At 67.4% G+C, this 49915-nt stretch carries 46 protein-coding genes, 1 tRNA gene and 1 pseudogene (1 of these 48 running past the window's edge); 25 read left to right on the top strand and 23 right to left on the bottom strand.

All coding sequences use genetic code 11. From position 1 onward, the window contains the following. From JX613_RS08730 to JX613_RS08715, 4 genes are all read left to right on the top strand, one after another. Positions 1-2088, top strand: a 2088-nt coding sequence (locus JX613_RS08730; RefSeq protein WP_473754225.1) for a coiled-coil domain-containing protein, incomplete at its 5' end; no start/stop codon positions are given. A gap of 48 nt (positions 2089-2136) precedes the next feature. Then, positions 2137-2592 (top strand): RidA family protein, encoded by a 456-nt coding sequence (locus JX613_RS08725; RefSeq protein WP_207101073.1) that lies wholly within the window; start codon positions 2137-2139, stop codon positions 2590-2592. Then, positions 2592-3344 carry a glycerophosphodiester phosphodiesterase family protein gene (locus JX613_RS08720; RefSeq protein WP_207101072.1) on the top strand — a complete coding sequence of 251 codons (753 nt, stop codon included), beginning with the start codon at positions 2592-2594 and terminating at the stop codon, positions 3342-3344. Before JX613_RS08725 ends, JX613_RS08720 begins: the two co-directional genes overlap by 1 nt. Positions 3345-3529: 185 nt before the next feature. Beyond that, positions 3530-4660, top strand: coding sequence for a GNAT family N-acetyltransferase (locus JX613_RS08715; protein ID WP_207101071.1), 1131 nt, complete (start codon positions 3530-3532; stop codon positions 4658-4660). A 27-nt stretch (positions 4661-4687) separates the two neighbouring features. On the opposite strand, the gene JX613_RS08710 is transcribed toward JX613_RS08715, so the two are convergent. After that, positions 4688-5173, bottom strand: a complete 486-nt coding sequence (locus JX613_RS08710; RefSeq protein WP_207101070.1) for a peroxiredoxin — start codon at positions 5171-5173, stop codon at positions 4688-4690. Between the two features lie 80 nt (positions 5174-5253). On the opposite strand from JX613_RS08710, the gene JX613_RS08705 reads away from it, so the two are divergent. From JX613_RS08705 to copM, 3 genes and pseudogenes are all read left to right on the top strand, one after another. Then, positions 5254-6456: an NAD(P)/FAD-dependent oxidoreductase gene (locus JX613_RS08705; protein WP_207101069.1), complete on the top strand. Its 1203-nt coding sequence runs from the start codon at positions 5254-5256 to the stop codon at positions 6454-6456. 70 nt (positions 6457-6526) lie between these two features. Then, positions 6527-7096: pseudogene (gene rsmD, locus JX613_RS08700) on the top strand (16S rRNA (guanine(966)-N(2))-methyltransferase RsmD); the annotation flags it as partial. An 89-nt stretch (positions 7097-7185) separates the two neighbouring features. Next, on the top strand, positions 7186-7548 hold the full coding sequence (gene copM, locus JX613_RS08695; RefSeq protein ID WP_207101067.1) for a CopM family metallochaperone: 363 nt from the start codon (positions 7186-7188) through the stop codon (positions 7546-7548). 27 nt (positions 7549-7575) lie between these two features. Here copM and JX613_RS08690 read toward each other — a convergent pair whose 3' ends face one another. Both JX613_RS08690 and JX613_RS08685 read right to left on the bottom strand, forming a co-directional pair. Continuing rightward, positions 7576-7950 (bottom strand): MarR family winged helix-turn-helix transcriptional regulator, encoded by a 375-nt coding sequence (locus JX613_RS08690; RefSeq protein ID WP_207101066.1) that lies wholly within the window; start codon positions 7948-7950, stop codon positions 7576-7578. 36 nt (positions 7951-7986) lie between these two features. Beyond that, a complete protein-coding gene (locus JX613_RS08685; RefSeq protein WP_207101065.1) occupies positions 7987-9159 on the bottom strand; it encodes a pyridoxal-phosphate-dependent aminotransferase family protein in 1173 nt (390 codons plus the stop codon). Between the two features lie 213 nt (positions 9160-9372). On the opposite strand from JX613_RS08685, the gene JX613_RS08680 reads away from it, so the two are divergent. Both JX613_RS08680 and ygfZ read left to right on the top strand, forming a co-directional pair. Then, positions 9373-11040: an ABC transporter ATP-binding protein gene (locus JX613_RS08680; protein WP_207101080.1), complete on the top strand. Its 1668-nt coding sequence runs from the start codon at positions 9373-9375 to the stop codon at positions 11038-11040. Next, positions 11037-11756: a CAF17-like 4Fe-4S cluster assembly/insertion protein YgfZ gene (gene ygfZ, locus JX613_RS08675; protein WP_207101064.1), complete on the top strand. Its 720-nt coding sequence runs from the start codon at positions 11037-11039 to the stop codon at positions 11754-11756. Before JX613_RS08680 ends, ygfZ begins: the two co-directional genes overlap by 4 nt. A gap of 3 nt (positions 11757-11759) precedes the next feature. Here ygfZ and JX613_RS08670 read toward each other — a convergent pair whose 3' ends face one another. Beyond that, positions 11760-12314, bottom strand: a complete 555-nt coding sequence (locus JX613_RS08670) for a hypothetical protein (protein ID WP_207101063.1) — start codon at positions 12312-12314, stop codon at positions 11760-11762. A gap of 61 nt (positions 12315-12375) precedes the next feature. Continuing rightward, positions 12376-12939, bottom strand: a complete 564-nt coding sequence (efp, locus tag JX613_RS08665; RefSeq protein WP_207101062.1) for an elongation factor P — start codon at positions 12937-12939, stop codon at positions 12376-12378. A 362-nt stretch (positions 12940-13301) separates the two neighbouring features. Between efp and JX613_RS08660 the strand changes: the two genes are divergently transcribed. Continuing rightward, positions 13302-13628 carry a DUF6280 family protein gene (locus JX613_RS08660; RefSeq protein ID WP_042251710.1) on the top strand — a complete coding sequence of 109 codons (327 nt, stop codon included), beginning with the start codon at positions 13302-13304 and terminating at the stop codon, positions 13626-13628. 51 nt (positions 13629-13679) lie between these two features. Here JX613_RS08660 and JX613_RS08655 read toward each other — a convergent pair whose 3' ends face one another. Next, a complete protein-coding gene (locus JX613_RS08655) occupies positions 13680-14639 on the bottom strand; it encodes a 1-phosphofructokinase family hexose kinase (RefSeq protein ID WP_237168452.1) in 960 nt (319 codons plus the stop codon). Further along, positions 14636-15043 carry a metallopeptidase family protein gene (locus tag JX613_RS08650; RefSeq protein ID WP_207101061.1) on the bottom strand — a complete coding sequence of 136 codons (408 nt, stop codon included), beginning with the start codon at positions 15041-15043 and terminating at the stop codon, positions 14636-14638. Before JX613_RS08650 ends, JX613_RS08655 begins: the two co-directional genes overlap by 4 nt. 78 nt (positions 15044-15121) lie before the next feature. Here JX613_RS08650 and gltX point away from each other — a divergent pair, with 78 nt between their 5' ends. The 3 genes from gltX (at position 15122) to JX613_RS08635 (ending at position 17471) form a co-directional block, all read left to right on the top strand. Continuing rightward, positions 15122-16447: a glutamate--tRNA ligase gene (gltX, locus tag JX613_RS08645; protein ID WP_207101060.1), complete on the top strand. Its 1326-nt coding sequence runs from the start codon at positions 15122-15124 to the stop codon at positions 16445-16447. Between the two features lie 113 nt (positions 16448-16560). Continuing rightward, a tRNA-Met gene (locus tag JX613_RS08640) sits at positions 16561-16637 on the top strand. Positions 16638-16868: 231 nt separating this feature from the next. Continuing rightward, positions 16869-17471 (top strand): outer membrane protein, encoded by a 603-nt coding sequence (locus tag JX613_RS08635; protein ID WP_207101059.1) that lies wholly within the window; start codon positions 16869-16871, stop codon positions 17469-17471. Positions 17472-17523: 52 nt separating this feature from the next. On the opposite strand, the gene iscR is transcribed toward JX613_RS08635, so the two are convergent. Next, positions 17524-17982, bottom strand: coding sequence for a Fe-S cluster assembly transcriptional regulator IscR (gene iscR, locus JX613_RS08630; RefSeq protein ID WP_207101058.1), 459 nt, complete (start codon positions 17980-17982; stop codon positions 17524-17526). A gap of 162 nt (positions 17983-18144) precedes the next feature. Here iscR and JX613_RS08625 point away from each other — a divergent pair, with 162 nt between their 5' ends. Together JX613_RS08625 and JX613_RS08620 are read left to right on the top strand one after the other, a co-directional pair. Then, the gene (locus JX613_RS08625) at positions 18145-18807 is read left to right on the top strand and encodes an alpha/beta hydrolase (RefSeq protein WP_207101057.1); all 663 of its coding nucleotides are present in this window, start codon (positions 18145-18147) and stop codon (positions 18805-18807) included. Positions 18808-18813: 6 nt separating this feature from the next. Next, entirely contained in the window at positions 18814-19941 is a 1128-nt protein-coding gene (locus tag JX613_RS08620; protein ID WP_207101056.1) for an HD domain-containing protein, read from the top strand. On the opposite strand, the gene JX613_RS08615 is transcribed toward JX613_RS08620, so the two are convergent. Then, positions 19942-20976 carry a Hint domain-containing protein gene (locus JX613_RS08615; RefSeq protein ID WP_237168451.1) on the bottom strand — a complete coding sequence of 345 codons (1035 nt, stop codon included), beginning with the start codon at positions 20974-20976 and terminating at the stop codon, positions 19942-19944. Between the two features lie 341 nt (positions 20977-21317). Here JX613_RS08615 and JX613_RS08610 point away from each other — a divergent pair, with 341 nt between their 5' ends. The 4 genes from JX613_RS08610 (at position 21318) to JX613_RS08595 (ending at position 26600) form a co-directional block, all read left to right on the top strand. Further along, complete coding sequence (locus JX613_RS08610) at positions 21318-22529, top strand: NADP-dependent isocitrate dehydrogenase (RefSeq protein WP_207101054.1); 1212 nt, start codon at positions 21318-21320, stop codon at positions 22527-22529. 199 nt (positions 22530-22728) lie between these two features. Continuing rightward, a complete protein-coding gene (gene purQ, locus JX613_RS08605; protein WP_207101053.1) occupies positions 22729-23397 on the top strand; it encodes a phosphoribosylformylglycinamidine synthase subunit PurQ in 669 nt (222 codons plus the stop codon). A 192-nt stretch (positions 23398-23589) separates the two neighbouring features. Next, positions 23590-25254, top strand: a complete 1665-nt coding sequence (locus tag JX613_RS08600) for a sensor histidine kinase (protein WP_237168456.1) — start codon at positions 23590-23592, stop codon at positions 25252-25254. Between the two features lie 20 nt (positions 25255-25274). Then, the gene (locus tag JX613_RS08595) at positions 25275-26600 is read left to right on the top strand and encodes a sigma-54-dependent transcriptional regulator (protein ID WP_207101052.1); all 1326 of its coding nucleotides are present in this window, start codon (positions 25275-25277) and stop codon (positions 26598-26600) included. Positions 26601-26706: 106 nt separating this feature from the next. Here the strand turns inward: JX613_RS08595 and JX613_RS08590 are convergent, their stop codons facing one another. Next, positions 26707-26922 carry a hypothetical protein gene (locus JX613_RS08590; protein ID WP_207101051.1) on the bottom strand — a complete coding sequence of 72 codons (216 nt, stop codon included), beginning with the start codon at positions 26920-26922 and terminating at the stop codon, positions 26707-26709. 298 nt (positions 26923-27220) lie between these two features. On the opposite strand from JX613_RS08590, the gene metZ reads away from it, so the two are divergent. Continuing rightward, positions 27221-28408 (top strand): O-succinylhomoserine sulfhydrylase, encoded by a 1188-nt coding sequence (metZ, locus tag JX613_RS08585; protein WP_207101050.1) that lies wholly within the window; start codon positions 27221-27223, stop codon positions 28406-28408. A gap of 92 nt (positions 28409-28500) precedes the next feature. After that, a complete protein-coding gene (gene folE2 / locus JX613_RS08580) occupies positions 28501-29463 on the top strand; it encodes a GTP cyclohydrolase FolE2 (RefSeq protein ID WP_207101049.1) in 963 nt (320 codons plus the stop codon). Positions 29464-29549: 86 nt separating this feature from the next. Here folE2 and JX613_RS08575 read toward each other — a convergent pair whose 3' ends face one another. From JX613_RS08575 to JX613_RS08540, 8 genes are all read right to left on the bottom strand, one after another. Then, complete coding sequence (locus JX613_RS08575) at positions 29550-31877, bottom strand: aldehyde dehydrogenase family protein (RefSeq protein WP_207101048.1); 2328 nt, start codon at positions 31875-31877, stop codon at positions 29550-29552. A gap of 7 nt (positions 31878-31884) precedes the next feature. Continuing rightward, a complete protein-coding gene (gene deoC / locus JX613_RS08570) occupies positions 31885-32826 on the bottom strand; it encodes a deoxyribose-phosphate aldolase (RefSeq protein ID WP_207101047.1) in 942 nt (313 codons plus the stop codon). Further along, the gene (locus tag JX613_RS08565) at positions 32823-33389 is read right to left on the bottom strand and encodes a DUF1523 family protein (RefSeq protein ID WP_207101046.1); all 567 of its coding nucleotides are present in this window, start codon (positions 33387-33389) and stop codon (positions 32823-32825) included. The genes deoC and JX613_RS08565 overlap by 4 nt, the downstream gene beginning before the upstream one ends. A gap of 12 nt (positions 33390-33401) precedes the next feature. Next, positions 33402-33683, bottom strand: coding sequence for a hypothetical protein (locus JX613_RS08560; protein WP_207101045.1), 282 nt, complete (start codon positions 33681-33683; stop codon positions 33402-33404). Between the two features lie 71 nt (positions 33684-33754). After that, positions 33755-36142 (bottom strand): ATP-dependent helicase, encoded by a 2388-nt coding sequence (locus JX613_RS08555; protein WP_207101044.1) that lies wholly within the window; start codon positions 36140-36142, stop codon positions 33755-33757. 61 nt (positions 36143-36203) lie between these two features. Then, complete coding sequence (locus JX613_RS08550) at positions 36204-37196, bottom strand: ABC transporter permease (RefSeq protein WP_207101043.1); 993 nt, start codon at positions 37194-37196, stop codon at positions 36204-36206. Then, on the bottom strand, positions 37189-38196 hold the full coding sequence (locus tag JX613_RS08545) for an ABC transporter permease (RefSeq protein WP_207101042.1): 1008 nt from the start codon (positions 38194-38196) through the stop codon (positions 37189-37191). The genes JX613_RS08550 and JX613_RS08545 overlap by 8 nt, the downstream gene beginning before the upstream one ends. 88 nt (positions 38197-38284) lie before the next feature. Next, entirely contained in the window at positions 38285-39985 is a 1701-nt protein-coding gene (locus JX613_RS08540; protein ID WP_207101041.1) for a peptide ABC transporter substrate-binding protein, read from the bottom strand. A 218-nt stretch (positions 39986-40203) separates the two neighbouring features. Between JX613_RS08540 and JX613_RS08535 the strand changes: the two genes are divergently transcribed. The 4 genes from JX613_RS08535 to purU all read left to right on the top strand — a co-directional run bounded on the left by JX613_RS08535 (position 40204) and on the right by purU (position 45605). Then, positions 40204-42036 carry an ABC transporter ATP-binding protein gene (locus tag JX613_RS08535; RefSeq protein ID WP_207101040.1) on the top strand — a complete coding sequence of 611 codons (1833 nt, stop codon included), beginning with the start codon at positions 40204-40206 and terminating at the stop codon, positions 42034-42036. Further along, on the top strand, positions 42036-43376 hold the full coding sequence (locus JX613_RS08530) for an NAD(P)/FAD-dependent oxidoreductase (protein ID WP_207101039.1): 1341 nt from the start codon (positions 42036-42038) through the stop codon (positions 43374-43376). Before JX613_RS08535 ends, JX613_RS08530 begins: the two co-directional genes overlap by 1 nt. Positions 43377-43436: 60 nt before the next feature. Next, positions 43437-44603, top strand: a complete 1167-nt coding sequence (locus JX613_RS08525) for a M20 aminoacylase family protein (RefSeq protein ID WP_207101038.1) — start codon at positions 43437-43439, stop codon at positions 44601-44603. A gap of 117 nt (positions 44604-44720) precedes the next feature. Beyond that, entirely contained in the window at positions 44721-45605 is an 885-nt protein-coding gene (gene purU / locus JX613_RS08520; protein ID WP_207101037.1) for a formyltetrahydrofolate deformylase, read from the top strand. A gap of 69 nt (positions 45606-45674) precedes the next feature. Here the strand turns inward: purU and JX613_RS08515 are convergent, their stop codons facing one another. The 5 genes from JX613_RS08515 to JX613_RS08495 form a co-directional block, all read right to left on the bottom strand. Then, positions 45675-45914, bottom strand: coding sequence for a hypothetical protein (locus tag JX613_RS08515; protein ID WP_207101036.1), 240 nt, complete (start codon positions 45912-45914; stop codon positions 45675-45677). A gap of 243 nt (positions 45915-46157) precedes the next feature. Continuing rightward, positions 46158-47237, bottom strand: a complete 1080-nt coding sequence (locus JX613_RS08510) for a BMP family ABC transporter substrate-binding protein (protein WP_207101035.1) — start codon at positions 47235-47237, stop codon at positions 46158-46160. A gap of 26 nt (positions 47238-47263) precedes the next feature. Further along, positions 47264-48151 (bottom strand): ABC transporter permease, encoded by an 888-nt coding sequence (locus tag JX613_RS08505; protein WP_207101034.1) that lies wholly within the window; start codon positions 48149-48151, stop codon positions 47264-47266. Further along, on the bottom strand, positions 48148-49224 hold the full coding sequence (locus JX613_RS08500; RefSeq protein WP_207101033.1) for an ABC transporter permease: 1077 nt from the start codon (positions 49222-49224) through the stop codon (positions 48148-48150). Before JX613_RS08500 ends, JX613_RS08505 begins: the two co-directional genes overlap by 4 nt. Then, positions 49221-49915 carry the end of an ABC transporter ATP-binding protein gene (locus JX613_RS08495; RefSeq protein ID WP_207101032.1) on the bottom strand. It continues 826 nt past the right edge of the window, so 695 of the gene's 1521 nt are visible here — the last part of the coding sequence; its start codon lies off the right edge, out of view; its stop codon occupies positions 49221-49223. Before JX613_RS08495 ends, JX613_RS08500 begins: the two co-directional genes overlap by 4 nt.

The raw sequence follows: 49915 nt of genomic DNA, 5'->3' as shown, positions 1-49915 counted from the left end.
GCCGCCGAGGAGGCGCTGGCCGCAGCCGAGGCCGCCCGGGCCGAGGCCGAGGCGGTCGAAACCGGCGCCCGCATCGCCCGCGCCGAGGCCGAGGGCGAAGCCAGCGCCCTGGCCGCCGAGATGGCCGCGCTGCGCCGTCTGGTGGAACGCGGGCAGTCCGGCGGCAAGGCGATCCTGGATCAGGTGACGGTGGCCAGGGGCTTTGAAACCGCTTTTGGCGCGGCCTTTGGCGACGACCTGCGGGCGGGGCTGGCGGCGGATGGCGAAAGCGGCTGGCATCTGCTGGCCGGATGGGACGATCCGCAGCCCCTGCCGGTTGGCGCGGCACCCCTGGCGCCGCATGTGGATGGTCCGGCCGCCCTGGCGCGCAGGCTGTCCCAGGTCGGGCTGGTCGCTGACGCCGCGACGGGGGCGGCGATGCAGGCGGCCCTGCGGCCCGGTCAGCGGCTGGTCACCCCTGCGGGCGATCTGTTCCGCTGGGACGGGATGCGGGTCATGGCGGGCGAGGCGTCGTCGGCCGCCGCGCTGCATCTGCAAAAGGTGAACCGGCTGGCCGAACTGGCGGAACAGGCGGCCGAGGCGGAAGCCAGGGCGGCAATTGCGGTTGAAACCCACGAGGATGCGCGCGCCGCCCTGGCAGAGGCCACGGCTGTCGAAAAATCCGCCCGCGATGCCCGGCGCGATGCGGAACGGCAGTTGTCCGAGGCCGCCCGCGCCCTGACGCGGGCCGAATCCGACCTGTCCATGACGCGCAGCCGGGCCGAAGCCGCAGCGGCGGAACTGGCGCGGCACCGGGCCGATGCCGGGGACGCGCGCGCACGGCTGGCGCAGGCGGAAGCCGCGCTGGCGGACCTGCCCGACCGCACGGACGCCGCCACGGCCCTGGATCATGCCCGCATGGGCGTCGAGGCCGCGCGCATCGCCACCATGACCCGCCGCGCCGCGCTGGACGAGCTGAAGCGCGAGGCCAATGCGCGGACCAAGCGCCTGCAAGAGATCGCCAAGGAGGAATCCGGCTGGACGCTGCGCCTGCAACAGGCGGGCACGCGCGCGTCCGAACTGGCCGCCCGTCGTGACGCCGCCCTGGCCGAACTGTCCGAGGCGCAGGCGCAGCCCGCCGTCCTGGCCGATCGCCGCGCCAGCCTGCGCGCGCGCGAAGCGGATGCCGGAGACCGCCTGTCCGCCGCCCGCGACGCCCTGTCGGTGGCCGAGGATGCCGCACGCAGCGCCGCCCATGCGGAACGAGAGGCCGCGCGCGCCGCATCCGAGGCCCGCGAAACCCGCGCCACCCGCGAAGCCCGGGCCGAGGCCGCGCGGGACGGGGAAGCCGCCGCCCGGGCGCGCATCCTTGAGGAAACCGAAACGACGCCGCAGGCCCTTCTGGCCTCGCTGGGGGGGACGCCGCCAGATGCGCCCGCCGCCGCGCTGGAGGAGCAGATCGCCCGGCTGCGCACGCAGCGCGACGGCCTGGGGGCCGTCAACCTGCGCGCCGACGAGGACAAGCGCGAGCTTGAGGCCGAGCGCGACCGCCTTGCCGCCGAGAAGGCCGATCTTGAGGAGGCCATCCGCAAGCTGCGCGCGGGTATCGCCAGCCTGAACCGCGAAGGGCGCGAACGGCTGCTGGCGGCCTTTGACGCGGTGAACGCCAATTTCACCACGCTGTTCACCACCCTGTTCGGCGGCGGCGAGGCGCGGCTGGTGCTGGTCGAATCCGACGATCCGCTGGACGCGGGGCTGGAGATCCTGTGCCAGCCGCCGGGCAAGAAGCTGTCCACCCTGTCGCTGCTGTCCGGCGGGGAACAGACCCTGACCGCCATGGCGCTGATCTTCGCGGTGTTCCTGGCCAATCCCGCGCCCATCTGCGTTCTGGACGAGGTGGACGCGCCGCTGGACGACGCCAATGTCAGCCGCTTCTGCGACCTGCTGGACGAGATGACGCGCCGCACCGACACGCGCTTCCTGATCATCACGCATCACGCCGTCACCATGTCGCGCATGGACCGGCTGTTCGGCGTGACCATGGTGGAACAGGGCGTCAGCCAGCTTGTCAGCGTGGACCTGAAGCGCGCCGAGGCTCTGGTCGCCTGACGCCCGCCTTGCTAGGCTGCCGCGACTCCAGCCACTCCGAGGGACATCATGAGCATCGAAGCGACCCTGGCCGACAAGGGCATCACCCTTCCCGCAGCCCCCATGCCCGCCGCGAACTATGTGCCCTTCGTGCAGACGGGCAACCTGGTCTTCGTGTCGGGCCAGATCAGCCAGGACGACAATGGCCTGATCAAGGGCCGGTTGGGCGACGGCATGTCGGTCGATGAGGGCGCGGCTGCGGCCCGCCGCTGCGGGTTGTCGCTGATCGCGCAACTGAAGGCCGCCGTGGGCGATCTGGACCGCGTGCGCCGCGTGGTGAAGCTGACGGGCTTCGTGAACTCGACCCCCGATTTCACCGACCAGCCCAAGGTCATCAACGGCTGTTCCGACCTGATGGTCGAGGTCTTTGGCGAGGCTGGCCGCCACGCCCGCGCCGCCGTCTCGGCCCCCGCGCTGCCCCTGGGCGTCGCGGTCGAGATCGAAGCCATCTTCGAGGTCGCGTGATGGCGCTGCCCCCCGCCTTCCTGTCCACCCCCATCGCCCATCGCGGCCTGCACGGCCCCGGCATCCCGGAAAACAGCCTGGCCGCCGCGCAGGCCGCCATTGATGCGGGCTATGGGATCGAACTGGACATCCAGCCTGCCAAGGGCGGCACGCCCATGGTGTTTCACGATTACGACCTGGCGCGGCTGACCGGCGGGCCGGGCCTTGTCGCGGATTTCGACCCCGACGCCCTGGCGGTCCAGCGGTTGCTGGGCAGCGACCAGCCGGTCCCGACCCTGCGGCAGTTCCTGGATCTGGTCGCGGGCCGCGTGCCCCTGCTGGTCGAGATCAAGGACCAGGACATGTCACTGGGCCCGAACATCGGCCTTCTGCACAAGGCGGTGGCCGATGCGCTGCAAGGCTATGGCGGGCCGGTCGCGGTCATGTCCTTCAACCCGCATGTGGTCGCGGCCTTTCACAGGCTTGCCCCCCATGTCCCGGTGGGCCTGACGACCTGCGGCTATGACGAGGCGGACTGGCCGGGCATCCCCGAGGCAACCCGCAGCCATCTGGCCGGGATCAACGATTTCAACGAATCCGGCGCCTGCTTCGTGTCCCACGACAAGAACGACCTGGCCAATCCGCGCCTGGACGCGCTGAAGGCGCAGGGCGTGCCGATCCTGTGCTGGACGATCCGCAGCGCGGCGGAGGAAGCCCTAGCCCGCCGCGTGGCCGACAACATCACCTTCGAGGGCTATCGCGCGGCGTTCTGAACCCGAGCAGGGGGACTTCGCGTCCCCCATCCGCCTTCGGCGTTCGCCGCTGGAAAAGGTCCACTGGACCTTTTCCCGGGCGCGGCTTACTCCCCCTGCGGGATATTTGAGCCAAAGTGAAAAGCCTGCGTGATTGTGAGGGTGGGGCGGCTGACAAACGCTGTCCGAGCCCCTAGCTTGGCACCATGAACGCGCTGACCCTGTCCACCCATCCCGGCATTGCCGCGATCCCCGCCGAGACCTGGGACGCGCTTGGCGACGGCAATCCCTTCACCACCCATCGCTTCCTCCTGGCGTTGGAGGAGTCCGGCTCGGTCGGGCGCGGGACCGGCTGGCAGCCCCTGCATGTCACGCTGGAGGAGGGCGGCCGCGTGGTCGCCGCAGCACCCCTTTACGCCAAGTCGCACAGCCAGGGGGAATACATCTTCGACCATGCCTGGGCCGAGGCTTATGCGCGCGCGGGCGGGCGCTATTATCCGAAATTGCAGGCCGCCGTGCCCTTCACCCCCGTGACCGGCGCGCGGCTGCTGACGCGCGATCCGGCCATGCGCCAGTCGCTGCTGGCGGGGCTGACGCGGGTCGCGGAAAGCGGTGGGGCCTCGGGCGTCCACGTCACCTTCTGCACAGAAGCCGAGGCGAAGGCCGGGGCGGAAATCGGCTTCCTGCCCCGCCTCACGCAGCAGTTCCACTGGCTGAACCGGGGCTATGGCAGTTACGACGATTTCCTGGGGGCGCTGTCCTCGCGCAAGCGCAAGGATCTGCGCAAGGAACGCGCCCGGGCGCAGGGTTTCGGCGGCACGATCCGGCACCTGACGGGCGACGACCTGAAGCCCCATCATTGGGATGCCTTCTGGACCTTCTACCAGGACACCGGCAGCCGCAAATGGGGACGGCCCTATCTGACGCGGGCCTTCTTCGACTGCCTTCAGCAGACCATGCGCGACGACATCCTGCTGGTGCTTGCGGAACGCGATGGGCGCGCGGTGGCCGGGGCGCTGAACTTCATCGGCCCGGACGCGATCTATGGCCGCTACTGGGGCTGCGTCGAGGACCACCCCTTCCTGCATTTCGAGCTGTGCTATCACCAGGCCATCGACGTGGCGATCGCGCGCGGCCTGTCGCGGGTCGAGGCGGGGGCGCAGGGCGAACACAAGCTGGCGCGGGGATACGAGCCCGTCGCCACCCATTCCCTGCACTGGGTCGCGGACGAGGGCTTCCGGCGCGCCCTGGCCGATTACCTGGACCGCGAGCGCGAGGCCATGGGCGAGGAGATCGAGGCCCTGGCCGACTTTACCCCCTTCCGTAAGGAAGGCTGACCGGCGGTCGCCCGCCGGTCGCCGGGATCAGGCCTTTTCCAGCAGCGCCTCGCCCGCGCTGACGCTGCACTGGCCGGGGTTGTCCTCGACTTCGAAGGCGGTGAACTGGCCGTCCTTCAGAAGTGCTGCGAACCGCTTGCAGCGGCCTTGCAGGCCTGCGGCGGGGGCGTCGAAGGTCAGGCCAAGCGCGCGGGTCAGGCTGCCGTCGGCATCGGCCAGAACCTCGATCCCCGCCGTGTCGGCGCCGGTGGCCTTGGCCCAGGCATCGGCCACGAAGGGGTCGTTCACGGTGATGCAGACGATCCGGTCCACGCCCTTGCCGCGGAAGGCGTCGGCGTTGCGCACGAAGCTGGGCATGTGGGCGTTGGTGCAGGTGCCGGTGAAGGCGCCGGGCACGCCGAACAGGGCGACGCGGCCCTGGGTCAGGTCGGCGGTATCGACGGCCTCGGGGCCGCTTGCCCCCACGCGCAGCAGCTTGGCCTGGGGCAGCTTGTCTCCGACGGTGATGGTCATCCTGTCCTCCTTGGAATTGCAACGGATTCGCGGCGACTATAGGGTGCGGCCCGGTGACAGGCCAGCGCGCGGGGACCGGCATGAAGATCGTGATCGTGGGGGCGGGACAGGCGGCGGCATCCCTGGCGGCGCGGCTGCGCGCCAAGGGCCATGGGGGCGAGATCGTGCTGATCGGCGCGGAACCCGCCGCCCCCTATCAGCGCCCGCCGCTGTCCAAGGCCTATCTGCTGGGACAAATGGGGCTGGACCGGCTGGTGCTGCGAGGGGCCGAATGGTGGGACGACCAGCGCATCGCCCTGCGGCTTGGTGAAACGGCAACGGCCATCGACCCGGTGCTGCGGGTGGTCGTGACGGACAAGGGCAAGGTCAGCTATGACGCCCTGGCCCTGACCACCGGCGCGTCGGCGCGTCGGCTGCCCGCCGCCATGGGGGGCGATCTGCCGGGCGTGCATGTGATCCGCAGCCTGGCCGATGTGGACGCGCTGGCCCCCGCGATGCAGCCGGGCCGCCGCCTGATCGTGATCGGCGGCGGCTATATCGGGCTTGAGGCGGCGGCGGTCGCCCGCAAGCTGGACCTGACGGTGACGCTGATCGAGGCCGCGCCGCGCATCCTGGGCCGCGTGGCCGCGCCGGAAACGGCGGATATGATCCGCGCCCTGCACCGGGCGCACGGGGTGGAGATCCTGGAAGGCACCGGCATTTCGCACATCACCGGCACGGACCGCGCAACCGGCGTGGCCCTGACCGACGGGCGGGAACTGCCCGCCGACCTGATCGTCACCGGCATCGGCGTGCTGCCGGAAACGGCGCTGGCGCAGACTGCCAGGCTGGCGCTGGACAACGGCATCGCCACGGATGCCCTGGGCCGGACCTCGGATCCGGCCATCTGGGCGGCGGGCGATTGCGCCAGCTTTCCTTGGGCGGGCGGGCGGCTGCGGCTGGAAAGCGTCGGCAACGCCATCGACATGGCCGAGGCCGTGGCCGACAACATCCTGGGCGCGGACAAGCCCTATCACCCGAAGCCCTGGTTCTGGTCCGACCAGTTCGACGCCAAGCTGCAGATCGCGGGTCTGGGCACCGGCCATGACCGGATCGTGACGCGGCCGGGCGACGGCCAGCATGGCGGATCGGTCTGGTATTTCCGCGAAGGCCGCCTGATCGCCGTGGATGCGCTGAACGACGCCCGCGCCTTTATGATCGGCAAGCGCCTGATCGAGTCGGGCCGCAGCCCCGACCCCGACGCCATCGCCACCACGACCGACCTCAAGGCGCTGCTCGCATGATGCTTCTTCTTCACCCAAATATCCTCGGGGGGTCTGGGGGGCGAAGCGCCCCCAGCCTTCGCGGGACGCAACCATGAGGATCGTCGGCGGCACCCTGCGCGGGTTGAAACTGGCCGAGGTCGGCGTGGGCGACACGGCCGCCCATCTGCGCCCCACCACCGACCGCGTGCGCGAGGCGATCTTCAACCTGCTGGTCAACGGCACCCATGGCAACCCGGTCCCCGGCGCGCGGGTGCTGGATCTCTTCGCAGGCACCGGGGCGCTTGGGCTTGAGGCCCTGTCGCGCGGCGCGTCCCATGTCACCCTTGTCGAGAACGGCGCCAAGGCGCAGGCGCTGATCCGCAGCAATGTCGCCAAGGCGCGGGCGGGGGACGCGACCGCCCTGCTGCGCCAGGATGCGACGCGTCTTGCCGCCAACCGCGATGCGCCCTTCGATCTGGTGTTCCTCGACCCGCCCTATGCGCAGGGCCTTGGGGAACGGGCCATCGCCGCGGCCCTGGCAGGCGGCTGGCTCGCCCCCGGCGCGGTCGTGGTGTGGGAGGAAAGCCGCCCGCCGCTGGTCCCCGCGCCCCTGGTTCCCATCGACCAGCGCCGCTATGGCGATACGCTGGTGACGCTCGCGCGCCTGCCCGGGGCATAGGGTCGCGGTATCGCGGATGTGATGGTTGACCGCTTCCATCGGACCGGGCTTTGCGCCAGCCTGCCCTGGCAACCGCCAAGGAGGTTTCCATGACCGCATCCATCCGCCGGGGCCTTGCCCTTTCCCCCATCCTGTTTGCCCTGGCCTTTGGCGCCTATGCCCAGGACGATCATTCTGCCCATGGCGCAGGGGGCGATGCGGCTTCGGCCTATCAGGCGGTGATGGAAAAGATGCACGCCGACATGCCGATGGAATCCAGCGGCGATGCGGATGTGGATTTCGTGCGCGGCATGATCCCGCACCACCAGGGCGCCATCGACATGGCCAAGGTGGCGCTGGAACACGGCGACGACCCCGAGATCCGCAAACTGGCCCAAGAGGTCATCACCGCGCAGGAAGCCGAGATCAAGATGATGCAGGAATGGCTGAAGGAACACGGGCACGCGGAGTAAATCTGACCAAAGCTGCGGCTATTGGCGTCAGATCCTATCTGGTCTGCTGTCTGTCAAAGCCGCAGCAACGGCTTCCGCAAGGTCTCTTCCAGCCATGGTTGGGACCAGTTGAAAGGCCCGGCTATCTAATGGGTCTGGTGTTTTTGTAATCAGGTTGAGGCCGTGTCTGCGGCCATCCCCTGCCTCGCCTTCTACATCTGACAGAACCTTGATCGTTCTATAGACGCTGTTGCTTTTGATGCCCTGCATCTCCTGCAAGATCTCTGCCCCGCGTATTCCCGGCTTGGTAGAGATAGACAAAAGCACCTCAAGCTGCCCTACCTCCATTCGGGGATAAACTTGCCTGATTTTGCGGATTGCGTCCTGAAAGCGCCGCAGCGCCGCCACTTCTTCGTCAGTCATATACTATTCCTTGCCATGGATCGCGGCAGTGCCCTCTCACGCCGGTTCCGCCAGCACCCGCGCCGCCGCGTCCAGGCCGCCCGGCCCGTGCGCAATGCCAAGCGCCGCCATGCCCGCCTGCATCGCCCCAAGCGCGGCCAGGATCATCCCGGCATTGGCGTGCCCCATATGCGCCACCCGCAGCGCGTTTTCAGGCTGCTCGGCCCCCAGGCCAACGCCCAGCGTCACGCCGCAATGCGCCACCGTCCAGGCCCGCAGCGCGTCCGCCCCCGGCAGCGCCATGGCCGTGACCGAGGCCGCGCGCGACATCGGATCCTCGACCGACAGGCGGATGCCCGTGCCGCCCTCGCCCCAGGCGTCCGCCGCAGCCCAGACGGCGCGTGCCAGGGCCGCATGGCGCGCCCAGACGGCGAACAACCCTTCCTCGTCCAGGATCATGCGCAGCGCCTCGTCCAGCGCGAAGATCTGCTGGACCGGCGGCGTGCCGCCCCAGAAGCGCCACAGAGCCTCGGCACCCGCGCGGGCGTGCCAGTCCCAATAGGGCGTGGTCAGCTGCGAGCGCCCGCGCGCGGCGGCGCGGTCGGAATACCAGACAAAGCAGGTGCCTGGCAGGCACATCATGCCCTTCTGGCTGGCCGAGATCAGCACATCGACGCCCCAGTCGTCCATCATCATCGGCGCGCAGCCCAGGGATGCGATGGCGTCCACCATCAGCAGCGCCGGGTGATCGCCCATGGCGTCGCGCAGCGCGGGAATGTCGCTCATCACGCCGGTGGCCGTGTCGATCTGGCAGACCATCACCGCCTTGATCGCGCCCGCCTTGTCCTCGGCCAGGCGGCGGGCCAGCATGTCGGGATCGGCGGGCAGGTTGCCGAAGTCCAGCCGCTCCACCGCGACGCCCATCTGTTCCATCTGCTGCGCCCAGGACCGCCCGAAATGGCCCGAGGTCAGCGCCAGCGCCCGGTCGCCGGAATTGAAGATGTTGGCGCCCGCGGCCTCCCACGCGGCATGGCCGTTGCCGATATAAGGCGCCAGATGCGCCCCCGTGCCCGCCAGCCGCTTCAACTGCGCCATCACGGACAGGTTCAGATCCGCCAGCTCCTCGCCATAGATGTCGGGCGAGGCGCGGTGGGCGGCAACAAGCACCCGGTCCGGCACGGGCGAGGGTCCGGGAATGGCGATCACGGGGCGACCTGCGGCAAGGCTCATGGCGTGTCTTATCCTTCACATCCTGCAAGGATCGCTAGTGCCCGCGCGGCCCAAGGTCAACGCCCCCCTGCCTTGCCGTGGCGGCCCCCCTCGGGCTAAGGGTTGCCAAGCGCGACCAGACGAAAGACGCCCGTGTCCGATACCACCCATCCCGCCGCCTCGACCCTGCTGCGCCGCTTCTGGACGGATTACCTGCACGTCCATCGCGGCCCCATGCTGGGCGCCTTCCTGCTGATGACGGCCGAGGGTTCGACGCTTGCCCTGATCTCGTGGATGCTGAAGCCGCTGTTCGACCGCGTCTTTGTCGGGAAAGAGGCGGGCGCGATCTGGTGGGTCGGCGGCGCGATCATGGGCATCTTCCTGCTGCGCGCGGTGACGCTGATCGCCAGCCGGTCGCTGCTGTCGCGGATCTCGCTGGGGATTTCCACCACCATGCAGCGCGACCTGCTGGCCCATATCATGACGCTGGACGGGCGGTTCTTCCAGGCAAACCCCCCCGGCGCGATGATCGAGCGGATCCAGGGCGACACCATCGCCGTCCAAGGGGTCTGGGCGAACCTGATCACCAGCGCCACGCGGGACGCGATTTCGCTGGTGATGCTGTTCGCGGTGGCGGTCAGCATCGACCCCGAGTGGACGCTGGCCGCGCTGATCGGCGCGCCGATCCTGATCCTGCCCGCCGCCTTCGTGCAGCGTTACATCCGCCGCAAGGTGCGCCAGAACCGCGCCAATGCCAGCGCCCGCGCTACCCGCCTGGACGAGGTGATGCACGGCATCGCCTCGATCAAGCTGAACCGGGCCGAGGAGGGCCAGACCCGCCGCTTCGCCGCCATCGTCGCCCGCATCCGCCAGTCCGAGGTCAAGGTCGCCGCCATGAGCAGCCTTGTCCCCGCCCTGACCGACATCGTCACCGGCATCGGCTTCGTCGCCGTCCTGGCCCTGGGCGGGCGCGAGGTGATGGAGGGCACGCGCAGCATCGGCGACTTCATGTCCTTCTTCACCGCGCTGGCGCTGGCCTTCCAGCCCATGCGGCGGCTTGGCGGGCTGGCGGGCACCTGGCAGACGGCGGCGGCCAGCCTGGAACGGGTCTATCAGGTCATCGACACGCAGCCGCGCATCCGGTCGGGCGCGCGGATGCAACCGCCCGACAGCACGGATATCCGGCTGGAGGATGTCTGGCTGTCCTATGACGGCAAGCCGGTGCTGCAAGGGCTGAGCTTTTCCGCCGAGGCGGGCAGGACCACGGCGCTTGTCGGGCCCTCGGGCGCGGGCAAGTCCACGGTCTTCAACCTGCTGACGCGCATGGTCGATCCCGACCGGGGACGCATCACCCTGGGCGGCGTGCCCGTGCAGGATTTCGACCTGGGGGTGCTGCGCGACCAGTTTTCCACTGTGGCGCAGGACTCGGCGCTGTTTGACGAAACCCTGCGCGACAACATCCTGATGGGGCGCCCCGACGCCGACGATGCCGCCCTGCGCTGCGCGATGGAGGCGGCGCATGTCAGCGACTTCGTGTCGGCGATGCCGAACGGCCTGGACAGCGCGGCGGGCCCGCGCGGCTCGGCCCTGTCGGGCGGGCAGCGCCAGCGCATCGGCATCGCCCGCGCCATCCTGCGCGACGCGCCCGTGCTGCTGCTGGACGAGGCGACAAGCGCGCTGGACACCGCCAGCGAAAGGCTGGTGCAGGCGGCGCTGGAAAGCCTGTCGCAGGGGCGCACCACGCTGGTGATCGCGCACCGCCTGTCCACCATCCGCAACGCCGACAAGATCGTGGTGATGGAACAGGGCCGGGTTGTCGAGGAAGGCAGCCATGCCCAGTTGATGGCGCAAAACGGCGCCTATGCCCGCCTTGTCGCCCTGCAATTCGGAGAAATCCAATGACCCGCCAGATCATCCGCGTCACCGGCGACGACCGCCTGGCCTTCCTGCAAGGGCTGGTCAGCAACGACGTGCGCCGCGCCCCCTGCTGGGCCGCGCTGCTGACGCCGCAGGGCAAATACCTGGCCGATTTCCTGATCGTGCCGGACGGGGATGCGCTGCTGATCGACGTGGACGCACGGCTGGCGGGTGATCTGGTCCGCCGCCTGACCATGTACAAGCTGCGGTCGCATGTGGCGATCGAGGCGACCGACATGACCGTCGCGCGCGGCACCGGGCCCGCGCCCGTTGGGGCGATCCCCGATCCCAGGCATCCGGCGCTTGGCTGGCGGCTTTACGGCGGGACGGGCGACGACGGCACCGATTTCGACGCCATCCGCGTCCAGCACATCATCCCCGAAACGCTGGTGGAACTGATCCCGAACGAGACCTTCATCCTGGAGGCGGGATTCGAGCGCCTGCACGGCGTCGATTTCCGCAAGGGCTGCTATGTGGGGCAAGAGGTGACGGCCCGCATGAAGCACAAGACCGAATTGCGCAAGGGCCTGGTCCGCCTTCGGATCGCGGGCGAGGCCCCGGTGGGCACCCCAATCACCGCCGAGGGGCGCGAGGTCGGCACCCTGTTCACGCAGTCGGGCGGCCATGCCCTGGCTCATGTGCGGTTCGACCGCCTGGGACCGGACATGCAGGCGGGTGCGGCGCGGTTGTCGGCGGAATAGGGCTCAGCCCAGCTTGCGGATGCGGTCGCCCAGGGCGACTTCTCCATCCTGCTCGACCGAACACAGGATGCCGCGCAGGCGCAGGTCCGGGTGGCCGGGGGCGGTGATCCAGTCCTTGGCCGCCTGGCCGTAACGGACCTTCCACTTGACGCAAGCGTCGTTGAAGACATCCGACACCCGCAGCACCGCCGTTCCGGCTTGCAGCAGCGTGCCGACCGGCAGGTTCGCGTGGCTGGTGTCCAGGTCGCAGACGATGGTGTCGCCGGGATGGGGCGTTCCTTCGCGGTCCAGCCAGACGGCGTCCATCACCCGGCGCGGCAGGATCGAGACCTGGATGCGCGGGTCGGGCGCGCCATTGGCCAGCCTCAGCCAGGGCGCGACGGTCCAGCGTTCGCCCGGAACGCCCTGGGCGCGGGTCAGCGTCAGGCGGCCCGGAAAGGTACGCTGGTTGAAGCCGGGGCGGAAGCACAGCCATTCCACCGGCGCACCGTCCTTGGGCGCGGCCAGGACATGGGGCAGGGCGCGGGCCAGATCGGCGGGTGTGGCGTGGGATGTCATGGGCAAACCCGGGTTCGGACAGAAAAACGCCCCGGACAGGCCGGGGCGTTCGGGGAAAGGGTCAGGCCCGTTCGCTGTATTCGAACAACTCGGTGTTGACGATGATCTTCTCGCCTTCGCCCACGAAGGGCGGGATCATGATGCGCACGCCGTTGTCCAGGATCGCGGGCTTGTAGCTGTTGGCGGCGGTCTGGCCCTTCACCACCGGCTCGGTTTCCGAGACGGTGCAGGTCACCTTCTGCGGGATCGAGACCGACAGCGCCTCCTCGCCGTAATATTCGATGGTGGCGGTCATGCCGTCCTGCAGGAAGGGGCGGCGATCGCCCAGCAGGTCGGAATCCAGTTCGGTCTGTTCAAACGTCTCGCTGTCCATGAAGACCAGCTTGCCGTCGGATTCGTACAGGAACTGCTGGTCCTTCTGTTCCAGGCGGACCTGCTCGACCTTGTCCTCGCTGCGGAATCGCTCGTTCAGCTTGCGGCCGTCGCGCAGGTTCTTCATCTCGACCTGGGCGAAGGCGCCGCCCTTGCCGGGCTTGACATGGCTGACCTTCACGGCGGCCCACAGGCCTCCGTCATGCTCCAGCACGTTGCCGGGGCGGATTTCGTTGCCGTTGATCTTGGGCATGGGAAACCTTTTGGGGTTCTTCGGGTTCTTGGGAATAACTGCTGTTCGTCGTTGAACGGCGCTGTGGCGCCCCTATATCGGGGCCTTGTGGCCGAGGCAACCAAAAGGCTTTTGCCGTGTTGTCAAGGCGCAGTCCGGTGCCGTGCCACATGAAAAGCAAGGTGTAATTGAAGATTTCACCTGTTTTTTACACGACATGCGCAAACTGCATGGGTGATATGCAGTCTGGGGAATAACGAATCGGCGGGCATCTGGGCTAAGCAGCAGCACCGTCAGAGAAACGGAAACAATAACGATGGGTTGGCATGATGCCGCCCACACGGCTGCCTTGACCTTGCGGCCCAAGAAGATGGACGAATGGTATGCGCGATTTTGTCGATGGATCGGCTTTCAATTTCGAACAGGGCCAGCGGGCCCGCAAACTTTTTGCCGCCGTGGTCCTGGCCGCGCTGGACGATGCGATTGCGGATGACAAGAAATACGGCAACGGCCCCGAACAGATCGCTCGCTGGGCGCGCTCGCGCGACGGGCGCGAGGTGCTGTCCTGCGCCGGCATCGACCCCAACGAACGCGTGGTCAAGGGGCTGATGGAATTCGTGTCCAAGGGCGTGCGCACGTCCGTCGCGCTGTCGCGCGAGGAAAGCGAACGCCGCATGGCCGCCGAGGCCGAGGAAGCCGAAGCCGCCTGAACGGTGCCGCCCGGTTCATGGAAAAGCCGCCCCGGGGCGGCTTTTTTCATGTCAAAGCTGCGTGATGACCCGTTCGCCATAGAAGCGGTCCACGTCCTCGGCCCGGCACAGATCCGTGGCGGGCGTCATCACGGCGGCGGATGCGGCCGCCGCGCCGAGCGCCAGCGCCTCGGGGACCGGCCAGTCCCGCGCCATGGCCAGCACGAAGCCCGCGACGAAGCTGTCGCCCGCGCCGACCGCGCTGACCACCTTGACCCGCGCCGCCGCCGCGTGCCAGGCGCCGTCCGGCCCGGCGATGACCGATCCGTCGGCGCCGCGCGCCACGATCACCGACCGCGCCGCGCCGTCCTTGACCAGCCCCGCCGCGAAGCCCGCGCTATCCTCGCGCGTGGGCAGGGGGCGTCCCGCCAGATCCTCGGCCTCGTGGCTGTCCATGCGCAGCACATCGACGGGGGTGGACGATCCCGCCAGCACGCGCAAGGCCTCGCCCGAGGTATCGACCAGCAGCTTGGCCCCGCTGTTCTTCAGCCGCACGGTCAGCATCTGTTCGAACCCCGCGGGCACGCCGGGCGGGTTCGAGCCCGACACGACCACCCAGCCTCCGGCGCGGGCGGCCTCGGCGATGGCCTGGGTCATGTCGGCCACATGGGCCTTGTGCCATTCGGGGCCGGGCAGGACAAAGCGGTATTGCCCGCCGGTGGACCGATCCGTGACGGCCAGCGATTGCCGCGTCTCGCCGGGGGCGGTCAGGCGGACGACCGACAGCCCGTCGGATTTCAGCATGTCCGCGATGCGCGTGCCCGTGGCCCCGCCAAGCGCCACCATGGCGGTCGATTGCCCGCCCATGTGCTTGATCGCGCGGCTGACATTGATGCCGCCGCCGCCGGGATCGACCTCGGGCTTGTCGCAGCGCAGCTTCAGTTCGGGGCGCACCTCCTCGGTGGCGGTGGACAGATCCAGCGCGGGGTTCAGCGTCACCGTCAGGATGGGGGCCTGCATCGGCGCGCTCATTCCCACCACCTGTCGATGCGGGCGATGTCGTCGTCGGACCAGCCGAAGTGGTGGGCCATCTCGTGCGTGACGACATGGGCGACCAGTTCGGCCAGCGTCACGGTGCCGCGCGCGGCCCATTCGTCCAGCAGCGGGCGGCGGTAAAGCCAGATGATGTCGGGCTGGCCCGGCTGGTCGGACACCGACTTTTCCGTCAGGGGCACGCCGTCATAGATGCCCGTCAGCTCGAACGGATCGTCGATCTGAAGCTCGTCCAGCACGTCCTCGGGGGCGAACTCGGCCACGCGGATGGCGATGTCGCCCGCATGGGTCGCGAATTCGGGAGGCAGGGCCGCCACGGCGTCGCGCGCCATCGCCTCGATCCGGGCCGCGTCGGGGGCGGTCAGGTCTTTCCAGTCGGTCATCCGCTTCTCCTGCATGTCGGCCCTGATATGGACAAGAATCGTTGTCTGTGAAAGAGCAAGGCGAACAGGAGACCTGCCATGACCACCACCCGCTTCGCCCCCTCGCCCACGGGCCATATCCATGTCGGCAACCTGCGGACCGCGCTGTTCAACTATCTGATCGCGCGCAAGGCCGGGGGCACCTTCATCCTGCGGCTGGACGACACCGACCAGGAACGCTCCAAGGAGGAATATGCCGACGGCATCAAGCGCGACCTGGACTGGCTGGGCCTGCACTGGGACCGCGAGGAACGCCAGTCGCTGCGCCTTGACCGATACGCCGAGGCCGCCGACCAGTTGCGCGCCGCCGGGCGCCTGTACGAGGTCTTCGAGACGCCGACCGAGCTGGACCTTAAGCGCAAGAAGCAGCTGAACATGGGGCGTCCGCCGGTTTATGACCGCGCGGGGCTGGCGCTGTCCGATGCCGACCGCGACCGCCTGCGGGCCGAGGGGCGCGAGGGTTACTGGCGCTTCCTGCTGGACCAGGAGCGGATCGAATGGACCGACGGCATCCTGGGCGACATTTCCATCGACGCGGCGTCCGTCAGCGACCCGGTGCTGATCCGCCACGACGGGCAGGTGCTTTACACCTTCGCCTCCTCGGTCGATGACACCGACATGGCCGTCACGCATATCGTGCGCGGCGCGGACCATGTGACCAACACCGCCACCCAGATCCAGATCATCCGCGCCCTGGGCGGCACGCCGCCGTCCTTTGCCCATCACAGCCTGCTGACCGGCGCGCAGGGCGAGGAACTGTCGAAACGCATCGGCGCCCTGTCCATCCGCGACCTGCGCGAGGCCGGCGTCGCGCCCGAGGCGCTGCTGTCCATGATGGCCCGGCTTGGTTCCAGCCAGCCGGTCGAATTGCGTATGACCCTGGACGAGCTGGCCGAGGGGTTCGATCTGTCGCAATTCGGCGCCTCGCCCACGAAATTCGACGCCGAGGATCTGTGGCCGCTGACCCGCGAGCGGAACCAGGCGCTGCCCTTCGAGGCCGTGCGCGACCGGATCAGTGCGCTTGGCGTGCCCGACGACCTGGCGGAACGCTTCTGGGCCGTGGCCTCGCAGAACATCACCAGGCTGGACGATCTGGCCGAATGGTGGACGATCTTCAGTCAGGGTGCCGAGCCGCAGATCGACCCCGAGGATGCCGATTTCATCGCCCAGGCCATGCCGCTGCTGCCGCCCCCGCCCTATACGGACGCGACCTGGGGCGAATGGACAACCGCTGTGAAGGAAGCCACCGGCCGCAAGGGCAAGGGCCTGTTCATGCCCCTGCGCAAGGCCGTGACCGGCCAGGCCCATGGCCCCGACATGGCGCAGGTGATGCCCTTGTTGCAGGTGGTCAAGGCGCGCGGCTGACCAGGTCTTGCCCTTGAAAGCCAACGCCGCCCTGTCCCGGGCGGCGTTTTCATTTTTCCCCGCGAAAACCGCTTGACGCCCCCCGCGCCAGCCCGTAAATCGCCCCCACCCGTGGCGGAGTAGCTCAGCTGGTTAGAGCAGAGGAATCATAATCCTTGTGTCGGGGGTTCAAATCCCTCCTCCGCTACCACGGGTCTCCCCCAGCAATCCAGGACGAAGAACGGCACCCCGGTCGCCGGGCGAGCCGTTGGGCCGGCCCATGTGCCGGCAGGCAGAGCTTGGGATCTGAATCACAATGTTTTCACCTGCTTGTGAAATCCTGCCTGTATTCTTGTGGCGCCTTTGCATGGCGCCCCCCGCCATGTCTGCTATCAGTCCCCTCCCGCCATCCATGACGGGTGACTAAGAAGGAGACTACCCCATGAAACTCGTTGCGCTTTCGGTTGCTGCCTCGCTGGCGGCCTCGGCTGCGTTCGCGGGCGGCTATGTTGCCCCCGTCGTCGAGACTGCCCCGGTCGTTGCGCCCGTCGTTCCGGTCGAGGCCGGCACGGACTGGACCGGCTTCTATGCCGGTCTGCAGTATGGCCAGGGCAACGCGGAACTGTCCGACGGCGAGGGCGAGAGCGATTTCGACGGCTACGGCGTCCATGCCGGCTATCTGCGCGACTTCGGCAAGCTGATCGCCGGTGCCGAACTGGACTATAACAAGGCCGATCTGGACCAGTCGGACACCGATGCCGACCTGTGGCGCCTGCGCGGCCGCGTGGGCTATGACATGGGCAAGTTCCAGCCCTACCTGACCCTGGGCGCTGCCCGCGTGTCGGCCGATTACGGCGACGAGGACGTGTCGGAAACCGGCGTCACCTATGGCATCGGCGCGGAATACCTGGTCACCGACCGCTTCTCGGTCGGCGCAGAATACAGCCGCAGCGACTTCTCGGACGTGGCGGAAGACGAAACCGGCATCTCGGGCATCGACCTGGATACCGACCTGGTGCAGGTCCGCGCCTCGTATCGCTTCTGATCGCGGCGATCCCTTGCCGGAAAACGCGGCCCCTTGGGGCCGCGTTTTTCATTCAGTCGTCCACCACGCTGAGGATCTGCGGCAGGGCCGGGCAGGGCAGCAGCTGGTTGCGGGCCACGTCGGCCAGCGAGTGGTTGTGCAAAAACACATAGACATGCGCCGACAGGCTTTCCCACAGCCGGTTCGACAGCGTCTGCGCCCGCGACCCCGACACCCCGCCCGATGCGCCCGCGCCCACATGCATGGCGCTGACGGTCTCGTCCACGGCTTCCAGGATCTCGGCGATGCGGATCGTCTCGGGCGCGCGCGCCAACCTGTAGCCGCCGCCGGGGCCGCGGACGGATGCGACCAGCCCCGCCCGGCGCAGCCGCACGAACAACTGTTCCAGATAAGGCAGCGAGATGTCCTGGCGGGCCGAAATCTCGGCCAGCGAGGTCAGGTCGCTGCCCTTGGCGGTGGCCAGGTCGACAAGGGCGATGATCGCATAGCGCCCCTTTGTGGACAGTTTCATCGGCTGGCTCCCTCCTGTCAGGCGGCGTCGGTTGACGACGCGCGCACGGTCGCGCTATGCCGCCAGGGACCGTTTCTTGCGCAATCCGCGCCGGCATCCCAGATAGCGGTCTAAAAGCGCCATGCAGATGCGTCAAGAAACCCGTAGCTTCGAAGGAAGACGATGCCAGAACTGATTTTCCCCGGCCCCGAAGGGCGGCTCGAGGGCCGCTATCACCCCCAGCCGGGCAAGCCCGACGCCCCCCTTGCCATCGTCCTGCACCCGCACCCGCAATATGGCGGGACGATGAACAACCGCGTCGTCTATAACCTGCACTATGCCTTCCACAAGATGGGCTTCACGGTGATGCGGTTCAACTTCCGCGGCGTGGGGCGCAGCCAAGGCGAATTCGACCAGGGCATCGGCGAGCTGTCGGACGCGGCATCCGCGCTGGATTACCTGCAGGCGATGAACCCCAACAGCAAGCATTGCTGGGTCGCGGGCTTCAGCTTCGGCGCCTGGATCGGGATGCAGCTGCTGATGCGCCGCCCGGAAATCACCGGCTTCATCAGCGTGGCCCCGCCCGCCAACATGTACGACTTCAGCTTCCTGGCGCCGTGCCCGTCGTCGGGCCTGATCGTGAACGGCACGGCGGACCGCGTGGCGCCGCCCAAGGACACCAATGCCCTGGTCAGCAAGCTGCGCGAGCAGAAGGGCATCACCATCACCCACAAGGAAATCGAGGGGGCCGATCACTTCTTCCGCGACGACGAGCTGCACATGAAGCCGATGATCGAACTGGTCCAAAGCTATGTGCGCCAGCGCCTGACGGAAACCACCCGCTGATCCCGGATGTCGGACCGCATCGCCCGCCAGTTCGCCTTCCTGGCCGAGGCTGACCGGCTGAAATCGGTGGCCCGGGCGAATGTGCTGCTGGACCTGTCCCGGCCCGAGAACAGCGCCGAACACAGCTGGCACGTCGCCCTGCAGGCGATGGTCTTCGGCGCCTCCCCCCGGGCGATCCGGATGCTGCTGGTCCATGACCTGGTGGAAATCGACACGGGCGACCAGCCGATCCACCTGGCCCATGACGCGGCCGCCCTGGCCCGGGCCGAGGCGCAGGCCGCCGCCCGCATCTTCGGCCTGTCGCCCGATGGGGACGGGCTGATGGCCTTGTGGCAGGAATTCGAGGCGGGCGCCTCGGCCGATGCGGTGGTGGCCAAGCGGATGGATCACAGCCAGCCGCTGTTCCAGGTGCTGCTGGCCCCGCAGCCGCTGGCGGATCACATCGCCATCGTCCGGGACAACATGACCGGCGGGCGCGCGGCGCGGCTGGCTGCCGAATGGCCCGAGGCGATGGACTGGGCCCGCGCCGTGCTGGCAGGCGAGGGGGTGCCGGACAGCGACCTTGCCCGCCGCCTGCGCTTCCTGGCCGAGGCCGACGGGCTGAAATCGGTGTTCCGCGCCAACCTGCTGATCGACGGCTCGCGGCGGGAAAACAGCGCCGAGCATAGCTGGCACCTGGCGCTTTACGCCTTGGTCTTTGCCGATCTGGCGGGACCGGGCGTGGATCCCGACCGCGTCATCCGCATGTTGCTGATCCATGACCTGGTCGAGATCGACGTGGGCGACGTGCCGCTGCATTCCGCGGCGGGCCAGGCGCATGGCTCGGCCGAGATCCAGGCGGCCGAGGCTGCGGCTGCCCTGCGCATCTTCGGGCTGCTGCCCGAGGCGCAGGCACGGGACTTCCTGTCGCTGTGGCAGGAGTTCGAGGCGGCGGCCAGTCCCGATGCCCTGTTCGCCAAGGCCCTGGACCGCTGCCAGCCCGTGATCCAGAACCTGCGGTCGGGCGGGATCGGCTGGGTCGATTACGGCGTCACCTTTGCCGATATCGAGACCCGCGTGGGCCGCAAGATCACCCTGGGCGCGCCAGCACTGTGGCACTGGCTGCGCCGCGAGGTCCAGGCGTTTTTCGCCTGATCAGCTTGCCAGAGAACTTGTCAGCGGCTTGCCGTTGGCCGCGTGCCGCGCCGCCAGTTGCCGCGCCTTCTTGCCCGGCACGAAGGGCCGCGCGCCGGGAAAATCCTCGACCGCGTTGCGCAGGTGCGGGAACAGCGCGAAGATTTCCTCGGCCGCGTCGCCAAGCGCCAGCAGGGCCTGCGGGCCGGGATAAAGCGATTCGGTTTCCGCCCCGTTCGACAGGACGACTTCGTGCGCGGCGAACATCAGGTGGACATAGGTGACGCCATCGGCATCGGCCAGGATGTCGATCCCCTCGACCTCGGTCAGGTGCTTGGCGGCGATCAGCAGTTCCTTGGCAGCGAACATCCGCGCGGCGATGGCCGAACGCACCAGCACGCGATGCTGCTGGGACACCAGCAGATCCTGCGCAGGCACGTTGGGGCCAAGCGCGCCCGCGGCGATGCGCACCGGCGCCAGGGCGGGCTTGGCGGCAATCTCGGCTGCGGTGACGTGGCGGCTGCCGATCCAGCGGACGGGCTGCAGCCCGTTGTCGCGGGTCAGCACCAGATCGCCGATCCGCAGATCCTCGACCGGGCGTTCCCCGGTGGCGGTGGCGATCAGCGTGCCGCGGGTAAAGCAGGTGATCGGCAGGTCATGGATGGTCGTCTTGAACGAAAGGGCCGCGACATACATGTTCTTGTCGAAAGGCTTGGCCGCCAGGATCTTGACCCCGCGCAATTCGTCGATGCTGTCCCAGGCCGCAAGGCAGTCCTTGGACGGGCGGAAGAACATGTCGCCGTTCTTCATCTGGATCAGCACGCCGGTCTGTACCGTGGTGCCGCCATCCGGGAAGGTCAGTTCATAGCGCACCGACAGAAAGCCGGTGATCGTGGTCTTGACCGCCGTGTCCGTGTGCGGCGAGACATAGGTCATCCGCGAGTCCGGGACATCCCAGTTCCAGCTATTGGTGTTGTAGCTTGTCGCAAAAGCCTGGGTGAGATGGCCGTCCGCGATGATCGTCCGGGTGTCCCCGCAAAGCGTCACCGCTTCCATCTGCGCGTTGCCGACGGCAGTGTACCCGACAAGCCGATCCGCCTCGGCTTGGGTGGCTGGTGACCCACTGGTTCCATTGACCTGGGGTTGATTGCCAAACCACATCCATTCGACCGTAGCCGTCATTTTAGCACCAGAATAATCATTACAACACGGTGCCCTGGATAACGCAGGCCCTATCGGGATGCACGTGTTACTTTTGTACAGATTTATGAAAAGCGGCGCCTGTTGCAGCCGGAACCCAGGGGGTGCGCGATTGCATACCTCTGCATACAATCTTTCCTTCCCCGCCTTTCCCGGCTATAGCGGCCCGCGAACGCCATCGCCGAAAGGGACTGCCCATGTCGAAGATCAAGGTCGCCAACCCTGTCGTGGAACTCGACGGCGACGAGATGACCCGGATCATCTGGGACTTCATCAAGCAGAAGCTGATCCTGCCCTATCTGGACGTGGACCTGAAATACTACGACCTGGGCATCGAGGAGCGCGACCGCACCGACGACCAGGTCACCATCGACGCGGCCAACGCCATCAAGCAATACGGCGTGGGCGTGAAATGCGCGACCATCACGCCGGACGAGGCGCGGGTCGAGGAATTCGGCCTGAAGAAGATGTGGAAATCGCCCAACGGCACCATCCGCAACATCCTGGGCGGCGTGATCTTCCGCGAGCCGATCATCTGCCGCAACGTGCCCCGGCTGGTGCCCCACTGGACCAAGCCCGTGATCGTCGGCCGCCATGCCTTCGGCGACCAGTACAAGGCCACCGATTTCCGCTTTCCGGGCAAGGGCCGCCTGACCATCAGGTTCGTCGGCGAGGATGGCCAGACGATCGAGCACGAGGTCTTCCAGGCTCCATCGGCGGGCGTGGCGATGGCCATGTACAACCTGGACGATTCGATCCGCGATTTCGCCCGCGCCTCCTTCAACTATGGCCTGCAGCGCGGCTATCCGGTCTATCTGTCCACCAAGAACACCATCCTCAAGGCCTATGACGGCCGCTTCAAGGATCTGTTCCAGGAAGTCTTCGACGCCGAGTTCGCCGACCCGTTCAAGGCAGCCGGGATCCATTACGAACACCGGCTGATCGACGACATGGTGGCCTCCAGCCTGAAATGGTCGGGCGGCTATGTCTGGGCCTGCAAGAACTATGACGGCGACGTGCAGTCCGACACTGTGGCGCAGGGCTTCGGCAGCCTGGGCCTGATGACCTCGGTCCTGATGACGCCCGACGGCAAGACGGTCGAGGCCGAGGCGGCGCATGGCACCGTGACGCGCCACTACCGCGAGCACCAGAAGGGCAACCAGACCTCGACCAACTCGATCGCGTCGATCTTTGCCTGGACGGGCGGGCTGAAGCACCGCGCCAAGCTGGACGACAACGCGGCGCTGCTGAACTTTGCGCAGACGCTGGAGAAGGTGACGGTGCAGGCGGTCGAGGACGGCCACATGACCAAGGACCTGGCGCTGCTGGTCGGGCCGGACCAGAAATGGCTGACCACCATGGGCTATCTGGAAAAGGTGGACCAATACCTGAACAAGGCGCTGAACTGACCCAAGGGAAAGCGGGCCGGGCATGCGCCCGGCCCTTTTCTTGCCTCCGGCGGGGATATTTGGACCAAGGTGAAGCAGCCTTTCACCTTGGTCCAAATATCCTGGGGGAGTCGCGCGGCACGCGCGGCGGGGGCAACGCCCCCTTTCTTCGGGGGCCAAGCTGCGTTATGGGACGTGCGATCCCAGCAGGAGCAGCCCCATGAAAGCCGCCGTCATCACCTTTCCCGGATCGAACTGCGACCGCGACCTGGCGGTGGCGCTGGACCAGGCGGGCGCGCAGGTCGCGCGCGTGTGGCACAAGGACGATGCCCTGCCCGAAGGCACCGACCTGGTGGCCGTGCCGGGCGGCTTTTCCTTTGGCGACTACCTGCGGTGCGGGGCGATCGCCGCGCAGTCGCCGATCGCGGGCGCGTTGCGCAGGCACGCGCAGCGGGGCGGCTATGTCCTGGGGATATGCAACGGCTTCCAGGTGCTGACTGAACTGGGCCTTCTGCCTGGCGCCCTGATGCGCAACACGGGGCTGACCTTTCTTTGCAAGCCCGCCGTCCTGAATGTCGTCACCACGGACAGCGACTTCACCGCGGGCTACGGCAAGGGCCAGCGGATCACCATTCCGGTCGCCCATCACGACGGCAATTACCAGATCGCACCCAAGGGGCTGGCGCAACTGCAGGACGGGGACCGCATCGCCTTTACCTATGCCCCGGGCCTCAACGGTTCGGTGGGCGACATCGCGGGCGTGCTGTCGGAAAACCGCCGCGTCCTGGGCATGATGCCCCATCCCGAGCGCGCGGCCGATCCGGCCCTGGGGGGCACCGACGGGGCGGCGCTGTTCCGCTCGCTGGTCAATGGCGTTGTCAACGCCTGACTTGAGCATCGGCGCTTCCGGGCCTAGAGTGCGGCAGTTGTGCCACAGGACCGGGCTTCATAGGTGATCGAGGACAAGGACAGCGCCAGCGAGGGAGAGCGTATTCGACCGCGGCTGGCGCAGCCCGGCAATCCATGGTGGCTGCGCATCGCCATCGCGCTGATCTTCGGGCTGGCCATCGTCTCGATCTGGATGACGAATGCCTGGCTGACGACGCGGTTTTCGGACAACACCCGCGTCCGGTCCGAACTGCGGCTGGCGCTTTACACCGGCAACTTGTTGTCGGAATTGCAGCGCACGGCCGTCGTGCCCCTGCTGCTGGCGCGCGATCCCGCGCTGATCGGATCGCTGAATAGCAACGACTTTTCCACCACCTCGGCCCGGCTGATCGCCGCGCAAAAGGAAATCGGCGCGGCCTCGATCCGGCTGCTGGACGCCTCGGGGCGCACGGTGGGATCGACCGACCGCTACCAGATCGGCACCAACAACGTCCTGGCGCCTTTTTATGTCGAGGCGCTGCGGTCCAGCGAGACGGTCTTCACCGTCACCCCCCGCGGGGGCGGCGCCTATGAGTTCACCTATTCCCGCGCCGTGGTTTCGGATGGCCGCACCCTGGGGGTGATCGTGGTGGGCGCCGACCTGTCGCGGCTGGAACGGTCCTGGGCCGGGATCTCGGACGCGGTGGCCGTGACCGACAGCCAGGGCTTCATCATCCTGGCGACCGAACCCCGGTGGCGCGGCCTGACCATGCCCGAGGCGCTGGCGGTGCGCGATGCCCCATCCGCCATCCAGCGCGCCTTCCAGGTCACCGCCGACTGGACCGCCTTGCCCATCGACGCCTATGTCCAGGGCCGCGCCGTCATGCAGGCCGAGGCGCGCATCCCCTTCCGCGGCTGGCGGATGATCAGCTTCACCACCTATGCCTCCGTCCGCGAGCAGGTGAACGCGGTCCTGGCGCTGGAGATCATGGGCTTTGCGATCCTGCTGGCCGGCACCTTCTATGTCCTGTCGCGCCGGGCGCGCAGCCAGTCGGTCGCATACATGCGCGAATCGGCCGACCTGCGGGCCCTGAACATGCGCCTGACCCGCGAGATCGCCGAACGCGAGCGGATGCAGAAGGAACTGCGCGTCGCCGAGCAGACCGTGCAGCAAAGCAGCAAGTTGGCCGCCCTGGGCGAGATGTCGGCGGGCGTCAGCCATGAACTGAACCAGCCGCTGGCCGCGATGAAGACCTATCTGGCGGGCGCGCGCCTGCTGTTGCAGCGCGGCCGGGCCGAGGAGGCGCTGTCCAGTTTCCAGCGCATCGACGACCTGATCGAGCGCATGGGCGCGATCACCCGGCAGCTGAAATCCTATGCCCGCAAGGGCGGCGAGGCGGTCGAGCCCGTGGACCTGCGCGCCGCCGTCAGCAGCGCCCTGACCATGATGGAGCCGCAGCTGCGCAACCGGACCATCCGCGTGACCCGCAACCTGCCGCGCGGCCCCGTCACCGTGATGGCCGACCGCATCCGGCTGGAACAGGTCATCATCAACCTTTTGCGCAACGCCGTCGATGCGGTGCGCGACCGCCGCGATGCCCGGATCGAGATCACGGTCGAGGCCGCGACCAACGCCTATGTCCTGGTGCGCGACAACGGGCCGGGCATTTCCGACCTGGAAAAGCTGTTCGAGCCCTTCTGGACGACAAAGAAACCGGGCGAGGGAACGGGCCTTGGCCTGGCCATATCGTCAAGCATCGTGGCCGATTTCGGCGGCCGCCTGACCGCCCATAACGAAGACCAGGGCGGCGCTGTCTTTGCCGTGGAACTGCCCCTGCACAGGCCCGGGCAGGCCCAGCAGACGCTTGCCGCCGAATGACGAGAAAGGAAAACACGTCAATGTCCCGCAAACTGAAGATTGCGATTGTCGATGATGAACCGGACATGCGGGAATCCATCAGCCAATGGCTGGTGCTGTCCGGGTTCGAGACCGAAACCTATCCCAGTGCCGAGGACGCGCTGAGGGTCATCGGCGCCGACTGGCCCGGCATCGTGGTCAGCGACATCCGGATGCCCGGCATGGACGGCATCGCCTTTCTGAAACGGCTGATGGGGCTCGATTCGGGGCTGCCCGTGATCCTGATCACCGGGCATGGCGACGTGCCCATGGCGGTCGAGGCGATGCGGCTGGGCGCCATGGACTTCATGGAAAAGCCCTTCAACCCTGACAAGATGACAGCGCTGGCCAAGAAGGCCACGCAGATGCGGCGCATGACGCTGGACAACCGCGCCCTGCGCCGGGATCTGTCCGAAGGCCAGCAGGTCATGTCCAAGCTGATCGGCACCAGCCCGGTGATGGAGCGCCTGCGCGAGGATATCCTGGATCTGGGCCAGGCCGACGGCCATGTGCTGATCGACGGCGAAACCGGCACCGGCAAGACGCTGGTGGCCCATGCCCTGCACGCCGTGGGCCCGCGCGCGTCCAAGAAATTCGTGCCCGTGTCCTGCGCCGCCTATAACGACGACGCGCTGTCCGCCCGTCTGTTCGGCCCGCTGGAAGACGGCATCCCGGCGGTCGAGGAAGCGCGCGGCGGCACGTTGTGCCTGGAAGACATCGAGGCGCTGTCCGAACCCTTGCAGGCCCGCCTTCTGGCCTTCATCAGCGACCAGGGCACGCCCGCCGAAACCCGCATCATCGCCATTTCCAACGCGCGCGGCGAAGGCCGCCGGGCCGAGGATTCGCTGCGTCCCGACCTGTTCTATCGCCTGTCCGCGCTGAAGATCACCCTGCCGCCGCTGCGTGCGCGGGGCGAGGATATCCTGTCGCTGTTCACCCGCATGACCGAGCAGTTTTCCGAGGAATACGGCTGCGAGCCGCCGCAGGTATCGGCCCAGGAAGCCGCCCAGCTTTTGCAGGCCCCCTGGCCCGGCAATATCCGCCAGTTGATCAACGTGGCCGAACGCGCGGTGCTGCAGAACCGGCGCGGGTCGGGCTCCATCGCGTCCCTGCTGATGGCAGATGGCGAGGACAACCAGCAGGCCACCACGACCGAGGGCAAGCCGCTCAAGGAATATGTCGAAAGCTTCGAGAAGATGCTGATCGACAACACCATGCGCCGCCACAAGGGCAGCATCGCCAGCGTGATGGAGGAATTGTGCCTGCCGCGCCGGACGCTGAACGAGAAGATGGCCAAATACGGGTTGCAGCGCGGCGATTATCTGTAAAGGAACAGGGGGCGGATTTCTCCGCCCCCGATGCTTCTTTCGGGCCGTTACATGAAACAAAACTGGTGACGCAGCCCATAAGGGAACCGATCGGAACAATGATCGGTCAGACCGGCAGATCCTCATACAAACACGCGGCCGCCTCATCCACCCGCCGGTCCTTTACCGGATCGGCCGGGGATGCGCGGCCCAACACAAAAATGGACATGCCGTCCCGTTCGGTCGAAGCCGCCCCCGGACAACGGGCGCGGCCGGAAAGCTGGTCCCCTTGGGCGTGACGCGGCAGGACGTCGGGATATTCGTTCGCATAGTCCAGAGTCATGTCCGCATTCCCGCCAGGGGCCGATCTTTCCTGCGCGGTCGATCTTCTTGACCGCCCAGTCAACCTACTGACGCGCCATCTCCGGCTCAACCTGTCCATTTGGACAATAACCTTGAGTTTGGGGTTAGGTTGATGATTTAAAAAGATAAAATCGGGGTGCGCAAAGCCGCGGGCGGGCGCGTGCCGCAAGGCTTTCAACTGCAACGCGAACCCTGCCGCGCCGCCGTGCAGCGGCCTTGTCCCTTGCGCCAGAAGGCCGGGGGCGCTAACCCACCCCGACAGCAGAAGGCATCAGGACATGAGCGACAGTTCGGCCAAGGGGCTTCACCCGCGCACGCAAGCCGTCCACCACGGCATCCGCCGCAGCCAGTACGGAGAGATGGCCGAGGCGATCTTCCTGACCCAGGGCTTCGTCTATGACAGCGCCGAACAGGCCGAGGCCCGCTTCAAGGGCACCGGCCCCGACGAATTCATCTATGCCCGCTACGGCAACCCCACCAGCCGCATGTTCGAGGACCGCATCGCCGCGCTGGAAGGAACCGAGGATGCCTTCGCCACCGCCAGCGGCATGGCCGCCGTCAATGGCGCGCTGTTTTCCATGTGCAAGCCCGGCGACCACATCGTCGCGGCCCGTGCGCTGTTCGGATCGTGCCTCTATGTGCTGGATCTGCTGGCGAAATTCGGGGTCGAGGTCAGCTATGTCGATGGCACCGACCTGAACCAATGGCAGGCCGCGCTGCGCCCCGGCACCAAGGCCGTCTTCTTTGAAAGCCTGTCGAACCCCACGCTGGAGCTGATCGACATCGAGGGCGTCGCCCGCCTAGCCCATGCGGTCGGCGCGCTGGTGGTGGTGGACAACGTCTTCGCCACGCCGGTCTTTTCCCGCGCGGTGGATCTGGGGGCCGATGTGGTGGTCTATTCCGCGACCAAGCATATCGACGGCGGCGGCCGCGCCCTTGCCGGCGTGATCTGCGGCACCCGCCAATTCGTGCGCGAGGTGGCCGAGCCCTATCTCAAGCATACCGGCGGCGCGATCAGCCCGTTTCACAGCTGGATCATGCTGAACGGTCTGACGACCATGGACCTGCGCGTCCGCGCCCAGGCCGAGACCGCCCTGACCGTCGCGCAGGCGCTGCAAGGCCATCCGGCGCTGTCGCGCGTGATCTATCCCGGCCTTGCCGATCATCCCCAGCACGACCTGGCGATGCGGGCCATGGGTTCAGGCGGGACCATGATCGCGTTCGAGGTGGCGGGCGGCAAGGACGCCGCCTTTGCCGCCTTGAACCGGCTGGAAATCGTCAGGATCTCGAACAACCTCGGCGATGCCAAGTCCATCATCACCCATCCCGCCACGACCACCCACCAGCGCCTGTCGGATGACGACCGCGCCTATCTGGGCATCACGCCGGGCCTGTTGCGCCTGTCGATCGGGCTGGAGGATGCGGGGGATCTGACCCGCGACCTGATGCAGGCCCTGGCCGTCTGAGGTCGCGAAAGCGGCCCGGCCTGCCGGATTTGTTCTTTGGATTTCCGCCTTTGGCCCCCATATTGTGCCGCGATCCGACAAGGGATGCCCCGATGACCGAAGCCCGCCCGATGATCCCCGCCTATCCGGCCCTTTTGCGCAAATATGATGCAGAGTTCCGGGTGGACGACGCCTACAAGGCAGGCTTGCCCGACCTGCAGAACGGCCCGGCCAGCCTGATCGTGGGCGCCCGCGCGCCGATCCAGCATGTCGGGATCTCGAACTTCCGCCTGCCGATCCGCTACCAGACCCGCGATGGCGGCGAGATCGCGCTGGAAACCAGCGTCACCGGCACCGTCAGCCTGGAAGCCGACCGCAAGGGCATCAACATGTCCCGGATCATGCGGTCCTTCTATGCCCATTCCGAACACGCCTTCAGCCTCAAGGTGCTGGAGGCCGCGCTGGATGACTACCAGGCGGATCTCGACGCCTATGACGCGCGGATCCAGATGAAGTTCTCCTATCCGATCCGCGTCGATTCGCTGCGGTCCGGCCTGTCGGGCTGGCAGTATTACGACATCGCGATGGAGGTTCTGGACTTCCAGGGCCAGCGCCTGCGGATCATGCATTTCGACTACGTCTACTCCTCGACCTGCCCCTGTTCGCTGGAACTGTCCGAACACGCGCGCGAGGTGCGGTCGCGGCTGGCCACGCCCCATTCGCAGCGGTCCATCGCGCGGATTTCCGCGGTGATGGTCGGGCCGGAGAAGATCTGGTTCGAGGACATGGTCGAACTCTGCCGCCGCGCCGTGCCGACCGAGACTCAGGTCATGGTCAAGCGCGAGGACGAGCAGGCCTTTGCCGAACTCAACGCCGCGAACCCGATCTTTGTCGAGGATGCGGTGCGCGCCTTTGCCGGGGAACTGCTGGCCGATCCGCGCTTCGGCGATTTCCGGGTGGTGGCCAGCCACCAGGAATCGCTGCATTCGCATGACGCGGTCAGCCTGATGACCAGCGGCCCGACCTTTGCCCAGGCCTCGCTGGACCCGATGACCTTCGCGGGCCTGCGCGCCTAGATCGTCGCGCCCCATCTTCTTCACCCAAATATCCTCGGGGGGAGCGCGGCACGCGCGTGGGGGGCAGACAGCCCCCCTGCTGACGGTCAATAAGCCGCGCTGCCCGTGCCCTCTGGCAGCGCGCCATAGGGCAGCCAGATCGTCTTAACTTGCATCGCGTGGCGCAGGAAGGTTTCTCCCTGCGCTTGACGGCCTGTCCAGTCGCGATGCGCGGGCGCCCAGACGGGCTTGAGGTTGCCGCCTGCCGCGCCTTCCACTGCCGCCAGGTCGCCGCCGACCATCCACATCGCCGCGACCTCGTCATGCGCGGCCAGCACCTTTGCCAGGTCGTCGCGCGGGCCGGTGACGATGTTCACCACGCCCCCCGGCAGGTCCGAGGTGTCCAAGACCTGATACAGATCCGTGACCGCCAGCGGATCGTCCTGCGCGGCAATCGCCACCACCCGGTTGCCCATGGCGATGGCGGGCATCACCAGCGACATGAACGCGGCCAGGGGCTGCGCGTTCGGGCAACCGATGCCCATGATGCCATAGGGTTCGTTCACCACGTTCAGCAGATGGCCGGGCTTGGCCTGGACATTCGCGCCGTCGACCTTGTCGGCCCAGGCGGCATAGTGGAAGGCGCGGGCGATGGCGGCCTCGACCTCGGCCTGGCTGGTGCGGGTGGCGAACTCGGCGGCGCGGGCGGACAGGTTTTCCGCGATGTAATACAGCACCTGCGCGCGGGCATGGCCGCCCATGGCCGCCCATTTGCCTGCCTTGGCCGCGGCCTCGACCGCGTTGCGGATGTCCTTGCGGCTGCCCAGCGGCGCAAGGCCCCCCGGCACGGCATAGCTGGCCCCGCCGTCGGGCCGCTTCTGCGCGCCGCCGATGTAAAGCTTGGCGGTGCGGTCCAGAGCCGCCGGTTGCCCCGTCCCGGTGGTCGTAGAAACCGGCGCAGCAGGGGCGGGTTCCTGGACGGCCTCGACGGGCGCTTCCGCCAGATAATCCAGCATCCCCGCGCGCCCGCCTTCGCGGCCAAAGCCGCTTTCGCGATAGCCGCCGAAGGGGGCTGCGGCGTCAAAGACATTGGCGCAGTTGATCCAGACGACGCCCGCCTTGATCCTGGCGGCAATGTCCGTCGCCACCGCCGCGCTTTCCGACCAGACCGAGGCCGCCAGCCCATAGCGCGTGTTGTTCGCCAGTTCGACCGCCTCATCCGCCGTGCGGAAGGTGGAGAGCGTGGCGATGGGACCGAAGATTTCCTGCTCGAAGCCCGGATTGGCGGGGCTGATGTTTTTCAGATAGCCCGGCGCGATGAAGCAGCCGTCCCCCGCCGCACCGCCCACCAGTTCCCCCCCGGCATCGGTCGCAGCCCGGCAGATCGACAGGATCCGGTCCTTCTGGACGGGATCGACGATGGCGCCGACATCGGTGGACTTGTCCAAGGGCAGCCCGACCCGCAGCCGCGCCATGCGGGCGTTCAGCAGCGTCTGGAACCGATCCGCCACAGCCTCGGCCACGAGGATCCGCGATCCCGCGCAGCAGACCTGGCCGCCGTTGAACCAGATCGAATCCACCACGCCCTCGACCGCCGCATCCAGGTCGGCGTCGGGCATGACCACGAAGGGCGACTTGCCGCCCAGTTCCAGCGTCAGCCGCTTGGCCGTCCCGGCAAGCTGCCCGGCAATCGCCCGCCCGACTTCGGTGGATCCGGTGAAGGCGATCTTGTCCACATCCGCCGCGACCAGCGCCGCGCCGGTGTCGCCATCGCCGGTGACGATGTTCACGACACCTGCAGGCAGGCCGATTTCCTGGCAGATCTCGGCAAAGGCCAAGGCGGTCAGCGGCGTGTATTCGGCGGGCTTCAGCACGACCGTGTTGCCCGCCGCAAGGGCAGGGGCGATCTTCCAGGCCAGCATCAGCAGCGGAAAGTTCCAGGGGATGATCTGGCCGCAGACACCCAGCGGCCGATGAGCGGGAAAGGCCGTGTCGCGCAGTTCCGCCCAACCGGCATGGTGATAGAAATGCCGCGCGACCAGCGGCACGTCGATGTCGCGCGCTTCCCGGATCGGCTTGCCGTTGTCCAGGGTTTCCAGAACCGACAGGAAGCGTTCGCGCTTCTGCACATGCCGCGCCAGGGCATAGAGATACCGCGCCCGCTGCGTCCCCGTCAGCGCCGCCCATGCGGGCTGCGCCTGCCGTGCCGCCGCCACCGCCGCCGCCACGTCTTCGGCAGTCCCCTGCGTCACCTGCGCCAAGGTTTCGCCCGTCGCAGGATCGCGCGTGTCGAACAGCGTGCCGGGATTGGTGAAGGCCCCACCGATGAAATGCCCGAAGGCCCCGCGCCGCGCCAGCCAGTCGCGCACGGCGCCGCTGTCTTCGACCGAGGGGCCGTATTCCATCGTTTCCATCAATTCGCTCACGCTGGTCATGCGGTCCTCAGGCAATCGCTTGGCGGTAACCGGCGGCATAGCAGCCCGTCACATGGTGGCTGATCTGGCGCTCGATATCGCCCAGCAGGCTGGAGGCGCCGATGCGGAACAGATCGGGGCGCAGCCAGTCGCGGCCCAGTTCCTCGGCCATCAGAACCTGCCAGTTCAGCGCATCCTTGGCCGTCCGCAGGCCCCCGGCGGGCTTGAAGCCCACGACATGGCCCGTCTGGTCGCGATAGTCGCGGATCGCCCGGCACATCACCAGCGACACGGGCAGGGTGGCGTTCACCCCTTCCTTGCCGGTCGAGGTCTTGATCCAGTCCGCCCCCGCCTGCATGGCGACATGGCTGGCACGCGCCACGTTTTCCAGCGATTTCAGGTCACCCGTCGCCAGGATCGCCTTCATCCTGGCATCGCCGCACGCCTCGCGCATGGCGCGCAGTTCGTCATAAAGCGCCGCCCACTCGCCTCGCAGCACATGGGCGCGGGTGATGACGATGTCGATCTCATCCGCGCCGTGTTCGACGGCATACAGGATCTCGGCCAGGCGCAGGTTAAGCGGCATCAGCCCCGCCGGAAAGCCGGTGGCGACGCTGGCGACGGGGATGCCGGAATTGCCAAGCGCGCGTTTCGCGGACGCGACCATCGTGGGATAAACGCAGACCGCGCCGGTAGTCAGGCCGGTGACCCCCATGGCATCCAGCAATTCGCGGGCAATCGGCTGGCGGGCCTTGGCGCACAGCCGCGCCACGCGGTCGGGTGTGTCGTCGCCCGCAAGCGTCGTCAGGTCGATGCAGCGCACCGCGTTCAGCAGCCAGGCGGCCTGATGGTCCTTCTTCAGGCTGCGCCGGGCGGGCAGGGTGGCCGCGCGGCGTTCGGCGGCGGGGGTGTTGATGCGGATATCCGCGAAGCCGTCGGTGCGCAGGTCGGTACCGGGATTGCGGGTCATGCCTTGCCCCGGAAGCCGCGGAAGCCGCGTTCCTGGAACTGCGCCCACATCCGCCAGATCAGGGCCAGCAGCGCCAGCAGGACGATGCAGACGATGCTTGCCGCCCAGTTGCGCGGGCGTTCGTCCGGGCCGGCCAGCGTATCGATGCTGACCGCGTTGGGATAGGTGGACAGCCACGCCATCCGCCAGCCATAGGCGGTCACGCTGACCCATTGCGGGTTGTTGCGGTCGGATCGCAGGTTCGTGGCCTCGGCCTGCAGGTTGGCGCTGTCGTATTTGAAATAGGGCGGCCAGATCCAGCCGGTATCCTCGTTGCGATAAACGAAGACCTTGCCGTTGGGGCGCACCGTTTCGATAAAGCGCACGTCGCGCTGGCCTGCGGCGTTTTCCACCGTGCCGGTGTTGTCGGACGCATAGAAGATCGCGTTGGACGCCGTGACCGATGTCAGCCGGTTATAGGTGTTGGTGATGCGCACCGTGTTCTTGGACGGCAGCGCATAGTCCAGGAACAAAAACACCGCGACGCCGAACAGCACGCCGACCGCGACCTTGAGGTAATGCATGGAAAGCGGTCCTTACTGCCAGTTGATCCAATAGACGATGCCCATGACCGCCAGATTGGGCAGAACGAAGACCAGAAGCAACAGCCGCGATCGCAGCGTCCTGTCGAACCCGATCATGGACCTGCGGACGAACGCGCGCCGGGCAGGGGTGTTCCCCGCCATGGCCGGGTGCCGTTCGTCCCAGATCTCCTCCAGCCGCTCGGTCCGCAGGGATCGGATATAGACCCGCAGCAGCAGATAGAACGCCGTTTCGGCGATCAGCAGGAACAGGATCAGGCGGATGAAGGCGGCCAAGGGCGGTCCCGGTGGTTTCCGGGCCAGGCTAGCACCGCGCCGGGCAGGGGGCCAGCGGTCAGAACGGCCCCTTAGAACGGAACGTCGTCACCCCCACCGACCGGCTGGACATAGGCCGCCTTGATGTTCTTGAAGCCCGCCGCGAACTGGACGGTCAGCGTGTCCTCGGCAATGCCCATGATCGTGCCCTCGCCAAACTTGGCATGGGTCACGCGGTCGCCCACGGTGAACTTGGCCGCAGGCTCGGCGTCGATGATGATGGGCGCGCGGTGGACCGGGGCTTTCCGTTCCGTGGCGCGGGCCTGCATCCGCTTCCAGCCGGGCGAGTTATAGACATCGGCCTTGGCCGCGCGTTCGTGCAGCGCGTTGACCGGCCCGCCCGCCGCGAAGGCCATCGCCGCGCCGTAACCGCCGCCGTAAAGGCCGGGCGGGGTCAGAACCTCGACATGCTCGGGCGGCAGTTCATCGACAAAGCGCGAAGGCATCGAACTTTGCCATTGCCCGTAAAGCCGCCGGTTGCCCGCGAAGCTGATCGTGGCCAGCCGTTCGGCGCGGGTGATGCCGACATAGGCCAGACGCCGTTCCTCCTCCAGCCCCTTGGTGCCGTTTTCATCCATGGCGCGCTGGCTGGGGAACAACCCGTCCTCCCACCCCGGCAGGAAGACGATGGGGAATTCCAGCCCCTTGGCGGCGTGAAGGGTCATGATGCTGACCTGCTCGGCCTGCTCGCCCTCGTCCCGGTCCATGACTAGGGCCACGTGTTCCAGGAAGCCCTGAAGGTTCTCGAACTCCTCCAGCGCCTTGACCAGTTCCTTGAGGTTGTCCAGCCGCCCCGGCGCGTCGGGCGACTTGTCGGCCTGCCACATGGCGGTATAGCCGGATTCGTCCAGGATCCGTTCGGCCAGTTCGACATGGTTCACGCGGTCGTCCAGGGCGTCGGCGTGCCAGCGGCCCATGCTTTCCGCGAACTGGCGCATGTTGGCCGCGGCCTTGCCCGACAGGTCGCCCGCCGTCAACGCCGCGACCGTGCCCTCCAGCAGCGACAGGCCCCGCGCCCGCGCCATGTATTGAATGGCCTGCAAGCCCTTTTCGCCCAGGCCGCGCTTGGGGGTGTTGGCGATGCGTTCAAAGGCCAGGTCGTCGGCGGGGCTGACGGCCAGCCGGAAATAGGCCATGGCGTCGCGGATTTCCTGCCGTTCATAGAAGCGCGGCCCGCCGATCACGCGATAGGGCAGGCCGATGGACATGAACCGATCCTCGAAGGCGCGCATCTGATGGGACGCTCGGACCAGGATGGCGATGTCGTTCAGGCTGGTGCGCCCGACGCTGGCGCGGTGGCCGCCGTGGAAGGCCTCGATCTCCTCGCCGATCCAGCGGGCCTCGGCCTCGCTGTCCCAATGGCCGATCAACCGCACCGGCTCGCCCGCCTCGGCATCCGTCCACAGGGTCTTGCCCAGCCGGCCCTGGTTGGCGGCGATCAGGCCCGATGCGGCGGCCAGGATCTGCGGGGTCGAGCGATAGTTCTGTTCCAGCCGGATCACCTGGGCGCCGGGAAAATCCTTCTCGAAGCGCAGGATGTTGCCGACCTCGGCCCCGCGCCAGCCATAGATCGACTGGTCGTCGTCGCCCACGCAGCAGATGTTGCGATGGCCCTGCGCCAGCAGCCGCAGCCACATGTATTGCGCTACGTTGGTGTCCTGGTATTCGTCCACCAGGATATAGCGGAAGCGGTCCTGCCAGCCGCGCAGCACGTCCGGGTGCGCCTGGAACAGCGTCACGCAGTGCATCAGCAGGTCGCCGAAATCGACCGCGTTCAGCGCCAGCAGCCGGTTCTGATAGGCCTGATACAGCCGCCCGCCCCAGCCGTCGAAGCTGGCGGTTTCCCCCTTGGGCAGGTTCGCGGGCGTCAGGCAGCGGTTCTTCCAGCCGTCGATCAGGCCCGCAAGCTGGCGGGCGGGCCAGCGTTTCTCGTCCAGGTTCTCGGCCGTGATCAGTTGCTTCAGCAGCCGGATCTGGTCATCGGTGTCCAGGATGGTGAAACTTGGCTTGAGGTGCAATTCGCCATTGCCGATCAGTTCGGCATGGCGGCGCAGGATCTTGACGCTGATGGAATGGAAGGTGCCCAGCCAGGGCATCCCCTCGACCGTTTCGCCCAGCAGGCGGGCGATGCGGTTCTTCATCTCGCGCGCGGCCTTGTTGGTGAAGGTCACGGCCAGGATCTGCCCGGGCCGGGCCTTGCCCAGCATCAGCAGATGCGCGATCCGCGTGGTCAGCGCCCGCGTCTTGCCGGTGCCCGCGCCCGCCAGCATCAGGACCGGCCCGTCCAGCGTTTCCACCGCCGCGCGTTGCGCCGGGTTCAGCCCGTCCAGATAGGGGGCAGGGCGCGCGGGCCGCGCGGCCATCGCCCGTTGTGACAGCGGCACGCCGCCCATGTCGTCGGAATCGTCCAGAAGCTCCATCCGTCCAACATAGGCGCAAGGGCAGGGCATGGAAAGCCCGTGTTCCGCCTTCGTTCCTGAATTACCGCCCCCGGATCCGCGGATCCATCGCGTCGCGCAAGCCGTCGCCGATGTAATTTACACACAGCACCGTCAGAGAGATGAACAACCCCGGCAGGATCACCCGCCAGGGATACATGATCATCTGATCCACCGCGTCGTAAAGCAGCCGCCCCCAGGTCGGGAAATCGGGCGGGAAGCCAAGCCCCAGGAAGGACAGCGCGCTTTCCGTGATGATTGCCGTGGCGATGCCCAGGGTCGCGGCGACCATGATGGGCGACAGCACGTTGGGCAGGACATGGCGCAGGATCATCCGGTGCGCGGGCGTGCCGATGGACCGGGCGGCCAGGATGAACTCGCGCTCCTTCAACCCCAGAACGTCGCCGCGCACGATGCGGGCGGCCTGCATCCAGCTTGTCGCGCCGATGGCGGACACGATCAGGATGAAGGTGCCCATGGCGGGGCCGAAGCTTTGCGACAGGGGTTCGCGGAACAGCGTCACCATCAGCAAAAGCAGCGGCAGCAGGGGCAGGGCCAGGAACAGTTCCGTCAGGCGCATCAGGGGCGCGTCCAGCCTGCGGAAATAGCCAGACACCACGCCGATCAGGCTGCCCAGCGAAATCGCGATGATCATCGCGGTCAGCCCCACGGCGATGGAGACGCGGCCCCCCGCCATCAGCCGGGCCAGCATGTCGCGGCCCAACTGGTCGGTGCCCAGCGGATGGGCGGCGGAAAAGCCCGAATTGCGGGCGCGGATGTCCACATAGGTCGGGTCGATGGTCCAGAGGTAAGGCCCGACCAGGACGAACAGGATGGTCGCCACGAACAGCACCAGCGCCACCATGGCGCCGCGATGGCTGCGGAACTGGCGCCACACGTCGCGCCACTGGCTGCGGGTTTCGCCGGCGTGGTGGGGATCTGCGGGCGGCAGGCCCGCCACCACCCCGGCGGATGCCGCCGTCGCGTCCACCGCCTCGGTCCTGTCAAGGGCGTGCAGGCGGTCAGGGTCAGTCATAGCGGATCCTCGGGTCAAGGATGCCGTAGAGGATGTCGGCAACCAGCGTGAAAACCACGATCAGGATCGCGAAGATGAAGGTCAGCGTCAGCACCATGGGAATGTCGTTGCCGTGGATGGCGGTGATCAGCAACTGGCCCAGGCCGTTCACCTTGAAGACCTGTTCGGTGATGATCGCGCCCCCGAAGACGGCAGGCAGGCCAAGCGCGATCACGGTGATGACCGGGATCAGGCTGTTCCTCAGCACGTGCTTCAGGACGACGGTGCGTTCCGACAGGCCCTTGGCGCGCGCCGTGCGGACGTAATCCTGGCCCAGGTTGTCCAGCATGGATGCGCGCATGAAGCGGCTGATCTGGGCGGCGTTATACAGCGCCAGCACCGTCACCGGCATCACCATCTGCCGCACCTGCGCCCAGAAGCTGTCCCAATCCCGCACCTCCAGCGTGGTGTCATAGACGGACGGGAACCATTGCAGCTTCACCCCGAAGATGATGATCAGCACCACGCCCGTGAAGAAGGTCGGCATCGAGAAGCCGATCATCGACACGAAGGTGCCCAGCTGGTCGAACCACGAATACTGCTTGTAGGCCGACAGGATGCCGATGGGCAGCGCGATCAGCACGCCCACCAGATAGCTGAACCCCACCACCGTCAGCGTCTGCGGGATGCGCTGCGCGATCACGTCGAAGACCGGGCTGCGCGACTGGAAGCTGATGATGCGCTGCATCCCGGCGCTGAACTGCGTGCCGAACAGGCTGTCGAACCAATGAAGCGGCTCGACCCAGAAGAACTGCTTCAGCCACAGGACATAGCGGACATACCAGGGGGAACCCAGGCCAAGCGCCTCGCGCATCCGCTCCTTGACCTCGGGCGGGACGGTCAGGGGCACGTCGCCCAGCGGATCGCCCGGCGATGCCTCCAGCAGCAGGAAGATCACCAGCGAGATGAACAAAAGCGTCGGGACCGCCAGCAGCAGGCGCCGGATGGTGAATGTCAGCATCGTATGCCTCGGGTCGGGGCGCTTCGTTCGGCGCGGCTCCAGTCGGCGAGGGGCCGGCCCGCGACGGATCGCGGGGCCGGGCAGGGCATCACTGGACGCGGGTCCAGTCGGCGACGTTCCACAGTTCCGAATCCCAGGCGTTCAGCTGCACGCCGCCCAGGGTGTTCGAATGGGCCGAGGCCGTGCCGCGATAGATCAGCGGGATGATCGCGTTGCTGTCCTTTGTCAGCATCTCGTTCAGCTTCTGGCCGATCTTGCCGCGTTCCGCCGGATCGACGGTCTTCGACAGCTCGACCATCATCGCGTCATAGGCCGGGTCGCAATAACGGCTGATATTCTCGCCCTGCCACTGGTTCTTGGGCCCGGGCGCCTTGTCGCAGGTCCATTTCGCCAGATAGGGCGCGGGGTTGCCGCCCTCGAAGTTGTCGGCATACATCTCCACGTCGGCATAGAATTTCTGCAGCGTGTCGGGCGAGCCGGGGTCGGTCCCGAAGAAGACCGAGGCGTCGATGGTCTTCAGTTCCGTCTCGATCCCGATTTCCGACCACCATTGCTTGATCAGCGCCTGGAAGTCCTGCCGCACCGCGTTGACCGAGGTCTGGAAGACCATCTTCAGCGGCACGCCGTCCTTTTCGCGCACGCCGCTGCCGCCGACGGTCCAGCCCGCCTGGTCCAGCAGGGCCTTGGCCCCCTCGATGTCCTGGGTCAGGCAGTCCGTGTTGGGGGATGCCCAGGCTTCGGGGGCGGGGACATAGTTGCAGGTGGGCTTGCCCGCCGTGCCATAGCCGATTTCCGACAGAAGCTGGCGGTCGATGGCCATGGACAACGCGCGGCGCACCGCCGGATCGGTCAGGAACGGATGGGGATGGGCGTCGGTCGAACGCTCGCCCTCGGGCAGGGACGGCGAGGGGTCGGTCAGGTTCACGTGGATGCGTTCCACCAGGCTGCCGAAGGCCGCGCTGACCTTGCCCTTGCCCATCTGCTCCATCCCGGCGATCACGTCGGGGGCAAGCTGGGTGTTCCAGGCGTAATCGTATTCGCCCGTTTCCAGCACCGCGCGCGCCGCCGCCGCCGCGTCGCCGCCGCCCTTGATGGTCGCGGTCGCGAAGGCGGGCTTTGCCGGGTCGCGGTATTCGGGGTTCGCCTCGAAGGTGATCACGTCGTTGGTCAGGAACCGCGTGACGCGGAAGGGGCCGGTGCCGATCGGGTTGAAGTTCTGGTCGGTGCAGGTCGGGGCATTGGCGCCCAGGCAGGCCTCGAACTGGGCCTTCTGGATGATGGGCGAGTTCGAGCCCACGAAGGCCGAATAAGGATCGGGCATCGGGTTCGTGAAGCTGATCCTGACCGTCAGGTCATCGACGGCCTCGACCTTCTCGATCCCCTCGAACTTGGCCAGTTGCGAACAGCCCCCTTCGGGATGCATGCAGTATTCGGCCGAAAACACCACGTCGGCCGCCGTGACGGGCGTGCCGTCCGACCATTTCAGCCCGTCCTGCAGCTTCCAGGTGACGGATTTCAGATCCTCGGCGATGCCGCCGTTTTCCAGCGTCGGGATTTCGGCGGCAAGGCGGGTGTAATGCTCGCCCTCGGGGGTCATGCCCGCCAGGGGTTCCAGCACCATGGAGGACGAGATCAGTTCCTTGGTGCCCCCCGAAAGATAGGGGTTCATGGTGGATGGCGCCTGCCACATGATGATGTTCAGCGCGCCGTCGCTGCCTCGTTCGGCCATCGCGGCAGGCGCCAGGACCAGGGTGGCGGCCGCGCCCATCAGCAGTGTCTTCAGCTTCATCACTCTCTCCTGTCGGAAGTTTCAGGCCGCAGGACGCGCCCGGAAAATGGCTGGCGCCCTTGATCGGGCGTTCTTTTTCCCCGCGGAATGGGATCAGTTTCAATCAAAGCCCCTTTGGAAAGCAAGTCTTATCACGCAACGTCCTGCCGGTTCTTTCAGCTTTGACATTTGGGGCCTGCCCGCTAGCCTTCGGAAAGGGCAATGCCGGGGGCCGCAGGATGCTGGACGACAATCCGCTTGTTTCCATTGAAAAACTTCGGGTCGAGTTCGAGACCGGCGATGGCGTCGTGGTTGGCGTCAAGGATGTCAGCTTTTCGATCAACCCGGGCGAATGCGTCTGCGTTGTGGGGGAATCCGGGTCGGGCAAGTCGGTCAGTTCGCTGTCCCTGATGCGGCTGGTCGAATTCGGCGGCGGCACCATCGCGGGGGGCCGGCTGATGTTCGATGCGGGCGACGGGCGGACCATCGACCTGGCGCGGCAATCGTCCCTCGCGATGCGCGACATCCGCGGCAACCAGATCGGCATGATCTTCCAGGAACCGATGACGGCGCTGAACCCGGTCTTCACCGTGGGCGACCAGTTGACCGAAGGCCTGATCGCCCATCGCGGCCTGACCAAGGCGCAGGCCCGCGCCCGCGCGCTGGAAATCCTGCGCCAGGTCCGCATCCCCGAACCCGAACGCCGCCTGGACCAGTATCCGCACGAACTGTCCGGCGGAATGCGCCAGCGGGTCGTGATCGCCATCGCCATGGCCTGCGAGCCGCGCCTCTTGATCTGCGACGAACCGACGACTGCGCTGGACGTGACCATCCAGGCCGAGATCCTGGCCCTGATCGACCGGCTGAAGCGCGAAAAGCGGATCGCGGTCCTGTTCATCACCCATGACATGGCCGTGGTGGCGCAGATGGCCGACCGCGTGGTCGTCATGTATCGCGGCGAGAAGGTCGAGGAAGGCCCCGTGGCCGAGGTCTTCGAGAACCCGAAGGAAGACTATACCAAAATGCTGCTGGCCGCCGTCCCGCGCCTGGGCGAGATGACCGGCAAGCCCGCCCCCGAACGGATGCGCCTGATGCGCGACGGCACCGTCAGCGCGCCGGAACCGATCGTCGCTGCCGACCCGAAGCCCCTGCTGACGGTCCAGAACCTGACCACGCGCTTTGCCGTCAAGGGCGGGCTTTTGCGCCGCACCGTGGCCCGCGTCCACGCGGTCGAGGATGTGAGCTTTACCATCAACGCGGGCGAAACCCTGTCGCTGGTGGGCGAATCCGGCTGCGGCAAGTCCACCTGCGGACGGTCGATCCTGCGGCTGGTCGAACCCGAATCCGGCACCGTCGATCTGGGCGGCACCGACATCCTGTCGCTCTCGCCACGCGAACTGCGCCGCGCCCGCCGCGACATGCAGATGATCTTCCAGGATCCCTTCGCCAGCCTCGACCCGCACATGAAGCTTTACGACCAGGTGGCCGAGCCGATGGAGAATTTCGGCATAGGCTCCCGGTCGGAACGCCGCGACCGCATCGCCGCGCTGTTCGACCGGGTGGAACTGCCCCGCAGCTTCATGCGCCGCTATCCGCACGAGATGTCGGGCGGCCAGCGCCAGCGCATCGCCATCGCCCGGGCGCTGGCCCTGAACCCCCGGCTGATCATCGCGGATGAGGCGGTGTCGGCGCTGGACGTGTCCGTGCAGGCGCAGGTCTTGAACCTGCTGATGGAATTGCAGGCCGACCTGGGCATTTCCATGCTGTTCATCAGCCACGACATGGCCGTGGTCGAACGCGTCAGCCACCATGTCGGCGTGATGTATCTGGGCCGCATCGTGGAAATCGGCACCCGCCAACAGGTGTTCGAGAACCCGCAGCACAACTATACCCGGCAGTTGATGGCCGCCGTGCCCGTGGCCGATCCCCGGCAAAAGAAGATCAGCGAGGATCTGAACTTCAGGCCGATCCCCTCGCCCATCCATCCCATCGACTATCAGGCCGCGCCTTCGGTTTACCGAGAGGTCGCGCCGGGCCACAAGGTTCTGGTCGAACCGGCGACGCACCACTGATGCAAGGCGCCCCCATCACGGCCAATGCCGCCCCGCAATTCCGCGCCCCCTTGCCCGATGCCGCCGATGTGGTGGTGATCGGCGGCGGCATCGCCGGTGTGACGACGGCGCTTTACCTCGCCCGCGAGGGGCTGTCCGTCGTGCTGTGCGAAAAGGGCCTGGTCGCTGCCGAACAGTCCAGCCGCAACTGGGGCTGGGTCCGCGCCCAGGGCCGGGACGAGGCCGAGATCCCCGTGATGCTGACCGCCCGCCGGATGTGGCAAGGCCTGGCGCAGGATCTGGGCGACGTGTTAGGCTTGGCCACCTGCGGCGTCAGCTATCTGGCGCGGGACGAGGCCACGCTGGCGCGATACGAAAACTGGCTGGCGGTCGCGCAAAGGCATGGGCTGGACAGCCGCATCCTCGACCGCGCGGAGCTGGCGCGGGCCATGCCGCACAAGGCGGGTTGGGCAGGGGCCTTGCAGACGCCGTCCGACATGCGCGCCGAACCCGCCACCGCCGTTCCGGCCATTGCCCGGCTGGCGGCTGCCGAAGGCGTGGCGATCCGCGAGCATTGCGCCGTCCGCGCCATTGAAACCCATGCGGGCCGCGTCAGCGGCGTCGTGACCGAGGACGGCCCCGTCCGCGCCGACCGCGTGCTGCTGGCGGGCGGCGCCTGGTCGGGACTGTTCGCCGCCAATGCCGGGCTGCACCTGCCGCAACTGTCCGTCCGCGCCACCGTCGCCGCGACCGAGGCTTTGCCGGACATCTGGCCGGGCGCCGCGACCGACCCCGACTTCGCCTTCCGCCGCCGCGCGGATGGCGGCTATACGCTGGCGCCGGGCACCGGCCACGACTTCTGGATCGGGCCGTCGGCCTTCCGCCACCTGCGCGCCTTCCTGCCGATGATCCGGCGCGACCTGTCGCAGACCCGCCTGCAAGGGCCCGCCCCGGCGGGCTATCCCAACAGCTGGCGCACGCCCCGACGCTGGCGGGCCGACCGGCCCACCCCTTTCGAGGCGATGCGCGTCCTGAACCCGCCCCCGAACCCGCGCCGCCTGAAAAAGCTGCAAGCCGATTTCGCCACGGCCTTTCCCCAGATCGGCGTGCCGAAACTGCGCGCCGCCTGGGCAGGGATGATCGACACCACGCCCGACCAGGTGCCGGTGCTGGACGAAAGCGCGATCCCGGGCTTTTTCATCGCCACGGGCCTGTCCGGCCACGGCTTCGGCATCGGGCCGGGCGTGGGCCATGTCATGGCGCGCCTGATCCAGGGCCGCGACCCGGGCCACGACCTGGCGCGGTTCCGCTATGGCCGGTTCTCGGACGGATCGCCCGTCACGCTTGGCCCCGACCTTTAGCAGACGGCTTGCACAGTCTGCACAAAGGGTCCACCTTGTCGCCGCTGAAGGAGACCGAACATGCCCGTCAAGAACCGCTTTGCCGAACTTCTGCCCGAAATCACCGCCTGGCGCCGCGATTTCCACGAACATCCCGAACTGCTTTACGATGTCCACCGCACGGCGGGCCGCGTGGCCGAATTGCTGCGCGATTTCGGCTGCGACGAGGTGGTCGAGGGCGTGGGCCGGACCGGCGTGGTCGGCGTGATCAAGGGCCAGACCGACACCCAGGGCCGCGTGATCGGGTTGCGCGCCGACATGGACGCCCTGCCGATCATCGAGCAGACGGGCCTGGACTATGCCTCCAAGACACCGGGCAAGATGCACGCCTGCGGCCATGACGGCCATACCGCCATGCTGCTGGGCGCGGCGAAATACCTGGCCGAGACGCGCAACTTCGACGGCACCGCCGTGGTGATCTTCCAGCCCGCCGAGGAAGGCGGGGCAGGGGGCGAGGCGATGGTCCAGGACGGCCTGGTCAGCCGCTGGAACATCCAGGAATTCTACGGGATGCACAACATGCCGGGGATGCCGGTGGGCAGCTTCTCGATCAAGCCGGGCGCGATGATGGCCGCGGCCGACCAGTTCGACATCATCGTCACCGGCAAGGGCGGCCATGCGGCCAAGCCCCACGAATGCATCGACACCACCCTGACGGCGGCGCAGATCATCGTCGCGCTGCAATCGGTCGTGTCGCGCAATGTCGATCCGCTGAAGAACGCCGTGGTGTCGGTCTGCGTGGTCAGCACCGATTCGACCGCCCACAACGTGATCCCCCAGGTGGTCAGGCTGAAGGGCACCGCCCGCAGCCTGGACGCGGGCGTGCGCGACCAGTTGCAGGAAGGCATCACCCGCATCGCGACCAACATCGCCGCCGCCATGGGAGCCACGGCCGAGGTCGATTACCAGCGCGGCTATCCGGTCACGATGAACGACGACCAGGCGACCGTCTGGGCGGCGGATGTGGCGCGCGACATTGCAGGCGACGTGAACCTGGACATGCAGCCGATGATGGGGGGCGAGGATTTCAGCTACATGCTGAACGAAAAGCCCGGCGCCTATATCTTCGTGGGCAACGGCGACACGGCGATGGTCCATCACCCGGCTTACAACTTCAACGACGACGCGATCCCCGCCGGGTCCAGCTGGTATGCCGGCATGGTCGAGGCGCGGATGCCCGCCGCCTGATCGCCGCTGCCGCCGGGGGATGTCGCGCCAGCCCCCGGCGGTGTCGGAAATGCGATTGTCATTCCGCCGCAATCGTCCGAAATGCTGCCACCGGACAGCCAAGGAAGCGGACCCCACATGAAAAGCTATACGCTGCGCGTCACCTGTGCCTCGACCCGCGGGATCGTGGCCGCGATCTCGGGCTATCTGGCAGGGCATGACTGCAACATCACCGACAGCGCGCAGTTCGACGACGCCGAGACCGGCCGCTTCTTCATGCGCGTCAGCTTCCGGTCCGAAGGCGGGGCGACGCTGGACCAGTTGCAGCAGGGCATCGCCCCCATCGCAGAACGTTTCGGGATGGAGGCCGAATTCAGCGACGACGCGGTGAAGAAAAAGGTCGTGATCATGGTCAGCCGCTTCGGCCATTGCCTGAACGACCTTTTGTATCGCTGGCGGATCGGCGCGTTGCCCATCGACATCGTGGCGGTGATTTCCAACCACATGGATTATCAGAAGGTCGTCGTGAACCACGACCTGCCCTATTACTGCATCAAGGTCACGAAGGAGAACAAGGCCCAGGCCGAGGCCGAGCAGATGCGCGTGGTCCGCGAGACCGGGGCCGAGCTGATCGTTCTGGCGCGCTACATGCAGGTTCTGTCGGATGAGATGTGCCAGGCCATGTCGGGCCGGATCATCAACATCCACCATTCCTTCCTGCCTTCGTTCAAGGGCGCGAACCCCTACAAGCAGGCCTATGAGCGCGGGGTGAAGCTGATCGGCGCGACGTCGCATTATGTCACCGCCGACCTGGACGAAGGCCCGATCATCGAACAGGACACGGTGCGCGTGACCCATGCGCAATCGCCGGGCGATTACGTGTCCCTGGGCCGCGATGTCGAGGCGCAGGTGCTGGCCCGCGCGGTCCATGCCCATATCCACGGCCGGGTGTTCCTCAACGGCGACAAGACGGTGGTGTTTCCCCCCTCGCCCGGCAGCTATGCCAGCGAGCGGATGGGGTAAGTCGCGGGCCTTGGCCCCGGCCTGCAATCCCCGGACAGGCCCTTGCAGCCCCGCCACATCCCAACACACTTACAGCCGCTGCGGCCGGGACAGGCGCGATTGCATCGCTGGCGGCGATGCCGAATTCCCGGATATTCGTCCGAGGACGCCCACCTGATCCTCGCACCAGCGGCGGGCCTCATGGACCGAGTCGCCTTCCCACACCATCTGGCCTGACTTGAAGACCCAGACCTCGGGGACGCTCGGTTCATCGACGACGGTAAAGTCGCCAAGCCGCTGCTCATAGGAGGTAATCTTTGCCCACTGCATCAGAGGATCACGGCGCAAGGACGTGACGCACCGGCCGAGAGACGACCGCCCCTGGACGTGTCGCGCCATGCATCGGCGACGAACCAAGCGGCCACGGCCCGTCGACGGGCTTTGCCATAAGCCATGAAAGCACCCCAGAACTGAATGTCGCTGCGGTATCCGATGGCCGAAGCGATTCGGAGGCGTCACGGCAACCGCCCCCTTGTTATACGAAGGGGCGGTTACGAAACGATTGACGGGGGATTATTGCGGGATTTCCGCCGTGATGCCTTCGACGAAGAAGTTCATGCCCGACAGTTCCTCGTCGGTGGCCGTCTGCCCCTCGGCCAGCCAGGCGGAACCGTCGGCCTTGTTCAGCGGGCCGGTGAAGGGGTGGTATTCGCCCGCGCCGATCTTGTCGCGCAGGGCCTCGGCCTCGGCCTTGACCTCGGCGGGGACGGCCTCGGTGATCTCTCCGATGGCCACGATGCCGTCGCCGATGCCGCCCCAGACGGCCTCGGGCTTCCAGGTGCCGTCCAGGATGCGGCCCACGCTTTTCACGTAATGCGCCCCCCAGTTGTTGTAGACCGAGGACACGCGGGGCGAAGGCGCGAAGGACGCCATGTCGGCGGCCTGGCCGAAGCCGATCTTGCCCTGCTGCTGCAACTGCGCCAGCGGCGCGGTCGAGTTGGTGTGCTGCAGGATCACGTCCACGCCTTCGGCCATCAGGGCATTGGCGGCGTCAGCCTCTTTCGCGGGGTCGAACCAGGTATAGGCCCAGACCACCTTCATCTCGACATCCGGGTTCACCTTCTTGGCGTGGATATAGGCCGAGTTGATGCCCTGGATCACCTCGGGGATGGGGAAGGTCGCGATATAGCCGATCTTGTTCGTCTTGGTCATGCGGCCCGCGATGGTGCCGGTCACGGCGCGGCCTTCATAGAAGCGGCCGTCATAGGTGCCCACGTTGTCGGCGCGCTTGTAGCCTGTGTTGTGCTCGAACTTCACGTCCGGGAACTTGGCCGCGACGTTGATCACCGCGTCCATATAGCCGAAGCTGGTCGCATAGATCACGTCGTTTCCAGCCAGCGCCAGCTGGGTCAGCGCGCGCTCGGCATCGACGCCTTCGGGGACGCTTTCCAGATAGGTGGTTTCCACCCGGTCGCCGAATTCGGCCTCGACCGCCAGGCGGCCCTGGTCGTGCTGATAGGTCCAGCCGCCGTCGCTGATCGGGCCGACATAGATGAAGCCGACCTTCAGCGGTTCGTCCTGCGCCCAGGTGGGCGCGGCAAGGCTGATCGTCGTCAGGGCGGCGACGCTGGCGATAAGCTGTCTGCGGTTCATTCTTCCCTCTCTGATAAGCCCGGCATCTAGCGCAGGGCGTGAAAATCCTGGCCCAGCGATCCGGGCGCGGTGCCGCCCGCGCGGCGGCTGAGCTTCTGCCGGGCCGAGATCGCCACCAGCACGATGATCGTCGCCAGATAGGGGGCCATCGACAAAAGCTGCACGGGCACGCGCACGCCTGCCGCCTGAAGCCGCAGTTGCAGCACGGTGACGCCGCCGAACAGCCAGGCGCCCGCCAGCACGCCCGGCGCGGTCCAGTTGGAAAAGACCACGATGGCCAGCGCGATCCAGCCCGCGCCCGCCGTCATCCCCTCGGTCCATTGCAGCACCGTGGCGATCGAGATGAAGGCCCCGCCCACGCCCGCCATGGCCCCGCCAAAGGCGATGGCCGCGATGCGCACGCGGCGGACGTTGTAGCCAAGCGCATGGGCGGCGTCGTGGTTCTCGCCCACGCCACGCAGGATCAGGCCCGCGCGCGAGCGGTTCAGGAACCACCAGATCGCGGGCACCATCAGCAGCCCCAGCCAGACGATCCAGTTAAGGCCCAGCGGGCCGGAGATCATGGCGGGGGCCTTGACCCCCTCGACCGGCTTGCCGAACAGCGCGGCAAGGCCCAGGCCGAACAGGGTCAGCGCAAGGCCCGACGCGACCTGGTTCGACATCAGGAACTGCGTCAGGATCGCGAAGGGCAGGGCGACCAGCGCCCCGGCGCCGGCGGCGGCGGCAAAGCCCAGGAAGGGGTTGCCCGTGTGATAGGCGGCGGCAAAGCCCGACAGGGCGCCCACGATCATCATCCCCTCGACGCCCAGGTTCAGGACGCCCGCGCGTTCCACGACCAGCTCGCCCAGGGCCGCGAACAGGATGGGGGTCGATGCCGACAGCAGCAGCAGGAACAGGGCCACGGGGTCGATCATGCCGTGATCCTTCTGGCGATGCGGTATCGGGTCAGCAGGTCGAAGCCCAGCAGGAAGAACAGAAGCATCCCCTGGAAGACCTGCACGGTCGCGGCGGGCAGGTTCATCGTCAGCTGCGCCAGTTCCCCGCCGATATAGGTCAGCGCCAGCAAGAGGCCCGCCAGAAGGATGCCCACGGGATGCAACCGCCCCAGGAAGGCCACGATGATCGCGGTGAAGCCGTAGCCCACGCCCACCTTGTCGGTGATCTGGCCTGCGGGGCCCGCGACCTCGAACAGGCCCGCCATTCCGGCCAGCGCGCCCGACAGGCCCAGGCAGAAGGCCACCAGCGTTTCGGGTTTCACGCCCGCGAAGCGGGCGGCGCGGGGGGCGATGCCTGCGGCGCGGATGTGAAACCCGCGGATGTGGCGCGACATCAGGAACCAGGTCGCCAGCACGGCCAGGGCGGCGGCGACCACGCCCCAATGCGCGCCGGTGCCCGCGACCAGTTCGGGGTTCGCGGCCGCCGGGTATTGCTGCAGGTTGCGCGACCCCGGCATCCCGAAACCTTCCGGGTTCTTCATCGGGCCGAAGGCCATCCAGGCGGCGATGCGCTGCGCCACATAGACCAGCATCAGCGACACCAGGATCTCGGATGCGCCGAACCAATTGCCCAGCAGCGCCGGGATCATGCCCCATGCCCAACCGCCCACAGCGCCCGCGATCACCATGGCGGGAAAGATCCACATCCCCTCCGCCGGATAGGCGGCAAGCGCGACCGCCGCGCCGGTGATGGCGCCGATGATGTATTGCCCCTCGGCCCCGATGTTCCAGATGCCCGCGCGAAAGCCCACCGCAAGGCCGGATGCGATCAGGATCAAGGGCGCGGCCTTCACCAGCAGTTGCGGGCGGGAATAGCTGGCGGCGGGGCCGAACAGCGGATCCCAGAAGATCGTGCGGATCGCGGCCACCGGGTCATGCCCCATGATGGCGAACAGGATGCCGCCCGCGATCATCGTCGCCAGCACCGCAAGGATGGGCGTGGCGATCTGCAGCAGGGCGGGCGTGTCGGTGCGGGGGACGAGGCGGATCATAGATGCGCGACCTCCATCCCGTGCGCGCCGCCCAGCATCAGGCCGATCTGGTCCAGCGTCAGCCCCTCGGTCGGCAGGGGGTCGGACAGGCGGCCTTCGTTCAGCGCGCAGAAGCGGTCGGAAAGTTCCAAGAGTTCGTCCAGATCCTGAGAAATCACGATGACGCCCGTGCCCTTTCGCGCCAGATCCAGCAGTGACTGGCGCACGGCGGCGGCCGCCCCCGCATCGACGCCCCAGGTGGGCTGGTTCACCACCAGCACGCGAGGGGCCTGCATCACCTCTCGGCCGATCACGAACTTCTGCAGGTTGCCGCCCGACAGCGCCTTGGCGGCGGTGCCGGGGCCGGGGGTGCGCACGTCAAAGGCGCGGATGATGGCTTCGGCATAGGCGCGGGCGGCGGGGCGGTCGATCAGGCCCTTGCAGACCAGCCCCTTGCGCGCGCCTGCCGTCAGCAGGGTGTTGTCGGTCAGGCTGAAATCCGGGACGGCGGCATGGCCCAGCCGATCCTCGGGCGCGGCCAGCAGGCCCGCGCTGCGCCGCGCCTCGGGGCCAAGGCGGGACAGGTCGGCCCCTTCCAGCAGGATCGTGCCCGGCGCGCTGCGGATCTCGCCCGACAGCGCCGTCAGCAATTCGTCCTGGCCGTTCCCGGCGACGCCGCCGATGCCCAGGATCTCGCCCGCGCGCAGGGTCA

This window comes from Paracoccus shandongensis, from assembly GCF_017315735.1.
In the GTDB taxonomy this organism is placed as follows: domain Bacteria; phylum Pseudomonadota; class Alphaproteobacteria; order Rhodobacterales; family Rhodobacteraceae; genus Paracoccus; species Paracoccus shandongensis.
This window is presented reverse-complemented; position numbering and strand designations above follow the sequence as displayed.

Excerpts from the sequence above, each read along its gene's own strand:
- JX613_RS08670 (WP_207101063.1), bottom strand. The coding sequence starts at position 12,314 with ATGACATCCCACGCCACACCCGCCGATCTGGCCCGCGCCCTGCCCCAT.
- JX613_RS08565 (WP_207101046.1), bottom strand. The coding sequence starts at position 33,389 with ATGCATTACCTCAAGGTCGCGGTCGGCGTGCTGTTCGGCGTCGCGGTG.
- JX613_RS08615 (WP_237168451.1), bottom strand. The coding sequence starts at position 20,976 with ATGGAAGCGGTGACGCTTTGCGGGGACACCCGGACGATCATCGCGGAC.
- JX613_RS08725 (WP_207101073.1), top strand. The coding sequence starts at position 2,137 with ATGAGCATCGAAGCGACCCTGGCCGACAAGGGCATCACCCTTCCCGCA.
- JX613_RS08635 (WP_207101059.1), top strand. The coding sequence starts at position 16,869 with ATGAAACTCGTTGCGCTTTCGGTTGCTGCCTCGCTGGCGGCCTCGGCT.
- deoC (WP_207101047.1), bottom strand. The coding sequence starts at position 32,826 with ATGACCCGCAATCCCGGTACCGACCTGCGCACCGACGGCTTCGCGGAT.
- JX613_RS08720 (WP_207101072.1), top strand. The coding sequence starts at position 2,592 with ATGGCGCTGCCCCCCGCCTTCCTGTCCACCCCCATCGCCCATCGCGGC.
- JX613_RS08600 (WP_237168456.1), top strand. The coding sequence starts at position 23,590 with ATGACGAATGCCTGGCTGACGACGCGGTTTTCGGACAACACCCGCGTC.
- JX613_RS08530 (WP_207101039.1), top strand. The coding sequence starts at position 42,036 with ATGCAAGGCGCCCCCATCACGGCCAATGCCGCCCCGCAATTCCGCGCC.
- JX613_RS08590 (WP_207101051.1), bottom strand. The coding sequence starts at position 26,922 with ATGACTCTGGACTATGCGAACGAATATCCCGACGTCCTGCCGCGTCAC.
- JX613_RS08620 (WP_207101056.1), top strand. The coding sequence starts at position 18,814 with ATGTCGGACCGCATCGCCCGCCAGTTCGCCTTCCTGGCCGAGGCTGAC.
- JX613_RS08680 (WP_207101080.1), top strand. The coding sequence starts at position 9,373 with ATGCTGGGCGCCTTCCTGCTGATGACGGCCGAGGGTTCGACGCTTGCC.
- JX613_RS08540 (WP_207101041.1), bottom strand. The coding sequence starts at position 39,985 with ATGAAGCTGAAGACACTGCTGATGGGCGCGGCCGCCACCCTGGTCCTG.
- JX613_RS08625 (WP_207101057.1), top strand. The coding sequence starts at position 18,145 with ATGCCAGAACTGATTTTCCCCGGCCCCGAAGGGCGGCTCGAGGGCCGC.
- folE2 (WP_207101049.1), top strand. The coding sequence starts at position 28,501 with ATGACCGAAGCCCGCCCGATGATCCCCGCCTATCCGGCCCTTTTGCGC.
- purQ (WP_207101053.1), top strand. The coding sequence starts at position 22,729 with ATGAAAGCCGCCGTCATCACCTTTCCCGGATCGAACTGCGACCGCGAC.
- JX613_RS08505 (WP_207101034.1), bottom strand. The coding sequence starts at position 48,151 with ATGATCGACCCCGTGGCCCTGTTCCTGCTGCTGCTGTCGGCATCGACC.
- JX613_RS08500 (WP_207101033.1), bottom strand. The coding sequence starts at position 49,224 with ATGATCCGCCTCGTCCCCCGCACCGACACGCCCGCCCTGCTGCAGATC.
- JX613_RS08685 (WP_207101065.1), bottom strand. The coding sequence starts at position 9,159 with ATGAGCCTTGCCGCAGGTCGCCCCGTGATCGCCATTCCCGGACCCTCG.
- JX613_RS08655 (WP_237168452.1), bottom strand. The coding sequence starts at position 14,639 with ATGAGCGCGCCGATGCAGGCCCCCATCCTGACGGTGACGCTGAACCCC.
- copM (WP_207101067.1), top strand. The coding sequence starts at position 7,186 with ATGACCGCATCCATCCGCCGGGGCCTTGCCCTTTCCCCCATCCTGTTT.
- gltX (WP_207101060.1), top strand. The coding sequence starts at position 15,122 with ATGACCACCACCCGCTTCGCCCCCTCGCCCACGGGCCATATCCATGTC.
- JX613_RS08575 (WP_207101048.1), bottom strand. The coding sequence starts at position 31,877 with ATGACCAGCGTGAGCGAATTGATGGAAACGATGGAATACGGCCCCTCG.
- JX613_RS08650 (WP_207101061.1), bottom strand. The coding sequence starts at position 15,043 with ATGACCGACTGGAAAGACCTGACCGCCCCCGACGCGGCCCGGATCGAG.
- JX613_RS08510 (WP_207101035.1), bottom strand. The coding sequence starts at position 47,237 with ATGAACCGCAGACAGCTTATCGCCAGCGTCGCCGCCCTGACGACGATC.
- JX613_RS08595 (WP_207101052.1), top strand. The coding sequence starts at position 25,275 with ATGTCCCGCAAACTGAAGATTGCGATTGTCGATGATGAACCGGACATG.
- JX613_RS08525 (WP_207101038.1), top strand. The coding sequence starts at position 43,437 with ATGCCCGTCAAGAACCGCTTTGCCGAACTTCTGCCCGAAATCACCGCC.
- efp (WP_207101062.1), bottom strand. The coding sequence starts at position 12,939 with ATGCCCAAGATCAACGGCAACGAAATCCGCCCCGGCAACGTGCTGGAG.
- JX613_RS08515 (WP_207101036.1), bottom strand. The coding sequence starts at position 45,914 with ATGCAGTGGGCAAAGATTACCTCCTATGAGCAGCGGCTTGGCGACTTT.
- JX613_RS08610 (WP_207101054.1), top strand. The coding sequence starts at position 21,318 with ATGTCGAAGATCAAGGTCGCCAACCCTGTCGTGGAACTCGACGGCGAC.
- JX613_RS08545 (WP_207101042.1), bottom strand. The coding sequence starts at position 38,196 with ATGCTGACATTCACCATCCGGCGCCTGCTGCTGGCGGTCCCGACGCTT.
- JX613_RS08710 (WP_207101070.1), bottom strand. The coding sequence starts at position 5,173 with ATGACCATCACCGTCGGAGACAAGCTGCCCCAGGCCAAGCTGCTGCGC.
- purU (WP_207101037.1), top strand. The coding sequence starts at position 44,721 with ATGAAAAGCTATACGCTGCGCGTCACCTGTGCCTCGACCCGCGGGATC.
- JX613_RS08535 (WP_207101040.1), top strand. The coding sequence starts at position 40,204 with ATGCTGGACGACAATCCGCTTGTTTCCATTGAAAAACTTCGGGTCGAG.
- ygfZ (WP_207101064.1), top strand. The coding sequence starts at position 11,037 with ATGACCCGCCAGATCATCCGCGTCACCGGCGACGACCGCCTGGCCTTC.
- JX613_RS08555 (WP_207101044.1), bottom strand. The coding sequence starts at position 36,142 with ATGGAGCTTCTGGACGATTCCGACGACATGGGCGGCGTGCCGCTGTCA.
- JX613_RS08660 (WP_042251710.1), top strand. The coding sequence starts at position 13,302 with ATGCGCGATTTTGTCGATGGATCGGCTTTCAATTTCGAACAGGGCCAG.
- metZ (WP_207101050.1), top strand. The coding sequence starts at position 27,221 with ATGAGCGACAGTTCGGCCAAGGGGCTTCACCCGCGCACGCAAGCCGTC.
- JX613_RS08690 (WP_207101066.1), bottom strand. The coding sequence starts at position 7,950 with ATGACTGACGAAGAAGTGGCGGCGCTGCGGCGCTTTCAGGACGCAATC.
- iscR (WP_207101058.1), bottom strand. The coding sequence starts at position 17,982 with ATGAAACTGTCCACAAAGGGGCGCTATGCGATCATCGCCCTTGTCGAC.
- JX613_RS08715 (WP_207101071.1), top strand. The coding sequence starts at position 3,530 with ATGAACGCGCTGACCCTGTCCACCCATCCCGGCATTGCCGCGATCCCC.
- JX613_RS08705 (WP_207101069.1), top strand. The coding sequence starts at position 5,254 with ATGAAGATCGTGATCGTGGGGGCGGGACAGGCGGCGGCATCCCTGGCG.
- JX613_RS08550 (WP_207101043.1), bottom strand. The coding sequence starts at position 37,196 with ATGACTGACCCTGACCGCCTGCACGCCCTTGACAGGACCGAGGCGGTG.